The 57671-nt window shown below is 62.6% G+C and carries 55 protein-coding genes (2 of these 55 running past the window's edge); 31 read left to right on the plus strand and 24 right to left on the minus strand.

Annotated elements, in window-relative coordinates:
- Positions 1-181: the beginning of a phytanoyl-CoA dioxygenase family protein gene (locus LK12_RS22350; RefSeq protein ID WP_039290064.1), read on the minus strand. It extends 677 nt beyond the left edge of the window; only the first 181 of its 858 coding nucleotides appear in the window; the start codon lies at positions 179-181; the stop codon falls past the left edge of the window.
- 272 nt (positions 182-453) lie between these two features.
- On the opposite strand from LK12_RS22350, the gene LK12_RS22355 reads away from it, so the two are divergent.
- From LK12_RS22355 to LK12_RS22375, 5 genes are all read left to right on the plus strand, one after another.
- Positions 454-1461 (plus strand): LLM class flavin-dependent oxidoreductase, encoded by a 1008-nt coding sequence (locus LK12_RS22355; RefSeq protein WP_052223714.1) that lies wholly within the window; start codon positions 454-456, stop codon positions 1459-1461.
- Between the two features lie 144 nt (positions 1462-1605).
- A complete protein-coding gene (locus LK12_RS22360; protein ID WP_231568452.1) occupies positions 1606-2880 on the plus strand; it encodes a cytochrome P450 in 1275 nt (424 codons plus the stop codon).
- Positions 2877-3746, plus strand: a complete 870-nt coding sequence (locus LK12_RS22365) for an SDR family NAD(P)-dependent oxidoreductase (protein WP_039290072.1) — start codon at positions 2877-2879, stop codon at positions 3744-3746. Before LK12_RS22360 ends, LK12_RS22365 begins: the two co-directional genes overlap by 4 nt.
- Positions 3747-3810: 64 nt before the next feature.
- Positions 3811-4713 carry an SDR family NAD(P)-dependent oxidoreductase gene (locus LK12_RS22370; RefSeq protein WP_039290073.1) on the plus strand — a complete coding sequence of 301 codons (903 nt, stop codon included), beginning with the start codon at positions 3811-3813 and terminating at the stop codon, positions 4711-4713.
- 26 nt (positions 4714-4739) lie between these two features.
- Complete coding sequence (locus LK12_RS22375) at positions 4740-5411, plus strand: nuclear transport factor 2 family protein (protein ID WP_039290223.1); 672 nt, start codon at positions 4740-4742, stop codon at positions 5409-5411.
- Positions 5412-5458: 47 nt separating this feature from the next.
- Here the strand turns inward: LK12_RS22375 and LK12_RS22380 are convergent, their stop codons facing one another.
- The 4 genes from LK12_RS22380 to LK12_RS22395 form a co-directional block, all read right to left on the minus strand.
- Entirely contained in the window at positions 5459-6445 is a 987-nt protein-coding gene (locus LK12_RS22380) for an alpha/beta hydrolase (RefSeq protein WP_039290074.1), read from the minus strand.
- 53 nt (positions 6446-6498) lie between these two features.
- Positions 6499-7920, minus strand: a complete 1422-nt coding sequence (locus tag LK12_RS22385) for an aromatic ring-hydroxylating oxygenase subunit alpha (protein ID WP_197063628.1) — start codon at positions 7918-7920, stop codon at positions 6499-6501.
- Positions 7921-7997: 77 nt separating this feature from the next.
- Complete coding sequence (locus tag LK12_RS22390; protein ID WP_269430673.1) at positions 7998-10319, minus strand: arylsulfatase; 2322 nt, start codon at positions 10317-10319, stop codon at positions 7998-8000.
- A gap of 415 nt (positions 10320-10734) precedes the next feature.
- A complete protein-coding gene (locus LK12_RS22395; RefSeq protein WP_197063630.1) occupies positions 10735-12312 on the minus strand; it encodes an AMP-binding protein in 1578 nt (525 codons plus the stop codon).
- Positions 12313-12601: 289 nt separating this feature from the next.
- On the opposite strand from LK12_RS22395, the gene LK12_RS22400 reads away from it, so the two are divergent.
- From LK12_RS22400 to LK12_RS22420, 5 genes are all read left to right on the plus strand, one after another.
- Positions 12602-13396 (plus strand): enoyl-CoA hydratase/isomerase family protein, encoded by a 795-nt coding sequence (locus LK12_RS22400; RefSeq protein ID WP_039290081.1) that lies wholly within the window; start codon positions 12602-12604, stop codon positions 13394-13396.
- A gap of 17 nt (positions 13397-13413) precedes the next feature.
- Complete coding sequence (locus LK12_RS22405; RefSeq protein ID WP_052223716.1) at positions 13414-14319, plus strand: acyl-CoA thioesterase; 906 nt, start codon at positions 13414-13416, stop codon at positions 14317-14319.
- A gap of 110 nt (positions 14320-14429) precedes the next feature.
- On the plus strand, positions 14430-14993 hold the full coding sequence (locus LK12_RS22410; protein WP_039290085.1) for a nuclear transport factor 2 family protein: 564 nt from the start codon (positions 14430-14432) through the stop codon (positions 14991-14993).
- Between the two features lie 12 nt (positions 14994-15005).
- On the plus strand, positions 15006-15338 hold the full coding sequence (locus LK12_RS22415) for a DUF4286 family protein (RefSeq protein ID WP_039290087.1): 333 nt from the start codon (positions 15006-15008) through the stop codon (positions 15336-15338).
- Positions 15335-15751, plus strand: coding sequence for a GlcG/HbpS family heme-binding protein (locus LK12_RS22420; protein ID WP_039290091.1), 417 nt, complete (start codon positions 15335-15337; stop codon positions 15749-15751). The genes LK12_RS22415 and LK12_RS22420 overlap by 4 nt, the downstream gene beginning before the upstream one ends.
- Positions 15752-15784: 33 nt before the next feature.
- Here LK12_RS22420 and LK12_RS22425 read toward each other — a convergent pair whose 3' ends face one another.
- The 3 genes from LK12_RS22425 to LK12_RS22435 all read right to left on the minus strand — a co-directional run bounded on the left by LK12_RS22425 (position 15785) and on the right by LK12_RS22435 (position 19163).
- A complete protein-coding gene (locus LK12_RS22425; RefSeq protein ID WP_039290092.1) occupies positions 15785-16795 on the minus strand; it encodes an alcohol dehydrogenase catalytic domain-containing protein in 1011 nt (336 codons plus the stop codon).
- Positions 16796-16933: 138 nt separating this feature from the next.
- Positions 16934-17413: a VOC family protein gene (locus LK12_RS22430; protein WP_039290094.1), complete on the minus strand. Its 480-nt coding sequence runs from the start codon at positions 17411-17413 to the stop codon at positions 16934-16936.
- Between the two features lie 13 nt (positions 17414-17426).
- A complete protein-coding gene (locus LK12_RS22435; protein WP_039290096.1) occupies positions 17427-19163 on the minus strand; it encodes an FAD-dependent oxidoreductase in 1737 nt (578 codons plus the stop codon).
- 233 nt (positions 19164-19396) lie between these two features.
- On the opposite strand from LK12_RS22435, the gene LK12_RS22440 reads away from it, so the two are divergent.
- The 8 genes from LK12_RS22440 to LK12_RS22475 all read left to right on the plus strand — a co-directional run bounded on the left by LK12_RS22440 (position 19397) and on the right by LK12_RS22475 (position 26108).
- Positions 19397-19786, plus strand: coding sequence for a Zn-ribbon domain-containing OB-fold protein (locus LK12_RS22440; RefSeq protein WP_039290097.1), 390 nt, complete (start codon positions 19397-19399; stop codon positions 19784-19786).
- Positions 19783-20928, plus strand: coding sequence for an acetyl-CoA acetyltransferase (locus LK12_RS22445; protein WP_039290100.1), 1146 nt, complete (start codon positions 19783-19785; stop codon positions 20926-20928). The genes LK12_RS22440 and LK12_RS22445 overlap by 4 nt, the downstream gene beginning before the upstream one ends.
- 56 nt (positions 20929-20984) lie before the next feature.
- Positions 20985-21650 (plus strand): TetR/AcrR family transcriptional regulator, encoded by a 666-nt coding sequence (locus LK12_RS22450; protein ID WP_052223717.1) that lies wholly within the window; start codon positions 20985-20987, stop codon positions 21648-21650.
- Positions 21651-21706: 56 nt separating this feature from the next.
- Positions 21707-22951: a cytochrome P450 gene (locus LK12_RS22455; RefSeq protein WP_039290106.1), complete on the plus strand. Its 1245-nt coding sequence runs from the start codon at positions 21707-21709 to the stop codon at positions 22949-22951.
- A gap of 141 nt (positions 22952-23092) precedes the next feature.
- Positions 23093-24010: an alpha/beta hydrolase gene (locus LK12_RS24040; RefSeq protein ID WP_052223718.1), complete on the plus strand. Its 918-nt coding sequence runs from the start codon at positions 23093-23095 to the stop codon at positions 24008-24010.
- 45 nt (positions 24011-24055) lie between these two features.
- Positions 24056-24478 carry a carboxymuconolactone decarboxylase family protein gene (locus LK12_RS22465; RefSeq protein WP_039290107.1) on the plus strand — a complete coding sequence of 141 codons (423 nt, stop codon included), beginning with the start codon at positions 24056-24058 and terminating at the stop codon, positions 24476-24478.
- Positions 24475-25665 carry a sulfotransferase family protein gene (locus LK12_RS22470; RefSeq protein ID WP_231568453.1) on the plus strand — a complete coding sequence of 397 codons (1191 nt, stop codon included), beginning with the start codon at positions 24475-24477 and terminating at the stop codon, positions 25663-25665. The genes LK12_RS22465 and LK12_RS22470 overlap by 4 nt, the downstream gene beginning before the upstream one ends.
- Complete coding sequence (locus LK12_RS22475; protein WP_039290110.1) at positions 25662-26108, plus strand: nuclear transport factor 2 family protein; 447 nt, start codon at positions 25662-25664, stop codon at positions 26106-26108. The genes LK12_RS22470 and LK12_RS22475 overlap by 4 nt, the downstream gene beginning before the upstream one ends.
- Positions 26109-26127: 19 nt before the next feature.
- Here LK12_RS22475 and LK12_RS22480 read toward each other — a convergent pair whose 3' ends face one another.
- Positions 26128-27342 (minus strand): cytochrome P450, encoded by a 1215-nt coding sequence (locus LK12_RS22480; protein WP_039290113.1) that lies wholly within the window; start codon positions 27340-27342, stop codon positions 26128-26130.
- Positions 27343-27566: 224 nt separating this feature from the next.
- Between LK12_RS22480 and LK12_RS22485 the strand changes: the two genes are divergently transcribed.
- From LK12_RS22485 to LK12_RS22495, 3 genes are all read left to right on the plus strand, one after another.
- Positions 27567-28409, plus strand: coding sequence for an SDR family NAD(P)-dependent oxidoreductase (locus LK12_RS22485; protein ID WP_052223719.1), 843 nt, complete (start codon positions 27567-27569; stop codon positions 28407-28409).
- Between the two features lie 97 nt (positions 28410-28506).
- Positions 28507-29037 (plus strand): alcohol dehydrogenase catalytic domain-containing protein, encoded by a 531-nt coding sequence (locus tag LK12_RS22490; RefSeq protein ID WP_156135588.1) that lies wholly within the window; start codon positions 28507-28509, stop codon positions 29035-29037.
- 33 nt (positions 29038-29070) lie between these two features.
- Entirely contained in the window at positions 29071-29370 is a 300-nt protein-coding gene (locus LK12_RS22495; RefSeq protein WP_082010707.1) for a zinc-binding dehydrogenase, read from the plus strand.
- A 164-nt stretch (positions 29371-29534) separates the two neighbouring features.
- Here LK12_RS22495 and LK12_RS22500 read toward each other — a convergent pair whose 3' ends face one another.
- The 4 genes from LK12_RS22500 to LK12_RS22515 all read right to left on the minus strand — a co-directional run bounded on the left by LK12_RS22500 (position 29535) and on the right by LK12_RS22515 (position 34497).
- Positions 29535-32015, minus strand: a complete 2481-nt coding sequence (locus tag LK12_RS22500) for a TonB-dependent receptor (protein ID WP_052223721.1) — start codon at positions 32013-32015, stop codon at positions 29535-29537.
- Between the two features lie 259 nt (positions 32016-32274).
- Positions 32275-32505 carry a biotin/lipoyl-containing protein gene (locus LK12_RS22505; protein ID WP_039290118.1) on the minus strand — a complete coding sequence of 77 codons (231 nt, stop codon included), beginning with the start codon at positions 32503-32505 and terminating at the stop codon, positions 32275-32277.
- Positions 32506-32518: 13 nt separating this feature from the next.
- Entirely contained in the window at positions 32519-33487 is a 969-nt protein-coding gene (locus tag LK12_RS22510) for an alpha-ketoacid dehydrogenase subunit beta (protein WP_039290250.1), read from the minus strand.
- A gap of 29 nt (positions 33488-33516) precedes the next feature.
- Positions 33517-34497, minus strand: coding sequence for a thiamine pyrophosphate-dependent dehydrogenase E1 component subunit alpha (locus LK12_RS22515; RefSeq protein WP_039290120.1), 981 nt, complete (start codon positions 34495-34497; stop codon positions 33517-33519).
- 246 nt (positions 34498-34743) lie between these two features.
- Between LK12_RS22515 and LK12_RS22520 the strand changes: the two genes are divergently transcribed.
- Both LK12_RS22520 and LK12_RS22525 read left to right on the plus strand, forming a co-directional pair.
- A complete protein-coding gene (locus tag LK12_RS22520) occupies positions 34744-35826 on the plus strand; it encodes a phosphotransferase (RefSeq protein ID WP_052223722.1) in 1083 nt (360 codons plus the stop codon).
- Entirely contained in the window at positions 35823-36938 is a 1116-nt protein-coding gene (locus LK12_RS22525) for a phosphotransferase (protein WP_039290123.1), read from the plus strand. The genes LK12_RS22520 and LK12_RS22525 overlap by 4 nt, the downstream gene beginning before the upstream one ends.
- On the opposite strand, the gene LK12_RS22530 is transcribed toward LK12_RS22525, so the two are convergent.
- Both LK12_RS22530 and LK12_RS22535 read right to left on the minus strand, forming a co-directional pair.
- Positions 36935-37675, minus strand: a complete 741-nt coding sequence (locus LK12_RS22530) for a tyrosine-protein phosphatase (protein ID WP_039290126.1) — start codon at positions 37673-37675, stop codon at positions 36935-36937. The two genes, LK12_RS22525 and LK12_RS22530, sit on opposite strands and share 4 nt — an antisense overlap.
- A 14-nt stretch (positions 37676-37689) precedes the next feature.
- A complete protein-coding gene (locus tag LK12_RS22535; protein WP_039290129.1) occupies positions 37690-38454 on the minus strand; it encodes an SDR family NAD(P)-dependent oxidoreductase in 765 nt (254 codons plus the stop codon).
- 188 nt (positions 38455-38642) lie between these two features.
- Between LK12_RS22535 and LK12_RS22540 the strand changes: the two genes are divergently transcribed.
- A complete protein-coding gene (locus LK12_RS22540; RefSeq protein WP_039290132.1) occupies positions 38643-40223 on the plus strand; it encodes a GMC family oxidoreductase in 1581 nt (526 codons plus the stop codon).
- On the opposite strand, the gene LK12_RS22545 is transcribed toward LK12_RS22540, so the two are convergent.
- Both LK12_RS22545 and LK12_RS22550 read right to left on the minus strand, forming a co-directional pair.
- A complete protein-coding gene (locus LK12_RS22545; protein ID WP_039290134.1) occupies positions 40220-41167 on the minus strand; it encodes an NmrA family NAD(P)-binding protein in 948 nt (315 codons plus the stop codon). The genes LK12_RS22540 and LK12_RS22545 overlap by 4 nt on opposite strands.
- The gene (locus LK12_RS22550; RefSeq protein ID WP_039290141.1) at positions 41164-42528 is read right to left on the minus strand and encodes an aromatic ring-hydroxylating oxygenase subunit alpha; all 1365 of its coding nucleotides are present in this window, start codon (positions 42526-42528) and stop codon (positions 41164-41166) included. The genes LK12_RS22545 and LK12_RS22550 overlap by 4 nt, the downstream gene beginning before the upstream one ends.
- Before the next feature lie 193 nt (positions 42529-42721).
- On the opposite strand from LK12_RS22550, the gene LK12_RS22555 reads away from it, so the two are divergent.
- The 3 genes from LK12_RS22555 (at position 42722) to LK12_RS22565 (ending at position 46038) form a co-directional block, all read left to right on the plus strand.
- Positions 42722-43483: an SDR family NAD(P)-dependent oxidoreductase gene (locus LK12_RS22555; RefSeq protein ID WP_052223723.1), complete on the plus strand. Its 762-nt coding sequence runs from the start codon at positions 42722-42724 to the stop codon at positions 43481-43483.
- 221 nt (positions 43484-43704) lie between these two features.
- Positions 43705-44907 (plus strand): acyl-CoA dehydrogenase family protein, encoded by a 1203-nt coding sequence (locus LK12_RS22560; RefSeq protein ID WP_039290143.1) that lies wholly within the window; start codon positions 43705-43707, stop codon positions 44905-44907.
- Between the two features lie 18 nt (positions 44908-44925).
- Positions 44926-46038, plus strand: a complete 1113-nt coding sequence (locus tag LK12_RS22565) for an acyl-CoA dehydrogenase family protein (protein WP_039290146.1) — start codon at positions 44926-44928, stop codon at positions 46036-46038.
- A gap of 48 nt (positions 46039-46086) precedes the next feature.
- Here the strand turns inward: LK12_RS22565 and LK12_RS22570 are convergent, their stop codons facing one another.
- A complete protein-coding gene (locus LK12_RS22570) occupies positions 46087-46920 on the minus strand; it encodes an SDR family NAD(P)-dependent oxidoreductase (RefSeq protein WP_039290152.1) in 834 nt (277 codons plus the stop codon).
- Positions 46921-47131: 211 nt separating this feature from the next.
- Between LK12_RS22570 and LK12_RS22575 the strand changes: the two genes are divergently transcribed.
- Entirely contained in the window at positions 47132-48355 is a 1224-nt protein-coding gene (locus LK12_RS22575; RefSeq protein ID WP_039290155.1) for a CaiB/BaiF CoA transferase family protein, read from the plus strand.
- 235 nt (positions 48356-48590) lie between these two features.
- Here the strand turns inward: LK12_RS22575 and LK12_RS22580 are convergent, their stop codons facing one another.
- From LK12_RS22580 to LK12_RS22605, 6 genes are read right to left on the minus strand one after another with little or no spacing between them, the layout of a single operon-like run.
- On the minus strand, positions 48591-49772 hold the full coding sequence (locus LK12_RS22580) for a DUF1214 domain-containing protein (protein WP_039290157.1): 1182 nt from the start codon (positions 49770-49772) through the stop codon (positions 48591-48593).
- 22 nt (positions 49773-49794) lie between these two features.
- Entirely contained in the window at positions 49795-51228 is a 1434-nt protein-coding gene (locus LK12_RS22585) for an NAD-dependent succinate-semialdehyde dehydrogenase (RefSeq protein WP_039290158.1), read from the minus strand.
- 5 nt (positions 51229-51233) lie between these two features.
- Positions 51234-52826 (minus strand): GMC family oxidoreductase, encoded by a 1593-nt coding sequence (locus tag LK12_RS22590; RefSeq protein WP_039290159.1) that lies wholly within the window; start codon positions 52824-52826, stop codon positions 51234-51236.
- Complete coding sequence (locus tag LK12_RS22595) at positions 52823-53926, minus strand: NAD(P)/FAD-dependent oxidoreductase (protein ID WP_039290160.1); 1104 nt, start codon at positions 53924-53926, stop codon at positions 52823-52825. Before LK12_RS22595 ends, LK12_RS22590 begins: the two co-directional genes overlap by 4 nt.
- A gap of 7 nt (positions 53927-53933) precedes the next feature.
- Positions 53934-54362 (minus strand): PaaI family thioesterase, encoded by a 429-nt coding sequence (locus LK12_RS24045; protein WP_052223724.1) that lies wholly within the window; start codon positions 54360-54362, stop codon positions 53934-53936.
- Between the two features lie 7 nt (positions 54363-54369).
- The gene (locus LK12_RS22605; protein ID WP_039290161.1) at positions 54370-55140 is read right to left on the minus strand and encodes an enoyl-CoA hydratase/isomerase family protein; all 771 of its coding nucleotides are present in this window, start codon (positions 55138-55140) and stop codon (positions 54370-54372) included.
- 190 nt (positions 55141-55330) lie between these two features.
- On the opposite strand from LK12_RS22605, the gene LK12_RS22610 reads away from it, so the two are divergent.
- The 3 genes in view from LK12_RS22610 to LK12_RS22620 are tightly spaced (at most 19 nt apart) and all read left to right on the plus strand, a layout consistent with a single transcriptional unit that may run on beyond the window.
- Positions 55331-56467 carry an acyl-CoA dehydrogenase family protein gene (locus LK12_RS22610; protein WP_039290162.1) on the plus strand — a complete coding sequence of 379 codons (1137 nt, stop codon included), beginning with the start codon at positions 55331-55333 and terminating at the stop codon, positions 56465-56467.
- Positions 56464-57432, plus strand: coding sequence for an acyl-CoA dehydrogenase family protein (locus LK12_RS22615; protein WP_052223725.1), 969 nt, complete (start codon positions 56464-56466; stop codon positions 57430-57432). The genes LK12_RS22610 and LK12_RS22615 overlap by 4 nt, the downstream gene beginning before the upstream one ends.
- A gap of 19 nt (positions 57433-57451) precedes the next feature.
- A protein-coding gene (locus LK12_RS22620) for an acetyl-CoA C-acyltransferase (protein ID WP_039290164.1) crosses the window boundary here: on the plus strand, positions 57452-57671 show its beginning. Its footprint extends 959 nt past the window's final position; only the first 220 of its 1179 coding nucleotides appear in the window; its start codon is at positions 57452-57454; its stop codon lies off the right edge, out of view.

Here is a 57671-nt window from a genome sequence, read left to right on the forward strand (position 1 = left end):
TCATGATGCGGATGGTGTTGCGGCCGGAGAAGTCCATGTCCATCGGCTTGATGTCATGGTCTTTCGCTATGCGTGCCATCGCCGCGGTCACGGCATCGCAGAATTCTTCGGAAAACGCATTTTCAATGATGACACAGCCATCCTTGCGCATGGCGGCGACTTGCTGATCGAGCGTACTCAAAGATCGTCCTCTCTTGCCCGCGGCCCGGGCTTGAACGCCGGACTCTTCGCAACAGAGTGTAATCCTGTGCGAGCACGTCCGCGCGGCCAATTTGGTATCATTTTGGATTACCAGTGAGGTCTGCCCGCCGCGTCCGGGACGGAGGCCAATTGGATATAAGGCCGCGGTTCCAGCCACCCTGTCCGCGTGGTCTACCTCGAACAGGCACCCCCATGCAGTTCTGCCGAAAGCAACACGCCTGCTGGAAGACAAGACGCCAAACGGAGACGGACATGCCGACGGCAATGGAATTGACCTTTGACCTGCGGGTCCCCCGCTGGGCCCCCTCGACGACAACGGAAATCTACCAGGCTGCCGTCGACATGTGCGAATGGGCCGACGCTGCCGGATTTCAGGCGATGACCATCGGTGAACATCATACGACCGAAGACCAGTACATCACCTCACCGCTGATGTTCGCCACCGCCGTGGGCGCGCGCACCAGCAAGCTGCAGTTGCGCATGATCATCCTCGCGCCGTTCTACAACCCGCTACGCCTGGCCGAGGACCTGGCCGTGCTGAACCTGCTCACGGACGGGCGCGCCGTCCCGGTGATCAGCGCCGGCATGCGCGATGCCGAATTCGACATGTACGGTCTGCGCCGGGAGGATCGGCCCGCAGTTGTCGAGGAAACCGTCGAGGTCCTGCGCAAGGCATGGTCCGGCAAGCCGTTCCGCTATCGCGGCCGCGACATCGAAATCGTATCGCCCGTGCCCGACAAGACGCCGCGCCTCCTGATGGGAGCCTCCTGGCCGAAAATGATCCGCAAGGCCGCCGCCATCGCTGACGGCCTCTCGCCCGCCGAAGCCGGCCTGTACGAGCTGTTTCGCGCGGAGCGCAGGAAACTCGGCAAGCCCGATCCCGGCGAATTCCCCAACCAGAGCGCCAGCTTCATCCATATCACCGAAGACCCCGAGGGCGACTGGGAGAAACTGTTTCCCTATTGGGCGCACGGCCCGCGCATCTACCAGAAATGGGCGGAAGAAATCGGCAAGCCCGTCAACGAGAAGTTCCCGGCGGTGGAAAGCGTGGAGCAGATGCGCAAGGTGCCCGTCTTCCGCGTCTTCACTCCGGACGAGTCCCTCGAATACGCACAGTCGCTGGGGCCGAACGGAGAGCTGCGCTTCCGTCCGCTGGCCGGCGGCATGCCGCCCGAGCTGGGCTGGGCCAGCCTCAAGCTTTTCGAGAAAAAGGTCCTGCCACACCTCGATGTGCGCTTCACGCCGAACATCCATTACTGATCTGTCCGGACCCGGTGCGCCCTCCCTGCGCCGGGTCCGGGCAGAGCCAAAGGGATATATGCGGGCTGTATCGGGGCCAACCACCCCCCTTCTATGGTTGCCCGCAGCGAAAAAATGATCCTGCCGGGAGCGGAGCAAAGAACCATGCAGCAATCCACCAGTGAATTAACGACAGGCAAGTTGGCGTTCGATCCCGCCATCGCCGCTAAGGCCGACACAATCCTGGCCCGGATCCTCGATCCCGAAACCGATGGGCAGCGCTACCCGCTCTATGCCGAGCTGCGCGAACTTGCGCCCGTTTATCGCTCAAGCCTGCCCTTGCTGGACGGATGCTACATCATCTCGGGCTTCGACAACTGCCAGACCGCCATGCTGGCGAAGGAGGCGGTGCAGAACTCGGTTTCGCTAGAATCGATGAACATCCGCTACGAAGGCGTGCACGACGACATGGTGCGTCGCTGGATGAACTTCCGCGACGAACTGGCCGATCACGACCGGCTGCGCAAGCTGTTCTTCCCCTATTTCACGCCCAAGGCCTTGGCCGAAGTGCGCAGCGAGGTCGGCTTGCTGATCAGCAGCCTGCTGGACAGCCTCGATACGGGTGAACCGGTCGACGTCTTTTCGAAGTTCTGCTTCCCGCTGCCGTCCATGGTGATCGCCCGGATGCTCGGCATCCCGATGGACGACATGGATCACTTCCACGCTGTGATGGACGAGATGGTCGGCGCGATGGCGCGCGTACAGGACCTTGACGCTGCCGCACTGGCTTCGCGCGACGAGAAGGCAAGCACGTTCCTGAACTTCTTCCGGGGCTATCTGGAACGCCGCCGCGCGGAACCAGCGAACGATCTCATCAGCAAGAGCGGGCTTGCCGCACCCGCCGCAGGTGTCAGCGATGAGGACCTGCTTGCACAGTATGTTTTCGTGCTGATCGCTGGTCACTCGACGACGGCGGATTCGATCGGCAACGCGCTGATAGCGCTCGATCGCAATCCGGAGCAGAAACAGTTGCTGCTCGAAGGAAAGGTGCCGATGAAGCAGGCCGTGGCCGAGCTGATGCGCTGGGATTCCTCGATCGGCACGGTCAACCGCTATTTCATCGAGGACAAGACGCTCTCCGGCGTGACCATCCCGGCCGGCTCGCGTTCGATGATGCTGTTCCAATCGGCCCACCGGGACCCGGCGAAGTTCGAGAACCCGGACGAGCTTGACCTTACGCGCAACAACGCAGGCGATTCCTTCCCGTTCGGGGGCGGACGCTACTTCTGTCTCGGCCAAGCGCTGGCGAAGATCGAGGTGGAGGATGCCCTAACCGCCTTTCTGGCCCGCTATCCGAACTACCGCGTGGCCGATCTGGAGTGGCAAGGCATGCTGGTCAGCCATGGCCCGAAGCGCCTCATGGTCGAGCTCGGCGCATGACCCAGGCACAACGTTTCGAAGGTCAGGCGGTTGCCATCATCGGCTGCGCCACGGGACTTGGCTATGGCATGGCCAAGCAATTCGCACAGGAAGGCGCGCGGCTGGCACTGGCCGATCTCAATGCAGAGCGCCTGGCGGAGGTAGTGGCAGAAGTGAAAGCGCTCGGCGCGCAGGCGGTCTCGATGCGTGTCGATATCGCCGATGAGGCCGAAGTGAAACGCTTCGCCGCCTTCGCCATGGAAAAGCTGGGCCCGATCGACATCCTGTGCAGCAATGCCGGCGTCGCCGACATGCCCGCACTGGCCTGGGAAAAGACACCGAACGACTGGAAGTGGGTCTTCGGGGTGAACCTGTTCGGGCTGGTCAACGCCGTGAACGCCTTCATTCCCGGCATGATCGAGCGGAAATCGGGTCATGTGGTGGCGACCGTTTCCAATTCCGCACTGATCGCGCCAATGAACATGGCCCCCTACACCGCCAGCAAGAAGGCGGCGCTGGGCTATTGCGAAACCCTGAGGCACGACCTCTCTATGATCGGCTCTCCGGTAAGGGTGTCGGCGATCTGTCCGGGCAAGATGATCTCGGCGATGCCAGACAACATGCGGCTCCGCCCCGGCGACTTGTCCGGCCGCGCACCAAGCGACGAGGAGGTGCGCCAGATGAAGGCGTTCCTTACCGATGGTGGGCTGACGCCAGAGGAAGCCGCGCGCGCCGTCCTAGACGGCATAGCCAAGCAACACTTCTTCATTCTCACGCACCCGGAAGACGCAGATGCGACCGTCGCCTGGGCGCAAACGATCGCCTCGGGCGGGCTGGCCAATCTCGATTCAGACAAGACACGCTTTCGCGGGATCGCAGGCGAGTGAGAACCAGGCCGCGCGTCAGGCACGGCCACGACACCAGAACAAAGAACTGACAGGAGCACACCAGATGGGTCCGAACTACGAAGACCAGGTCGTCATCGTGACCGGCGCGGGCAAGGGCCTCGGCCGCGCCTATTCCCTGTGGTTCGCCGAGCGCGGCGCGAAGGTCGTCGTCAACAACCGCAGTCATCCCGGCAAGCCCTCGTCGGCCGAGGCGGTCGTCGAGGAAATCCGCGCCAGAGGCGGGACCGCCGTTGCCGACCACAGCGCGGTGGACCGCGAGGATGCCGGTGAATGCCTGGTCGAGACTGCCCTGGCCGCCTTTGGGCGGGTCGATGCGCTGGTGAACAACGCGGGCATCGTCGATGACATTCCCTTCCTCGACATGCCACTCGCCAAGATGCGCGAAGTCATGGAGATCAATTTCTGGGGAAGCCTGTTTCCGACGCGAGGCGTGCTGCCGGTGATGCTCAAGCAGGGCTACGGCCGCATCGTGATGAGCACGTCGCAAGCGGGGCTCTACGGGCAAAAGGAAGCAACGCTGTACGGCGCTTCGAAAGCCGCCCTCATCGGCCTCGCGCGCGCGCTCGCCCGGGAAATTGAAGGGACCTGCGACCTGTGCGTCAACATCGTGGCCCCGGCGGCCTACACGCCGATGTCAGAGAAGGCCTTCGGTCCCGAATGGAAGGAATATGTCTCACCGTTCAAGGTCGCACCCGTGGTCGGCTGGCTCGCCGGCAAGGACTGCCGCAAGAGCGGAATGATCTTCAATGCCGGTGCCGGACGCGTGCGCCGCGCCCGCATCATCGAAGGACCGGCGGTCGAGATCGTCAACGACGACATGGGCGGATGCTTCCCCCAGGTCGATACCTTCACCGACCTCGTCGAAGCCGAGAGCTCCTTCCACACCGGGATGGTCCTGATGCCGGAATTGTTCGCAGCGATTCCCGACCTGACCGACATGGCCTGATTACCAGAGTTGATAGAGACAAAATGATGACAGAATATCCCGCGAACGGCGACACCCTGCGGGGTCTCGAGGCCCGCATTGCCCGCATGGAAGCGGTTGAGGAAATCCGCCAGCTTCCGGCGAAATACGCCGTCTGCCTCGACCAGCGGGACTACGACGCGCTAGTCAACCTGTTCGTCGATGACATCGGTGTACCGGGCAAAAGGCGGGGCCGTCAGGCCCTGAAGGCGTGGTACTGCGATACCGTGCGAGGCGGGGGGAGCAAGTCGACTGCCCACCTCGTCGGCAACCACATCATCGAGTTTGAGAACGACGATCTGGCGACCGGCCTTGTCTATTCACGCAACCAGCTGGAAACCGGCGAGCGCTGGATGGTCGAGATGATGGTTTACCTCGATCGTTATGCGAGGGTGGACGGCCGCTGGTTCTTCCAGCGGCGCACGCCGTTCTTCCTTTACCAGTGCCCGATGGACGCAATCCCGCTGGACGAATTCAAGATCACCTGGGGTGATGGCCCGCCGGCACAAGAAAATTTCCACGCGGCCTTTCCCAGCTGGCAGGAGTTCTGGTCGGACAGCCCGAACGACGATCTTCCGGTGCCCCCTCCCTCTCCTCTAGGCAGGTTCGTGGAGACGCTGCGGCGCGGCCAGACCATGCCCAGGGTGAAACCGGCCGGAACGATGCGCGCAGACACCTGAGCAACGGCGGCCCCTTCGGCAGCCTGCAGGAAACGCGTTGAGCGCTCCTACACGGCCGCCGCAAGCATCAGGGACCAATCCCCTATCCGCCGCCACAGGATCTGCCGTGTCGAGGCGAAATTGTGCATGTGGGCCATCGACGGAACGATGAAGGTCCCCACATCCGGCGACGCATTATAGGCGCCCGGCTCCGCGTGTGGATCGGGACAAGTGTCCCGTTCTCCGTTCGCGATCAGCACCGGCACCGTGATCCGGGCAGCGTCCTCGCTCATCGCGCCTTCACTGGTCATCGCGATCGCGCAGTCGGGCATCGTGGTGCTGCCGAAATCCGGTGCCGTCACGCGCAGCGGATAGCCACCTTCCAGATCGAGCGCGATGATATCTCGCGGAACATCCTCCCAGTGAAAGGCATAGACATAGTCGATGCCCTCGTGGGTGATCTTGTGCGGGCTCATGCCCATGCCCTCGCGCACGCCCTGGGAGCGTTGCCTGGAGAATTCGAACAACTCGGCGGAGGGCTGGGGCAGGCAGGTATGGATCGCGCTCTTGCCCGCCGGGATGATCGCATCGAACGTCCCCTTGCGGGACTGGGTCAGGATCGTGACGCCCGCGCCGAAGGACTGCCCCATCCCGACCTTGAACAGGCCGGGGACCGGCGGAAAGCCATTGGCCAGCGTCCCGTCTTCCAAAGCCCTGGCTAGCTGACGCACGCAGGCATCGTGCGTATCGGCGAGGGTCTGGAACGAGACCTTCGAAAGATCGGGTATCGTGCTGTCGCCGAATCCGACATGATCGATGGCGAGGTAGATGATCCCGCGCCCGACATGATAGTCCGCCTCGCTGTAGCCCTCATGGCCGGGAATGTTCAGGAAGTAGTAGCGCCGATTGTAGCCGCCGCCGGGCGCCGCGAAAATCGCCAGCGGGCGGGCCGGCATGGCGGCTGGCTCGGGCAGGAACACGCTGACCGCCATTTCGACCTGCTGGCCGAGGCCCGCCGCTCCGCTCACGTCAATGCGCAGCTCGAGATGTTTCATGTCTGTCTCCCGGGACATCGGTGATGTCTGATGGCTCTCCGGCTTCGCGGTCTTCAAAGGCCGAGGTTCCTCACTTCGACGTCGATTGCCCCCGACGTAACCCGCATGGCCTCTGCCAGATCCTCGACCGGAACCCCTGACAGAAAACCGTCGAGCGTGCGGTGGAAATTGCTGATCAAGCCTTCCATCTGGTCGGACAGGCGCATGTATTCGAAACCGGGCGAGTGCAGCCCGCGCTGCTGCCTGGGAAGATTCGAGAAGTCCTGCCGCGGCACGGCGGGCCAGCTGGGGTCATCGAATGCCTTGGGCTCGGGGATCGGCGGGCTCGGTGGCTCCTTGCCCTTGGGATAGCGCTTGAGCGACCACAGCTCGAAAATGCATTCTTCCGGACCTGTCGGCCGGATGCGATAGCTCGCGGCAGCCCCGTGGACCGGCAGCATGAAGAAGTGGGGGAACAGGAAATTGACGTTGGTCGCCAAGTTCCGGCGATCAAGGTCGTTGATATCCCCGCATTCCATGCCGTTGTCGGCATAGTACTTCATGATCGCGTTGTTGAGCGCGACACGATAGGCGACCGCCGCCTCACCCGGATCCCCGGGCAAGTCCATCCCCACCAGCGAACGGGCAACCTCCACTTCCTCGGGGCTCGACATACCTGCCATGCCGTCACTCAGGGCCTGCATGACATCGCAGTACATCTGGACGAACTCGACCGCATCGACCTCACCGGGCAGGTCGTTGCCGACGGTGACCCAGAACGTCTGCGTAACCACGTCGTCGGGCAGCCGGATATGCGACGATGCTCCCGGCTTGTTGGTGATCCCCGGCGGCATGAGCTGCGGATGCGTGGTGGCGACGTGGTAGCCTTCCATGAAGGCTTCCATCGCCAGTTTCCAGTTCACCGGCAATCGTGCGGCGAGCCACCATTCGGCGCGAAGGTGCTCCGCCTTGAAGCCCTCCATGCGCTCGCCGAATTCCCCCAGGGTTTCGCGCAGCGGCAGCGCGTTGTCGTCCATGTTGATGAAGGCGCAGTTTATCCATGTCTCGACCCGCACCGGCACCAGATCGAGTTCGGCGCTGCACATGTTGCCTTGTGAGAACGCCTCGGGCGCAAACACGAAAGTATTGTTGCCGGACATGTCCCACCGCCAGCCGTGGAACGGGCAGATGAAGCCGCCCTTGGCCTTCCCGCGCTGCTGGACAAGTTCGACGCCGCGGTGCCGGCAATGGTTCTGGTAGGCGCGTACCGTGCCATCGGCCATGCGGATGACGATCACCGAGACATCGAGATTGCGGTAGACGGCGTAGTCGCCCTCCTTGGGGATCTCTTCCAGCCGGCATGCCATCTGCCAGGCACGGGGCCACAAGTGCTTCTTTTCGAGCTCGTAGAAATCAGGATCGAAATAGCGCTGCACCGGGATCCGGTCCGGCGTGTGCACCGCGAATGGCACCTCGTTCTTCGGGTCGCTGCCCACCACTTTCAGTCCCTCTCGTGATTGTGTCTCCCCAAGGCATAAGCCAAAGCACGCGCGGCAAAACGGCGGCGTTTATATCAATTTCGCCCTGCCTTCCCGGCTTCGCTCCCGGTCGAGGCACTGCCCCCGTCATCCGCCTTGCGGAACTGGAACGTCACGGTGCCGATGTGCCCCGGAAACACCGTACCTTCCGGATAGTCCGGCGAGACGGCCGATCCGAAGTCGCTGCCGATGCTGAAGCCATCCGAAGCGCTGAAGCGCGCGGGCATCCCGTAGGTGACGTGCCGATCCACCAGCGGCTTGCCATTCACCTCCAGCGTGATCCAGATGTCCTGAGGCGTGAGCGGCCTCGCCTGCGCGCGATCAAAATCCAGCGTGATCATGCTTTTTCCCGCCGACAGGGCCCGACTAGCTGCCACGTTGGTCGCCCTGCCATCCAGCCCCTGCAGATCGAACGTGGGAACCCCATTGTTCAGGTAGAGCGCCATGCCGCCAAGGTGCCCGCCGATGGTGAAGATCGGCCCGGTTTCCCTCCCCGTGGGCAGGCTGACTTCGACCGTCATGCGGAAGGGATACGATTGAACCGGCGGGGCGATCCCTTCCGAAATGCCCGCGACAGGCCCGGGGAAGCTCCAGCGACCGTTCCGGCGGACAAACTCCGCCTGCTTTTTCGCGGCAAGGTAGCCCCATGAGTCGCTCATGTTCGGGATGGGGTAGACGTTGAACCGGCTGGCCTGCTCGTCGAACATTTTCGCCATGGCCGCGACCCGTGTCGGATGGCGCTCGGCAAGGTTCCGCGTCTGCCCCCGATCGCGGTTCAGATCGTAAAGCTCCCAGGCTTCGTCGGCCGGGCCGTCCTTGGTCAGGTTCCATGACTGGAGACGGTGGCGGGTCACGATGGACCAGCCGTCGAACCATAGCCCCTTATTTCCGTAGAGCTCGAAATACTGCGCCCGGGTACGATCCACTGCTTGCGCATCGCCGAGCGTGTAAGCGAAACTGCTCCCTTCCATGGGAGATTGCTTCACATTGTTGAGAACCGGCGCCGTGCTCACCCCGGCAAGCTCCATCAACGTAGGCGCAACATCGGCAACATAGGTGAACTGACCGCGCAGGCTTCCGTCCACGTCGCTGCCCAGCCCCTTGGGCCAGGAGACGAGGAGCGGAACATGCGTGCCGCCTTCGAAGGTCGTCTGCTTGTAATACCGGAATGGCGTGTTACCGGCGACGGCCCAGCCGAAAGCGTAGTGCGGCAGCGTCTTCGGGCCGCCCCACGCATCGAGGAAACGCATGTTCTCCGCGACCGTTGGCAGATGGCCGTTCGCGAAGTACATCTCGTTCGACGTGCCGTTGTAAGCGCCTTCGGCGCTGGCCCCGTTGTCCGATGTGACAAGGACGATGGTATTGTCCAGTTCCCCCGTCCGGCGCAGTTCAGCGACGATCGTGCCGAACTGCTCATCGGCGGCGCTCAAAGCGGCGGCGAACACTTCCATCTGCCGGGCATAGAGTTTCTTCGCGTCTGCACTCAGACTGTCCCAGGCAGGCATGCCGTCCGGGCGCGGCGCAAGCACCGTGTCATGCGGCACGATCCCCAGCGCGATCTGGCGTTGCAGGACGATTTTGCGCAGCTTGTCCCAGCCCATGTCGAAATGCCCGCGATAGTGGTCGATCCACCGTTGCGGCGCGTGATGCGGGGCATGCGCCGTGCCCGTCGCCAGATAGAGGAAGAACGGGGCCACATCTTCCTTGCCGCTGCGTTCATGCAGCATGCCTATCGCCCGGCGCGCGAGATCGTCGTTCAGCATATAGCCGGGGTCCTGTGGAACCGCGACCGGCGTCTTGTCGCGCACCAGGTCCGGTGCGAAGTTATCGGTGTCGGCGCCCATGAAGCCGTAGAAGTGATCAAATCCCTGGCTTGTCGCCCAGTGATTGAAAGGGCCCCCCGGACCCATCTCGTCGCTGGGCAGGTGATCCCATTTGCCAAGCGCGAAGGTTGCGTAGCCCGCCGCTCTCAGGTTGGCGGCGATCGTCCCGTCCTCGGCCGGAATTGCGCTGTCATAGCCCTTGTTCGGAAGCTCGATGCCGGAAAAGCCGCCCATGTGCACGCTGTGCGGGTTACGCCCCGTCAGCATCGCGGCCCGGCTCGCCGAGCAGATCGGCGCCGTATGGTAATTGGTGTAACGCAGACCAGCTGCCGCGACCTTGTCGATGTTGGGCGTTTCGATCAGACCGCCAAAGGCACCGATTTGCCCGAAGCCAACGTCGTCCAGCATCCAAACCAGAATGTTGGGTCTGGGCGTCTGGCGACCTTCATCTGTACCATTCCGATCAGCCGATGGGACCTGCGGCCCACCGCCGGAATGCGCCTGGAGCGGAACGGCGGACACCAAGGCACACATGGCAACGGCCAGCACCGACTGGCAGGATCGCACGTTTCCTTCTCCCACGGCACCTGTCGATCCGCCGGCAATCCACGGACATCAGGCTTGATCGTTTCGGCCTATCCGACCTCGCCTTCACCTGCCCGGTAAAGCCAAGCACCGGCAAGCGCAGGGTTATGTCAATTTGGATGATCACCTACTATTGCGGCGGACTGACGCTCCGCGCTGGAAATCCAATTGTGCAGTTTCGGGGAAACGAGGGTGGGATTCGAACAAGAATTCCTGAGCATTGATTATATTGAATTTTATTTTTTCAATTAAGATTGAATACCGTGTTGCACACCTCGCCCTCGAATGGTTCGGGCGGCCGGCAACGCTGAAGACGCCTTGATACGCCCCCTCAGGATGCCCAACCGCTGGACCGACATGGCCCTCAACTTGCCATGGCCCGCAGCTCGTTCTTGGCGATCTTGCCGGTATTGTTGACCGGCAGCGCATCGAGGAAGCGCACGGAGCGCGGAACCTTGTAGTTCGCCATTTCCTTGCGGCACCAGGCGATGACGTCTTCCTCTGTGATCGTGCTGCCGGGCGAGCGGACCACGAAGGCGCGACCAACCTGCCCCAGCCGCTCGTCATCGACACCGATCACGGCAACTTGCGAGATACCATCCATCGACAGCATCAGGTTCTCGATCTCGGCCGGATAGCAGTTGAAGCCGCCGACCAGATACATGTCCTTGATCCGGTCGGCTATGTGGAGGTTGCCGTCCTCGTCAAGCCAGCCGGCATCACCGGTGAGCAGGAATCCGTCCTGCGTGAACGCCGCCTTGGTCGCTTCGGGATTGTTGTAGTAGCCCTTCATGACCTGCGGTCCCTTGACCGCGATCTCACCCCGTTCGCCCGTCGGCACTTCGTTGTGTTCGGGATCGAGGATCTTGAGCTGAAGGTTGGACAACGGACGCCCCACCGTCTTGACGACTGTCTCCGAAGCATCGTCGGGGAAAGTCGTGCTGACCGAACCTGCGGACTCGGTCAAACCATAGCCTGTCGCAACGGTCGTGCCGGAACCAACGAGGTTGCGTAGATCATCCACCTGACTGACGGGAATTGTGGCCGCGCCCGTCGCGATAATGCGCAGGCTGGACAAGTCGAACTTGTCGCGGTCCGGATGTTCGATCATGGCCTGTGCAATCGTCGGCACGACAGGAAGGTAGTTGACCTTCTCCTTCTCGATCAGCCGCATGAATTCGGTGGCATCGAACATGCTCACCGGAATGGCGCAAACCCCTTCCAGAAGAGCGATTTGCCAGCCGGCCCGATACCCGGCGTTGTGTGCAAAGGGATAGGACACCGCGAAAACCTCACCCGGTGAAAAATGCGAGACTTCGGCCTGCTGCATGCGGCACGCCTCTAGGCTCTGTGCCTGCGTCATCGGCACGCCCTTCGGCTTGCCTGTGGTCCCGGAGGTAAAGATGATGTCGGCCAGATCGTCGCCCGACCCGCCGGCAATGCGTTCCTCGACCTGTTCACGCGAAACGCTGCGCCCAAGCTCGCGCAGGGTGGCCAGGTTGATCACGCGATCGTCCGGACCGGGCGTTCCTTCCTCGTCGAGCACGACGATCCGCTCGACACTCGCCGGCGCCCGTTCGAGCAGGGCTTCGACGAAGCTGAACGAGCCGAAGGCCCGATCCGTGAAAACGAAGCGCGCGCCCGAATCCTCGAGGATGCCTGCAGCTTCGCGCCCGCGCAGGCGCGTGCCGATGGGGACCAGGGCCCCGCCCGCGGCCTGCAGAGCGAGCCCGGCAAGCGCCCAAGGGATGGAGTTCACGCCCCAGATTGCCACACGATCACCCCGCACGATTCCCAAGGCCATCAGGCCGGCCGCCAACTCCGTCGCGGCTGCCTCCAGTTGCGCGAATGTGAACTGGGTTTCGCCCGAGCGCATGGCGGGAAGTTCCGGATGGCGACGCACGGACGCCTGGAATGCCTGGAACAGCGAAGGATTGTTCATCTGACTAAAGCCCCAAAATTCGGCCACCACGAATAGCCAATCTGTGAGCGGCATCGCCCAGGGGTGCAACTTTCGAGAGCGTTGATCGTATTTGCGATCCGCTGCGACATCTGGCCGGCTGCTTCGAGAAGGCGTTGCATCGGAGATGCGATAGTACCCCTCAAGGCGCGCAGGATCAGTTGGGTTACCGCCCAGAGCGGCCTATTGTGCAAGCACACGTCACCAGCATGGCTAGCCCGGGACCTTCTGCCGTGGGCTGACAAAAGCCAATTGAGGAAGAAGACCGCACATGTACGAATACGTCACCGCCCTTGATCTTGATCACCGCGAAAACGGTGTGCTGGTCGTCACGTTCAACAACCCGCCGACCAACGCCTTCGAAGGCAAGATGCATACCGACCTGCGCCGCCTCCTGACCGACGTAAATGACGACCCCGACACAAAGGTGATCGTGTTGACCGGTGCAGGAGAAAAGGCCTTCTCGGCAGGTGGCGACATCCGCGAGATGCAGCGTCTGCTTGCGGACAAGAAGACCGAGATCGCCGGTTTCGTCGAGGCACGCCGCCTCCTCGAAACACTCCTGCGCCTGCAAAAGCCGCTGATCACGCGCCTCAACGGCCATGCCATCGGCCTTGGCGCGACGGTCGCACTCTTCGCCGACCTTTGCTACGCGGCGGAGGGCATCAAGATCGGCGATCCGCACGTCGCCGTTGGCTACGCCGCGGGCGACGGCGGCGCGCTGATCTGGCCGCAGCTGATCGGCTACATGCGCGCCCGTGAGTTCCTGCTGACCGGCGATCCGGTGCTGTCGCAGGATGCGGCGCAGATGGGCCTCATCAACCGTGCCGTCCCGCGCGACCAGTTGGACGAAGTGGCCTATGGCATGGCCGATCGCCTCGCCGGCGGCGCCTCGGTCGCCATCAACCTGACCAAGCAGGCGATCAACCTGCCGCTTCGCCGGCATTTCGAGGGCCTGATTGACGCCAGCGTGTGGTACGAAGCCGTGTCCAGCTTCAGTGACGACCATGCCGAAGCCGTCAATGCCTTCGTCGACAAGCGTCCCCCGCAGTTCACCGGCAAGTAAGAGTACCAGACAATACCGTGACGAAGACATCCAACGGCAATACGACTGCACCCGACGCCTGCCTGCCCTGGCCGGGCGCCGACGTGACCCAGCTTTCCGAGATCGAGCGCTGCGGCGACCATGAATTCGCCAGCCGCTATGCCATCATTCCTGAAACCCGCAGGATTTTCGGCGGGCAGGTCCTGGGGCAGGCGCTCGCGGCGGCGGAAGCCTGCGTGCCCGAGAAATACGCCGCGCACGCCATCCACGCGCTGTTTCTGAGCGCGGGCGATGCTTCCCGGCAAGTGCGCTACTTCGTGGAGGAAATGCGGCAGGGGCGCAGTTTCGCATCGCGCCGGGTGCGCGCGATGCAGGACGACCTGATCCTGCTCGAGATGATGGTGTCCTGTCACATCGATGAGACCGGCGGCATCAATCACCAGTCGTCCATGCCCGAGGGCATTCCCGATCCGGACACCCTCGAAACGTTCGAGGAATACGCGGATCGCACGGAAAACGTCGTCGCGCGGACCTTCGTGAACAGGTTCCCCGCTTTTGTTGCTCTCGACATTCGGCCCTGCGGCCCGCTCGGCGTCGTGCCAGGCGAGGAATCCCGCCGCCGTTTCTGGATCCGGCTTCGGCCGCAACTCGCGCTGGACGATGCATGCGTAAAGCGCTCGCTCCTGGCCTACCTGAGCGACGTGTGGCTCGCCGGGGCATCGCTGGCAAAGCACCACCAGGCCCTCGGCAGCGTCTACCCGCAGATGGTCAGCCTCGACCACAGCTTCTGGATCCACCACACCGCCGATCCCTGCGACTGGCTGCTGTTCGATACCGACAGCCCCTTTGCCGGCAACCAGACCGGGCTCTCTCGCGGCACGCTGTTCGACCGCTCAGGCCGTCTCGTCGCCAACATCGCGCAGCAGGCCCTGATCAGGACCTGACCGAAAGCCATCGGCAACATGATCGTTGGTGGCCTCATGTTGCATGGCGCGCGCCTGCGCGCAGGATGCGCTCGGTCCCGGTCCGGGGCCCAGAAAAAGCGGAGAGGCCCGTGTCCGAAAATGAACTGACGCCCGAACTGATCGCCTTCATCAAGGAGCAGAAGGACCGCCACGATATCTGGCAGGCCCTGCTGCGCTATACCCGCGGGGTCGACCGGTTCGACAAGGACCTGATGGCCAGCGCCTATCACCCCGATGCCATCGACGAGCACGGTGTGGCTGAAGGCAACGCGGACGAATTCACCGACTGGGCCATCGGCTGGCACGGCGAGAACCAATACCAGCACCAGCACATCATCACCAACCACACGGTGGAGATCGACGGCGATACCGCCCACGGCGAAACCTATTACCTGTTCTGGGGCGAAAACCGCGAAGGCCCGCCGACGCTCGCCTTCGGCCGCTACGTCGACCGCTTCGAGAAGCGCGACGGCAAGTGGGCCATCGCGCACCGTGTCTGCGTCAACCAGTACGCCGGCGCCTTCAATCCGGTGGACATCCCGCAAGAGTATCTCGCCATGCAGCGCTCGACCGGCCCCAACACGCGCGATCGCAACGACATTTCCTGGGACCGCCCGCTCAAGGGCAGCCGCGGCTATGCCGGACAGGGCTGAGGAGAAACCCGCATGGCCCAGGCCTACCAACTCGTGATCTCCTCATGCGCCAAGCCGGGCCGCGAGGCCGAGTACGACAGCTGGTACGAGAACACCCATATGGGCGATGTCCTCACCGTACCGGGTTTCCTCGCCTGCACCCGTTATGTCCGCGCGGGACCCGGCAGCGGTGACAGGACCGAGTTCGTCGCGGTCTATGAAGTCGAGACCGATGATCCCAAGGCGCTGCTGCGCACCCTGTTCGAGGCATCAGCCGATCTCGACAGCTCGGACAGCATCGATCTGGAAAGCGTGCGTTTCGAATTCCTGAAACCCACAGGGGGCGGAAGGAGGCTTGCGACATGAATGCGTCCACCCGCGGGTCCCCCGCCCTTCCCCTGACGCTCACCGTCGCTTCGGGAATGGCCGACCGCGCCATGAGGGGGGCAGCCAGTAACGATCTTTCCGTGTGCGTAGCGATCGTCGACGCGGGCGGTCATCTGCTCGTCGTCGAGCGGTCCGAGCGGGCGGCGGCGGCCTCGGCCGACGTCGCAATTGCCAAGGCCCGCTGCGCGCAAATGTACCGGCTGCCAACAAGCGCGCTGGCCAAGGCAGGCGAACACAACCCGGCCATGGCCGCGCTTCCGCACATGCTTCCCTTCGCCGGGGGCGTGCCCATCGTGATCGACGGTGTTCATGAGGGTGCGGTCGGCGTTTCCGGAGCAAGCGCAGAGCAGGATGAAGCCATCGCCCGCGCGGCCCTCTCCGCACTGGACTGAGGCCGGTCGGGGGAGCCACCGCTCCCCGACCGCTCAAAGCGACGGGGCGGCCTGGATCTTGATGTCGCTGACTCCGCCCCGCTGCATCTGCTCGATCATGGCCGGCACTTCTTCCAGACTGATGGTGCGCGTCACCATCGTCCCCGGATCGACCAGCCCCTTGTCCATGGCATGGGCGCAGTATTCGAACTCGCGCATGGTGTAGGCCATCGAGAACAGCAGGTTGACCTGCTTGAAGGTACTCACCGCCGGAATCACCGGATCGGCGTTGGTGCAGAAGCCAAGCGAGACGATCTTGCCGTCGACCGCGACGTGGTTGACGCATTTCTGCAAGGCGCCTTCCACCCCGATGCCCTCGAACACGATCTCGGGCGCGCCGCCCAGCGCTTGCTGCACTTCGGCGACTTCGTTCTCCCCGCCTTGCACGAAGACGTCCGCGCCCATCTTGAGCGCCATTTCCTCACGTCGGCGCGAGCGCGAAAGCGCCACGATCTTTCCGGCCCCGAGCCGCCGCGCCCAGAAGATCGCGCCCAGACTGATCGCCCCCGCGCCAAGGACCAGAACCGGTTGCCCCGGCTTGATCTGCGCCATGGCCACGCCGTGCAGGCTGACGGCCAGCGGCTCGGTAAGCGCGCCGTCTGCCAGCGACAGCGTCTGCGGCAAGTGCGTGGCGGTGTTCACCCCGATGCGCATGTAGTCGGCGAAACCGCCCGTGTAGCTCGCCGTTCCGTTTTCGCAGAACAAGGGAACACCGTGTACGCAAGCGCGGCACTTGCCGCATCCCGCCGCGGGCATTGCGGTGATCCGGTCACCTATCGCGTAACCTTCCACATCCTTGCCGACCGCGACGACTTCACCGGAGAATTCGTGTCCAAGGATCGACTGCTCCGGATAATAGCCGTGCACCTGCGTCAGATGCGCATCGGACCCGCAGATTCCGCAGCGCGCGACTTCGATCACCACTTCGCCCGGGCCGGGCTCGGGATCGTCCACGGTGATGACCTTGAGCGGTTCACCGACCTTGTCGAAGTAGACTGCGCGCATGCTGTTTTCTCCCGGTCTGCCGGCGCTTGCCCGGCAATATTCCATGTTTGTAGAGAGACCGCAGGCGCCGAAGCCGATCATCGCGTTGAGCCGGAACTCGGCACCTGTCAGTCCTGCTATGCCATTCCCTGCCGGGTCCTAGCGCATCGGGCTCCCCGGTACGGCCGCGAACATCTGCCTGCCCCCCTCTTCGAGATAGATATACTCGAGGTAGTGCCCCAGTGTGCCGGTGACATCGGCGTAGAGGGCATCGAGATTGCCGGGCATCGACGCTTCCAGGGGAATGCCATGTCCCCTGGCCACATGGGCGGCGCGTATGGCCGCCATGTCCTCTCGCGAGTCCACGAGCATACCGTAATGATGCAGGCGCAGGACAAAATCCTGCGCACCGGAGATCCAGTCGGAATAGAAGTCCCCGGATGGATTGTGCGGCTGTACCAGTTCGAAGTTCGTGTCTCCGCAGTACGAGAGCGCGATCTGGGTGAGCGAATCCGGCAGGTCGCGCATGAATAGCATTTCACCGCAACCGAACTGTTCCTGAAGGATCACTGCGGCGCGATCGATATCGTTCGTCGCGTAGCATATCTGGAACACATTGCGCAGTTGCGGCACCGCCATTGGGACGAATTCCTCAGGAAATGAAACTTTCGAGCTGATCGGATCCCAGCGCGTGGTAGGCTGCGACCATGCCGAAGGTGAACGAGGCCCCGATACTGGCCCCGGCCCCGGGGTAGCACCGGCCAAAGACCGATGCGGTAGAATTGCCCACGGCGTAGAGCCCTTCGATCGGCGTTCCATCGTCGCGCACCACGCGTGCATACTCGTCGGCCACGACACCACCCGCGGTCCCCACGTCGCCCGGATACATGGCAACGGCATAGAACGGGGCCTTCTCGACCGTTCCCAGACTGCCGTTGGGCTTCACCGAAGGGTCGCCGTGGCAAAGATCGAAGGCGCGCGATCCGCGGCCGTAATCCTCATCGACTCCCGTGCGGCAGAAACCATTGAAGCGCTCCACCTCGGCCTTCAGGCCCTCGGCGTCGATGCCGCACATGGCCGCCAGCTCTTCGAGCGTATCGGCCTTCTTCATATAGCCGCTCTCGATCCACGATTTCGGCGTCACGCCGGGCGGAAACGGGCCCCAGGGATAATCCTTACGGTTCTGCTGATCGAGAATGGTGAATGCCGGGATCGCCTTGCCACTGGTTTCACGGTTGCGCTGGAACATACGCTCGCCGATTTCCATGTAGGCGCCCGCCTCATCGGCAAAGCGCTTGCCGTTGCGGTCCACCATCATGAGGTGCGGCAGGGACAAGTCGGTATGGTGCATGAAGGGCCGCAAAGTGCCTGTCGCATCCGTCGTGCCCTCTGGCCAACTGCCGTCGAGATTACGGGACGTCAGCACCCACCAGGCGGTATCGAGACAGTCCGTCGCTGCGCCTAGCCCCATCATGGCTTCGATGACTTCGCCGGTGTCGCCCGGGTTGGCACTGGTCCAGTTCGCGTCGACCGGACCGTCGGTAACCTTCTTGCGGAAGGCCTCGTTGCGAGAGAAGCCACCCACGTTCACGATCACGCCCTCGCGAGCCCGGACCGTCACTTGCGATCCATCCTGATCCACAACGACACCCGCCACGCGGCCGTCCTCTAAAACGAAATCCTTCACCGGCATGTTGCGGTGGATCGGAACGCCCGCGCGCAGGGCAATCTGCAGCATGCGCCCCTGGATCGCACCGCCATTGGTTGCCCATGACCGGCCCAGCAGCTTGTTGACCATCATCTTGCGGGCGAATTTCAGCGCCCGCATTTTTCCGGCCCAGGTGCGCTTGACCGTGAACAACGTGGTGAACTCGTCCGCCCCGATCGGCAGGCCGTGCATGGGCGGATAGATGGCAAGGTGGTTCTTCCACTCGCCCAAGGTGTTGATGTCGAATGCCTGGGGCATGACCGAACGGCCCTCGGGCAAACCGCCGGGGCGGTCATCGTAGTAGTCAGGCCAGTCATCCGTCGGCCGACGCACCTTCATGCCCTTGCCGATCAGGTAGTCCATCATGCGCGGCGCCGCCTTCAGGAAGGCATCGCGCCGTTCAGGCGTGACGCCGGGCCCTTCGTAAGTGACCACACTGTTGAAGTATTCGCGAGATTTCTCAAAGCTGTCGTGGATTCCCGCCTGCTTGAGCAGGCTGTTGTTGGGCACCCACCACACACCGCCCGAAAAGCTGGTGGAGCCCCCGACCTGGTCGAGCTTTTCAAGGATCACGACGCTTTTGCCCAAGTCCTTAGCCACCAGGGCAGCAGCCATCGAACCGCCGCCCGATCCGACGATCACCAGGTCATATTCGGCTTCAAGTGGAGGATTCTCCAACATATTCGGTCACCATCTCCCGCCGCAAAACGAGCTTCGTCCTGCCGGCGGCAAGATTGCCCCTGCTTGCCGGTCCGTGCAATCGAACCTTCATCCAATCGCGATTGCGATCAAACCGTTGGCTCGGCCTCGCCGCCTTGCGACGCAAGCATCGTCAATCCGATAGCGGCAGCCCTCTCTCGACAACAGCCGGCCATTCCCGGCAAGAAACCTGCCACGACAAAGGAGCAAGCGGCATGAACGAGGTTTCGGCGGGGACCGGCCCCGACCTGCAATTCCAGGCCTTTCTCGCGCAGGGACGCTTCATGATCCAGCGCGGCACGAAGACCGGGCAATATGTCTTCTTTCCGCGCGCGGTAGCCCCGGGCACGGGCGAGGATCTCGAATGGGTCGAGGCCAGCGGCCACGGCACAGTCTATTCGGCCACTTCGATCCGAAAACGCCCGCCCGAACCCGCTGTGGGAATCGTTCTGGTCGATCTCAAAGAGGGGCCGAGGATGATGAGCCGCGTCGAAGGCATGGATCCGACCGAAGTCCCCATCGGCCTTGAGGTGGAAGCACGCATCATCGCGCAGGACGATGAGCACCTCGTCGTCTTCGTCCCGGCCGGGGAGACAGGCCAGTGAGCGCTTTTCCCACCCGCAAGACTGCCATCGTCGGCGCCGCCACCTTCGGTGAAGGGCGCTGCCCTGGTTATGAGCCCTATGACATGGCAGCCATCGCCGCGCGCGCAGCCCTAGCCGAGGCCGGACTCACCTTTGCCGATGTCGACGGGGTCTTCGTGACGACGTCCAACGACACCTTCGGCGGCGGCATGACTTTCTCGCAATATTGCGGAATCGAACCCAAGGTGGCCGACAATTCGCGCACCGGCGGCAATGTCTTCGAAAGCTATGTCGAACGCGCCGCCTGGATGCTCGATGCCGGCCTCATCGACTGCGCACTGATCGCCTATGGCAGCAACCAGGCCTCGGCCACCGGCAAGCTCTCCTCGACCTCCAAGCCCTTCCCTTACGAAGCCATCTACAAGCCGCTCAATCCGCTGTGCAGTTATGCATTGGCAGCAGCTCGCCACATGCATGAGTTCGGCACGACCCGGGAGCAGCTTGGCGAAGTGGCGCTTGCCGCGCGCAAATGGGCGCAGCTCAATCCGGTGGCGACCATGCGCGATCCGCTGACCATGGAGGACTACCTCTCCTCGCGGATCATCTCTGATCCTCTATCCAAACTCGATTGCTGCCTCGTCACCGACGGCGCCGCCGCGCTGGTCATGACGCGCGCCGACCGTGCCGGCGACCTTGCCGCGACGCCTGTATGGCTGATGGGGGCCGCGAGCCGGACCACGCACCGGGACATTTCCTCGATGCCCGATCTCACGACCACGGCGCTGGCGGAATGCGGTCCGCGTGCCCTGGCGCAGGCCGGCCTTGCGCCCTCGGACATCGATGTCGTCGAGCTCTATGACGCCTTCACGATCAATGTCATCCTGTTTCTCGAAGACCTAGGCTTCTGCCCGAAGGGCGAAGGCGGGCGCTTCGTGGAAGGCGGCGCGATCGCGCCGGGCGGCAAGCTCCCGGTCAATACCAACGGCGGCGGCCTGTCCTATCTTCACCCGGGAATGTACGGCATGTTCACCATTGTAGAAGCCGTGCGCCAGTTGCGCGGGGAATGCGGCGAACGCCAGATCGCCAATGCTCGCACCGCGATCGCACAGGGCAATGGCGGCGTGCTGTCGAGCCAGGCTGTGAACATCCTTGCCGTAGATTGACCGAACAGCGCCCCGGTGGTTGCATTTCCGTGCGATAGCGACAAACCATGCCCCGCATGGGGCGAGCAAACAGCAAAGCAACGAAACCCGCATCCGGCGAAGGACAGCCTCGCCGGCGGCGACGGACGCGCGAAGATGTCGAGGCCAACCTGCGCAAGGCCGCGCTGGAGCTATTCGCCGAACGCGGATTCAGTGCCACGACGACGCGGGAAATCGCGGCCTGCGCGAAAGTCAGCGAAACGCTGCTGTTTCGCTATTTCGGCGACAAGGCCCAATTGTTCGACGCAGTCGTCTATGCCCCCTTCACCAAGGTCATGGCCGATTTTGCACGCGAGCAGGAAGCTGCCGACGACACCCAGGGGGCCGATCCCTATCTGCAGATCTTTGACCTGCTGACGGACAATCGCGATCTCCTGAGAGCCCTCGTCTTCGGAGGCCCGCCTCCGCAGAACGGCTCGGAAACCACCGATCTCGGCTTCGAACCGTTCCTCAAGAGCGCCATTGCCAGCATCAAGCAGGAGCACGCCGAGGCCGGCATCACCGACCCCGGATTCGATGTCGATGCCGGTGTGCGGCTGGCGTTCGGGATGATGGCAAGCGCGGTCCTGATGCGGGAATGGCTGTTTCCCGGCGGTGGCGGCGATCGCGATCACCTAGTGGACGTGATCGAGACGCTGGTCGGCCGGGCGCTGATTTCAGGAGCACCGAAACCTGCGCGTTGACGCTGCACCCGCCATTCCGTATACAGTGTTTACTACACAAGAATCGGGATGTGGAAATGGCAACAGCAGCAATCCGGATCGAGGAGTTCGATCCGCCGAGTTACGATCCCTTCACGTCTGACGAGGCGAATTTCGGCGACATCGCTGATCCCTATCCGGCGATTCACGCGATGCGCGCGGAAGGCCCCGTCCTTGAAGGTGACTACTGTTCCCGTTTCGCAGTCGGCTCCACGCCGCATCCGGAGGCAAAACGCTTCATTATCGTGGGCACCAAGGAGATCACCGAGGTTCTGACGGACCAGACCCGCTTCTCGAACGCGGCATACCGGGCGAACCTGGGCACGACTTTCGGGATGGGCTCCATCAGCACCATGGACAATCCCGAACACGGCCGCTTCCGCAAGATCTTCCAGAAGATCTTCCTGCCCCAGCACGTGCGCACATGGGGCGATTCGATCGTCGACCCGGTTGTCCATGATCTGATGGACGCGTTCGTGAACAAGGGCGAGGCCGACCTCGTCCAGCAGTTCACGCAGCTCTATCCCTTCGAGGTCATCTATCGCCAGCTCGATCTGCCGAAGGACGATGTCCGCACGTTCCAGCGCCTTGCGATCGGCCAGACGGACTTCATGACCGCAGGCCGCGCACAGGAAGCCGCCCGCAAGCTGGGCACCTATTTCGAGGCGCTGGTCGATGAACGCAGGCGTAATCCGGGCGATGATCTTGTCTCCCTTCTGGCAAACACCGAAGTCGACGGGGAATACCTGCCTGATCTGGTGCTGTTCTCGTTCCTGCGCCAGCTGATGAATGCAGCTGGCGACACCACCTACCGCGGCACCAGCATCCTGCTTACCGCCCTGCTCCAGAACCCGGACCAGCTCGATGCAATCCGCAAGGACCGGGCCCTGATCGCACCCGCCATCGAGGAAGCGCTGCGCTGGGACGGCCCGGTGCTGATGCAGACCCGCATGGCCGCCGTCGATACAACGCTCGGCGGGGTGGATATCCCGGCCGGTTCCGTGCTCGACGTCGTTGCTGGCGCGGCCAACCGCGATCCGGACGTCTGGGACGATCCCGACAAGTTCGACATCTTCCGCAGGCGCGATGCCCACTGGTCGTTCTCGCGCGGGCCGCACATCTGCGTGGGGCAACATCTGGCCCGCGTCGAAATGACCCGCGCGATGCACGCCGTGCTGGACAACCTGCCGAACCTCCGGCTCGATCCCGACAAGCCCGCACCGCAGGTACGCGGCATCATGATGCGCGTTCCCGAGCACATCTTCGTCCGCTTCGGAGACTGACTGCGCGGGCGAATCCCCCCGTCACAACCGGTGCCGGGGACCCTTCCGATCATATAGACGATGAACCACCCGCAGCCATGGCCGCGGGTGGTCATTCGATTACATAATCCGCAAGCAAGAACGCGGATGGAGAGGCAGACAGTGACTACAAAGAAGACTGTTCAGTTCACCAGCGAAGGCGTGACTTGCGAAGGTGATCTCTACCTTCCCGCCGGCTACAGCGAGACCGGCTCCTCTCCCGCGCTCGTGATCGGGCACGGCTTTACCGTCGCCCGCACCAGCCTTGTCGAGGAAGGCCGCCTGTTCGCCGAAGCCGGCTTCGTCTGCCTTGCGATCGACTATCGCCATTTCGGCACTTCGGGCGGTGAACCGCGAGGACGCCTCCGGCCGTTGCAGGAAACCGAGGACTTCAAGAGCGCCATCGACTGGCTGGAAGTCCAGCCCGGCGTCGATGCCTCGCGGATCGGTATCTGGGGCACCAGCTTCGGCGGCGGGATCGTCACACACGTTGCCGCGCATGACATTCGCGTGCGGGCCTGCGTGGCGCAGGCTCCGATCATGGATGGCGATGCCTGGGTTCGCTCACTGAACCGCGAGGCCGACTACCTTGCGGTGCGCAAATACCTGCTTGAAGCGCGCCGCAAGCGCACCCGCGAAGGCGGTGACCCGCATCACCCGATGGCGGCGCCTGCAGCCGACGGCTTCACCCCGATGCCCGCCGACCCGGCGATGATCGAGGACGTGACGACCTGGTATGAAAAGACCGGCGACATGCTCATGCACAGCGCGCAGGAAATCACGCTGGAAAGCTTCGAGCGCGTTATGGAATTCGACGCGACCTACACCGCGCGCAAGATCGCGCCGCGCGCCTACTGCATCGTGCAGATGACCGGGCACGACGTCTATCACCCCAACCAGCCTATCCAGGAAGCCTATCGCGCGGCCGGAGAGCCCAAGCGCATGGTCTCTCTCGCGATCGATCAGCTCGATGCCTACAAGCCGGGAATGCGCGAACAGGCCATCGGGGCGGCTGCCGATTTCTTCCATCAATATCTTTGAGGGACGCAGCCTGCGTCCTGCCCCAGTCAATTGGAGACCTGATCAATGTCGGATGAGCTAACCCAACGCGGTGTGGAGGTTTTTGGCGAACTGATGGGCCCGCAGGCCAAGGCCGCCATGCAACAGGGGCTGCTGACCGAAGATTTTGCCAGCGCCACCGGAAAACTGGCATGCCAGTTCGCCTTCGCCAGCGTCTGGGGCCGCGACGGCCTCGAGCGCAAGCAGCGCAGCCTGGTCACGATCGGTGTCCTCATCGCGCAGAAGGCGCTCAGCGAGCTCAAGAACCACGTCCGTATCGGCATGAACAACGGCCTTACCGTGCGCGAGATCGAGGAAGCGCTGATCCAGACGCTGCCCTATGTCGGATTTCCCGCCGTCGCTTCGGCCACCACGGCGATCATCGAAGTCCTGCGCGAACAGGGCATCGACACCAACACGCGCACCTCCGAAGAGAAAGGGCTGCTGTGAACGCGCCTGCCGGACAAATCGCGCCGCCTTTTTCCGGGTCTCTGCCCGCGCTTCTTGCAGAGGCGCAGCGGCGCGCCGGGCTGGACGATTTCGGAACCGGTGAATGGCGCGAGGGCCTCGAACGGGCGCTTGCCGAATTCGATGAAGCCGGCTTCTCGCCCGCAGGCGCGATTGCGGCACGCGAGTTCCTGCTGGCGAACCTTGTTGCCCGGCTGAGGACCGTCGAGGGCTTCAAGGCCAACCCGCAGGCCATGGCCCGCCCGATCGTGCGGCCCATGATCGTCACCGGCATCGTACGTTCGGGGACGACCGCGCTGCACAAGCTGCTGGCCGTCGATCCGCAGTTCCAGGGTGCCGAACACTGGCTCTGCGCCGCTCCTCAACCACGCCCTCCGCGCGCGGAATGGGCGGACAATCCGGATTTCATCACCGCCAAGGCCGCGCTGGACGCAATGATCGCGGTAGCTCCCGAAGTGCTCGACGACCACGGAATGGCCGTCGACACGGTCGAGGAATCGCTCAACATCCTCAGCCATTGCTTCCATTCGAACATGCTGCCCTCGCAGTTCGATATTCCGCGCTACGATGCCTGGTTCAAGTCGACCGACGACACGTTCTCCTATCGCTATCTGGCGGACGTCATGCGGTTGATCGGCGCCAACGATCCCGACCGGACCTGGCTGCTCAAGAACCCGACCGACACGTTCTCGCTCGCCGAGATTCTCGAGGTCTTCCCTGATGCCATGATCGTCCAGACGCACCGCGACCCGCTTCAGGCAGTGCCATCGATCGTCAACCTGCTGCGCGGGGCACACCGGATGTTCCGGGGCGAGGAGAATATCGACTATCCCAAGATCTTCGCCCGCGAGCAGGAAATGTGGGCGCTGGCGATGGAACGCGCCGATGCGGTGAAGGATGCCAATCCGGGCCGCGTGTTCGATGTCGATTTCCGGCACTTCGTGAAGAACCAGATGGAGGTCGTGCGGAAGATCTACGACCATTTCGGGCTGGAATTGCGGCCCGAGGTTGAAAACGCCATGCAGGACTGGCTCGATGCCCATCCGCGCAAGTCGAGCACCATGCAGCGCTTTACGCCCGAGGATTTCGGCGCCTCCACCGAGGAGCTCAAACAGCGCTACGCCGCCTACCGCGAACGCTACGGCTACGCGCAGGCCGATGGCGCATGAACGCGGCCGAACGTCTCATTCGCGCGATGATGGGGCTGAGCGCGGGGATGGATCTGGACGGAGATCGGGTCGATGCCTTCTCCGATGCCGGAGCACCCTCGCCGGACGCCTTCGCGTTCTATCACCCTGAGGTGGTCCATTCGCTGTTCGGCCCGACAGGACGCAAGGAAACGCTGGTCGGACGGCAGGCCATGGCCGATTTCGTCACCGCGTGCCGTTCAGCACTGGCGGATTACCGCGACGAGATCCTGCTGGTGCGCTCGATCGACGAACAGTGCGTCTTCGTGCATGCCCGCGCCTATCGCAAGAGCGCGGCCAGCGGCGAAGAGATCTCCTATGAATGGGCCATGCTCTACCGCGTGGAACATGGCCTGGTCACATATGCCGCCGACATGCTCGATGCCGACGCGCAGGCCTTCTGGGGCCGCGTTCACAGCGCTTGAACGCAGCCCCTTATCCAGTTCAGGGCCAGACAAGTTCCAGCTTGATGATGCCGTTGACCTGACCGGTCTCCAGCACCGGCTTGGTGCCAGGCTTGACGCGGAACTCCGGGATACGGCGCAGCCATTCTTCCAGGAATACGGCAATCTCCCGGCGGGCGAGGCCCGCGCCGGGACATGCGTGCGCGCCGTTTCCGAAGCTCGCGTGTACCGGCTTCTTGCGGTTGAAGTCGACGGTCAGCGGATCATCGATAACGCGGTCATCGACCCCGGCCAGCAGATTCGGCGGCAGAATGTGGTCGCCCTTCTTGAAGTGCACGCCCTTATAGTCGTAATCCTGCGTCAGCACGCGGGCGGTGTTGGCGATGCCGTGGCGCCGGATCAGTTCCTCGATCGCGTTCTTCAGGAACTTCGCATCATCGAGATTTTCGACCAGTTCCTTGCACTTGTCCGGATGCTCGGCGAGGAACTTGCCGATGAGCCCGATCATGCCGGCCACGGTGTCGAGACCGCCGAACAGCACGAGCGTCGCATAGCTGAGAGCCTCGTCTTCCGAAATCATTTCGCCATCGACATCAATCGTCACGATCTGACTGAGCAGATCGTCGCCAGGTTCCGCGCGCCGCTTGCGCACCCAGCCCAGAAGATAGCCGCTCATTTCGCGGTGGGCCTCGATCCGGTCTTCGATACTGCGCGCCCGCACGGATTTCTCGGCGATGGGCAGCAGCATGGAGGCGTCTTCACGCGGGAGATCCACGGCATCAAGGAAGACATGGATCGGCAGGACCTTGGCGAAATCCTCGATGAATTCGCAGCCACCCTGCGGCAACAGCGCCTCGATCTGATCGATCGCGACCTTGCGCACGCCATCCTCGAGATGCTTGACCGCCCCCGGCGTCAGGAATTGCATCAGAGGACGCCGGTACTGCGCGTGGCGCGGCGGGTCGATTTCCAGAGGAATCGAAGGCGGCGTGCCTTCCGGGAACGGTGGAAGGGTGACCATGCGATTGGAAAAAACGTCAGTGTTGCGCTGCATGAAAACGATGTCCTCCGCGCGCGTCGCAACCCAGTGCCCGCCGTTCTGCGGAGTCCAGAAGATGTCGGGGCAGCCGCGCTGATAGGCCTGATATCCCGCCTGGATATCATCCTCTGCACCCGGCAGTTCGATGAAGTCAAAATCGACAACCAGCGCTTCGGGCACATGGTCTGGCTTGGGGACAGGTGGCACGGACTTCATTTTTTCCAACTCCCACTGGGCTGCATTGCGGATTGCCGAACCCGACCCGGGTTCATTTATATAGCATTTACTACATACTCGCCGGCCGTAGCAAATGCAGCTTGGTAGGGAGACCCGATATTGCTTATGCGATTGCTTCGAACTTCATCTCACTAAACGGCTGCAGACCTGCCCGTATGCACTAGACTGCCAACATCCGAGAACAAGGCTACTGGAGGAGAGCAATGGCAGCGCAAAGCAAGAACTGGTTGATCACCGGCGCATCGAGTGGGTTGGGACAGGCGCTCGCCGACGCAGTTCTGGATAAGGGAGGAACTGTCGTCGCCACTTTCCGCAAGCAGGATCAGTGCGAAGCTTTCGAAGGAAAGGCGCCAGGACGCTCCTTCGCCGTGCAAATGGACGTGACAGACGCTGCTTCGGTCGATGCGGCTGTGAAATCGGCGCTCGAAAAGGCGGGCCGCATCGATGTACTCGTCAATAACGCCGGTTACGCCTTGCGCGGCCTCGTCGAGCAGGTTTCGGACGAGGAAGCGCTCAAACAGCTTGATACGAATGTCATGGGCATAATCCGCGTCACTCGGGCCGTTCTTCCCGCGATGCGCGCGCAGGGCAGAGGGCGCATCATAAACATCTCTTCAACCTCGGGCACCGTCGGCTATCCGCTGCTGGGCATCTATAGCGCCTCCAAGCACGCCGTGATGGGCCTGAGCGAAGCCCTGGCCGGCGAAGTGGCTTCGCTGGGCATCGAGGTAATCTGCGTAGAACCAGGCGGTTTCAAGTCGAAGTTCGCGTCAAGCAGCATGATCATGGCTCAAGCGGCGCCGGCCGAAGACTACGCCCCCTTGTTGGAGCAGATGAACAAGGCCTCGCAGGATGTTTCCGCCTGGCAGCGCGGTGATCCCGAGATTGCCGCGGAACGTCTGATCGAGCTGGCCGAAATGGACAACCCTCCGGCAAGGCTGGCATTGGGCGACGATGCCCTGCCCTCGATTGCCGGTGCGCTTCAGAAGCGCATGGAGACCTACGAAGCCCACGCCGGTCTCGGACAGGGGACGTCTTTCAGCTAGGCGTTGCCCACCGGGCGACGTGACCCGGGGCAAAGGGAAATCGGCAAATGCAAGCGATCTGCGTCCGCCGGTACGACGGATCCGAGGTGCTTGAACTGTGCGAGATCGCACGGCCCGAGGCGGATCAAGCAAGATCCTGCTTCGGGTGGAAGCGGCGGGCGTAAACCCGGCCGACGGACAATGGCGCGCAGGCATGTTCGCCGCGATCCAACCCAACGGCTGGCCGATGATCCCTGGCTATGATGTTGCCGGCACGGTCGAGCAAAGCCCTGACGGCAATCTGGCCGTCGGCGCGCGCGTTGCCGCGATGCTCGATCCTGTTTCCAAAGGTGGGTACGCCCAGTTCGCATTGGTCGACGTCTCGGCTGTTGAGATCATTCCTCCGGGCATGAACTATGATCAGGCGGCCGAGGCACCGACCGTGGGCCTAACCGGCCATCGGATGGTCGAGCGTGCGGAACTCGTACGTCCAGGCGATACCGTCCTATTCACCGGCGCACTCGGCATGGTGGGCGGAGTTGCCATGCATTGCGCGTTGACCGCCGGAGCGCGCGTGATTGCGGCCGTGCGGGCCGAGGCAGTTGGAAAGGCGCGGAAGAACGGTGCCCACGACGCGATCGCACTCTAAAACAAATGCACCAGCGAGGTCGCTGTCGATCACATTCTCGACACGGTGCGCGGTCCTGATCGAGCGTCCCTGTGCGCCAACCCGCGCATCGGCGGTAAAATCATCACTGTCGCCACCGCGCCGATCCCTGCGGAAGGGTTGCCCGCAGAGCCGCAATTCCACGCCGTTGTTCCGGACGCCAAGGACCTTGGGCGCGTTCTTGCCGCCATTGCCGCAAAGCGACTGAACATTCCGGTCGATCGCCGCCTTCCTCTTGAGCAGGCAGGCGAAGCACAAGCGCTGGCCGATGTCGGCCAGCGCCGCGGAAAGACAATCCTCCTCACGGCCCCTTGACGGTCCCGAAGGCGTTCGAGTCGAGGAGCGCAGCATTGCGCGCCGGGTAACACGGCGCCTGACGTTCAGACAGGCAGCATAGTGTCTACCCATAGCGAAAAGGGCCGCTTTCGCGGCCCTTCCCTTTGCCCCAAACCGGGACAGACATCCCAGATTTCGCTCTGTCAGAACTTGAACGAAGCCTCGATACCATAAGTCCGCGGATCCCCGTAGACGGCCGCTGCATAACCGACTCCGCCGCCCGGATTGACTCCGTTGAGGACGGGCCCTGCGCTCTGGAGGCCAATGTTGCCGACCTGGTAGTACTTGTCGGTGATATTGCGCACGAAAGCGGCAACGCCAAAGCCGGATCCACCTATATTGTCCACCGCGAGACGAGCGTTGAACAGGGCATAGCCCGGCTGGTAGCTCGCGGGATCGAAAACCGCGAGATACAATCCGCTCCGGTAGTTTCCGTTCACGTTCATCGACAGCTTCCCGAAGTCGTAGTCATGCACGTACGACACACCGCCACCGACCTGATGTTTGGAAATCCCCTGGTAGAGGTAGCCGCCATTTCCGCCGCTTTTGATGTTCAGGCCCGTGTAGGCATAGAACAGATCAAACGCGAGACCATTGCTGAACATCAGGTTCGCTTCGAACTCGCCACCGTAGTTTTCCTGCGCGGTGGTGTTGGTAATGATCGTCTGGACCTGACCGTTCAGGAACTGCTGCACTTGTTTCTGGACGTCCGAATAATCCTGATAGAACAGTGCGACATTGGTATCCAGGCGAGCAGAACCGAAGAAGAACTTGTTCTTAAGGCCAAGCTCATATTCCCTGACCTTCTCGGGCTGGAACGGTGTCAGCTGCGCGTCTGTCGTCGCACGCAGGCTGAAGCCACCGGCACGATATCCCTGGCGCACTGCCACATAGGTCGTGAAGTCAGGGTTGGGTTCGTACTGGAGAGTGGCATCCCAGGTGACTGCCTCATTCTTCAATTCCCGCGACTGCGCGCAGTCTGCCATGCTCAAGGTGCCCACGCCGTTGAAAACACAGGTCGGGGCAAAGAACGTTGTCAGGAAGGGCGTCACGGTGACCTTCCGGACATCACGGTTGTAACGGATGCCGCCCGCGACGCTGAACTGGTCCGATATCCTGTATGTGCCGGCCGCGTAGACAGCCCAGCTGTAGGCGTTGGTATCGGCAACCTGTGACTGCTCGAAGAACTGCGCCGGGCTTGTCAGGAAAAATGTCGCAAAGGGATTGTTGGAGGGAGGCGCGGACGTGTTCTCGTCAGCGGCGGCATAACCCATCGACGTCAACTGCGGGAAGTTGGCATTGATCGAGCCGTCCTTGCCCCACTCATGGAAATAATAGGCGCCCAGCGTCAGGTTGAGGGCGTCGCCGAACGGCGTTCCCTGCATCTGGAATTCTTCGCTGAACTGCCTCGGCTTGGAGAACTGATCTGGCTGGATCAGCGTCGCAGCAAAGCCGTCATAGTCATTGACGATCTCGAACTCCTGTTCGCGATAGCCGACGATGTTGCGGAACGTGACGCTGCCAACGTCGAGTTCCGTTTTGTTCGTGATGCCCCAGTTCTTGGCATGCTGGAATGGATCGCGGGAAACGCGGTCGGCATAGAGCGTTCCCGTGCCGAAGTTTCCGTAATCAACTTCCCGCTTGCCGAGCGTCAGCGCCGAGGCGGCAAGCCCGAACACGTCCTCCAGCGGGGCGCCGGCCGCGACGGGGTTCGCCGCCATGCTCGGGAAGAAATAGGGATAGTAGGCAGCAAGGCCGGCCTGCTGGGCGATGACCGTTGGCGAACCATTTTGCGGGTCGGTCGCAGAAAAGGCGACCAGCTTGATGCCCGCTCCGTTGGTACTGTGCTTGATGTAGTCAAACACCGTATTGTTGCGGAAATTGCCGAGATCGAGCGCTGCCGAGACGCGGAACGAATAGTAATGCTCGTCATCGTACTTGCGCCCGCTCGACACGTCTGTCGTGAAACCGTCGCGATCACGGTACTTGCCTGCGGCGCGCAGAGCGAAGACCCCCTCGACAACCGGAACGTTGACCATTCCCTGAACGTCAACGAGGTTATAGTTTCCGTACTGGGCGCGAACTTCGGCACCCACGTCATAGAGGTCGGGATGCGCGGACTCGATTAGAACCGCACCGCCGGTCATGTTGCGGCCAAACAAAGTGCCCTGCACACCTTTGAGGACCTGGACACTCTGAAGATCGTAGAACTGTCCGCCGAAACCGTACGACCGCGGCATCACAACTTCATTGAAATAAATACCGACCGGCGGGTCGGTCAGCAGCTGCGATTCATTGGTGCGCTGTCCGCGGATGGCGTAGCCAAGCGTGACGCGGTTTGGCGCCTGCGTCGAGACAGAAAGGGACGGAACCGCGTTCTGCAGGTCGAGCGAGTCGGTTACGCCCTTCGCAGTGAGCGCATCGCCGCTCAGTGCGGAAATCGAAATCGGCACGTCCTGTAGAGCTTCTTCACGGCGGCGGGCCGTAACCACAATCGTGGACACGGCGGCATCTTCCACAGCCTGCGGACGGCTATCCTGCGAGGGATCCGCCGATTGCGCGAACGCGGTGCCGGTCAAGGCGAGCTGACTCGTCGCCACGAGCAAAACCATTTTGGCCTTCATTTCATACCCTCCCTAAGGTCTGTTTTGCCATGCAAGCGCCGCACTATTGGCGACTGCAAGCAACTCACTACGTACAAATTCCATTTGGAACGGGATCGTATGCTGACCTCCGGAAAGGGACGTCGTAGGCGACCGCGTAACCTACCTGCCCCATTCCGGAGGTCAGCAAAGCAACTTGTTATGACGTTATAATTGATAGAATGCAGATTGGGAGCCGACAACGCCTCCAATCGCATTTGCGATAGAGGCTCGGTGCGCGCTATTCGATGACACCGAGAACTGTACCGACTGCATAAGTCTCGCCGGTGGGCTTGAGTATCCTGAGCTTTCCCGAAGCCGGGCTTTCGACTTCATTCGTCGACTTGTCGCTTTCGAGCGCGAACAGCGGATCTCCCTCGTTGACCTGCCCGCCATCGGCAACCAGCCAGTCGGACAGGACTCCCTCGTTCATCGAGAACCCGAGTTTCGGCAAAATAACCTCGGCAGACATGGAGCCTCCCTTTTTACTTGCACAAGGAAATAGCGGCCTCGGCGATGCCGGCAGCCTTGGGCGCATAAGCATCTTCAAGCGGCTTGCTGAACGGAACCGGAGCGTAAGGGGCGCCCAATCGACTGACAGGCGCCTTCAGCTCACGGAACAGTTCGCTGCTTACCGTTGCCGCGATCTCGGCGCCGACACCGTGCTTGGTGACTGCCTCGTGTGCGATCAGCAGGCGACCCGTCTTGCGAACGGACGCCAGGACGGTTTCTTCGTCCCACGGCGAAATGGTGCGCAGATCGACGATTTCGGCCGATACCCCCGCAGCGTCCATTGCTTCGACAGCTGCCAGCGCCTGCAGCAGCGTGCCCGAGTAGGACACGATAGTGACATCGCTGCCCTGCTTCGCCACATGCGCCTTGCCCAGCGGCACGCGGTGACCGGGCTCGGGAGCCTCACCCTTCTGCCAGTATATGGGCAAATTCTCGATAAACAGGACAGGGTCGGGATCGTCGATTGCCGATCGCATCAAGCCGTAGGCATCGGCAGGGTTGGACGGCGCAACAACCTTCATGCCAGCGGTGTGGGCAAACCAGCTCTCGAGGAAGTCGCAATGCTGCCCGCCGGACGACATGCCGGTACCCGTCATCGTGCGGATCACGATGGGCACATGAGTCTGTCCACCAGACATGAAGCGCAGCTTAGCGGCATGGTTCACGATCATGTCCATGGCGACCGTCGTGAAGTTCATCAGCATGATCTCGGCGATTGGCTTGAAACCGACGAGGCTCGCTCCGATGGCCGCGCCGATGATCGCCTGCTCCGAAATCGGAGTCGACCGCACACGCTTTTCTCCGAAGCGGCTCGAAAGTCCCTTCGTCACGCCGACAACGCCGCCTTCCTCGGGATCGGCGACATCTTCGCCCAGCACGACGACAGCATCGTCATCGGTCATCGCATCGGCCATCGCCGCATTGATGGCCTGCATGATCATGACCGGCTTCGCCTTGGTGTCTGTATCGCTCACGCCATGGCTCCATAAACGTCAGTTGTGAGTTCGCTGATCTCCGGAAATGCGGAGGCCAGCGCGAAATCGACAGCCTCGTCGATCTGACGGGCGACGTCCGCCTCGATGGCAGCAAGCTCGTCTTCGCTCGCGATTCCGTCTTCGATGAGTTTCTGGCGGAAACGTGGCACAGGATCGTTGGCAATGGCCTCCGCCTTCTGCGCCTTGTCCATATAGCCGTCTGCATCACCGAATACGTGCCCGTGAAAGCGGAAGGTCATAGCCTCGATGAGCGTGGGGCCCTCACCAGCCCTTGCCCGTTCCACGGCTTCGCGTGCAGCATGATACATCGCGGTCGGATCATTGCCGTCCACTCTCACGCCCGGCATCTGATAGCCGTGTCCGCGGTCGGATATCTGTCTGGCCGCGGTCGCCTTCTCGTAAGTAGTATGCTCGGCGTAGTGATTGTTCTGGCACACGAAGATGACCGGCAGCTTCCAGACCGCTGCGAGGTTGAGCGATTCGTGGAATGCACCGATGTTGGATGCACCGTCTCCGAAAGTCGCCACGGCCACTCGACTATTTTCGGCCATCTGAGCCCCCCAGGCCAAGCCGTTGGCGATCGGCATCGATGAGCCGACGATACCCGTGGTGACCATTATTCCCCTGGCAGGGTACGTCAGGTGCATGGGCCCCCCCTTGCCCTTGCAGGTACCGTCGACGCGCCCGGCAATTTCCGCCCACAGCTTCTTCAGTGGCATGCCCTTGGCGAGCATGTCGTGAATGCCGCGATAAATCGTGACAAGATAGTCGTCATCAGTCAGGTTTGCGCAAAGGGCGGACGGGATGATCTCCTGCCCCCGATAGCTGTAGTAGGGCATAACCAACCGTCCGGTTGTGATCACCTTTCGGCTGCGCTCGTCATTTGCCTTCAGCAGAGCGGCGCGCCGGTAGATGTCCAACTGGATTTCAGCGCCGAGCACGTCATTGCCCGTCATTGGCGGATCTCCATTTGTTATATCATCAGCCATGTTTTTGGCGGCGGCGCATGGGCTTGTCTAACGTCCACCCACTCTATCGCATCAATGATAGGTGATCCCGGAAACGGCCGCCGTGTTCTGCATGTGCGAGCATCGGATAGGCGATCGTTTCGGCTGCAACTTTGCTTCTCACTGCCCCCCACGCAGTCTGTCGGGAGCCTGCACAAGCGGTGCACGAACAAGGCGCACGGGAGAGTACCAGCAATGGCTGAATCGCAAGCAAGCATGGAGACAATGCCGCTGCCGGCGAGCGTATATGACATCGACCTCGACTGGCTCGAGGGCGCGATCCGCGCCGGCGGTCGTGACGTCGAAGTGCTTTCCGCAAAGCGCCTCGACGTCATTCACACGACATGCACGAAAGCCAGATTCGAATTGAGCTACGATCGCGAGGCGGGCCTGCCGGCAAGAATGATCCTGAAGGGCGCTTTCGAGGATCATTCGGAACGGCTGAAGGACATGTACCAGTCCGAGGCCCGCTTCTATGGCCAGATTGCGCCTGAGGTGCCGCTCAACTGCCCCCGGTCCTTCTGGGCCGGGATCGATCCGGGCGGGTGGCGCGCAGCCGTGCTCATGGAGGACTTGAACGAGCGCAATGTCACGTTCTGCCGCGCGCAGGAACCGTTCGGTTTTGATCATGTTCGCCAGCGCCTGGAACAGCTCGCGGCTCTCCATGCGAGCACGTGGAATTCACCCAAGTTCGCCGACACGGGGCCCTGGAGCTGGATCGAACCGCGCTTCGGCGCCTTTACCGGCGGCTATAACGACTATTATCTCGAGCCTGCGCGATGGAATTCCTACATGGAACTGCCGCGCGGCCTCGCCGTGTCCCGCCAACTCCATGACCGCGACTGGATGGCATCGGCTCTTGCCCGTATCGGCGAACTCGAGGCGCAGGATCCTTTCTGTCTGATCCACGGGGACACCCACCCCGGCAACCTCTATATCGATGCCGACGGGACGCCGGCGTTTCTGGACACTGCGCTGTCGCGTTCGGCATGGTGGGTGGAAATCCATTATCACATCATTGCGTCACTCGACATCGCCGATCGGAGGCGATGGGAACGCGCCCTACTTGGCCACTACCTGGACCGGCTGGAAGCGGAAGGAGGACCGCGCATACATTTCGACGATGCCTGGCAACGATACCGGCAGGGCATTGCCTATGGTCTGTTCATTTTCCTGATCAACGAGACGACGTTTCAGACCGAAGCCACCAACACGACCTACACCGCGCGCTTTGGCACCGCCGCGCTCGATCACGACACGATCGGCGCACTCGCGTGACCGCTGGTTCCTCCCTTCGTCTGCCCGCGCGCCCCGAAGAAATTACCGCCGAATGGCTCACCAGTGCACTCAGTCAAACAGTGCCCGGCGCGGCCGTGCTCGACTTCGAGCAGGACGAGGCGTGGTATGGTACAGCTACCAAGCTTAAATTGCGCGTGGAGCTCAACGATACCGCGCGCAACGCCGGAATCCCTGCGTCCATCGTGGTCAAAGGCCGTTTCGCGCCCGAGCTGCAGATCACTGAAAGCCTCTATGAAGCGGAGGTGAAATTCTATCGTGATCTCGCTCCCAAGCTAGGTTTGAACGTCCCGCTCTGCCTGTTTGCAGGCAGCGATCCTCTGCGCGGCCAACACATCGTGATCCTGGAAGATCTGGCCTGCCGCGGGGCGACCTTTTGCCGCGTACACAACCCGCTGACGTTCGCGCAGGCCAGTTCCTTTCTCGACAACATGGCACGCCTCCACGCCGCCTACTGGAACAGCCCGGAATTCGAACCGGGAGGAAGTCTTCAGGACATCCCTTTCTGGGATGCGGTTTCGCCCGGTGCGGGCGGAGACCATGCCCGCAGACAGTTGCAGCCCGACGCCTGGGAGCAGCACATGAACCTGCCGCGCGGCATCGGGCTCCCCCAACGATTTCGCGATCGCGACTGGATGATCCGCGCTCTGGACGCTCTCAATGCTTTCGGCCGGCGGGGCGATTTTACGCTGCTGCATGCCGACCACCATCTGGGCAATCTCTATTTGGACGGACAGGGACGCGCCGGGGTGCTGGATTGGCAGAGCCCCGCGAAAGGCGCCTGGTCGCACGATCTCACCTATTTCCTCGTTTCGGCCCTCGACATCGAGGACCGGCGCAACTGGGACCGCGCCCTTGTCGGCCACTACATCAACCGGCTGCGCGACTGTGGTGTGGTTCGGCCGCCCTCGCTGGACGAGGCCATGGAAGCCTTCCGCATCCAGATCGTCGATGGGTTGTTCTACTGGGCGGTAAATCCGGTGGAATGGCAGGAAGAGTTGAACAACTGTGCTGTCGCTCCGCGTTTCGCGATCGCCGCCCTCGATCACGACACGGCGGGAGCCGTGGAAGCCGAACTCAAGACCGCCGGCTAGCCTTCCAGCAGGTTCATGCGCATGGCCTGCGCCCGTTCGCGATCGATCCCGGCAGTCTGCAGATAGGCTTGGAAAGACCCATAGCGCCGTTCCGCAGAGCGAATGGCGGCGCAAAGAAAATCGCTGTGCACGCCGCTGATGCCAGCAAGGGCCGCTTCGTCTATGGGAGTATCGAGCATTTCCGACATGATTTCGCGCGAGTGGGCAAAGGTCCTTTCATGCACACGTCCGAGACTTGCAAGGTAGTCAGCCTCGACGAGTTCATGCTCGATCCCGATCGCCCTCAATAACGCTGCGACCACGAAGCCTGTGCGATCCTTTCCTGCCGCACAATGGATCATGATTGGCAGGTCGCCCTGCGCGATCAGGCCACTTAACGCATCTACCACCGCCAGCGCGCCGGCGGGAAACTGCTCGTAGACCTCCAGCATCAACGCATGAGCGCCCGCAGCTCCGTCACCCGACCGAAGCGCTCGCGCCAATACTTCCGGATCGCCTCTGGAAGCGACATCCATGTGGACCAACGGAGTCCCGGTGCGCTCGAAGAACCGGTTAGGGTTGTCCTGCCGTTCGCTCGGGCTACGCAGGTCCACGACCCAGCGTAGCCCGCAGGCAATCACAAGCTTTGCATCATCCTCGTGTGGATCGAGGACGAAGTCCGAGCGAAACAGCCGCCCGCGCCTCAGACCGGGTACGACGTCCGCGACGTCCCGGAAATTGGGGATCGTTCGGAGCACGCTCTTCCGCCTGCTCAGCTGACTCCGAAACCGCCGTCAACCGCCAGCATCTGGCCGGTAATGTAGCTCGACGCATCGGAAGCAAGGAAAAGTGCTGCGTTGGCGATGGCCGACGGCGGCCCGCTGGTGCCCGTCAGCGGAATGCGACCCGGCTGGTTGATCGGCCCGCCAAGGTCGGCCTTTTCCGAGCCGGCACGCATCGCATGTTCGGTCGCAATGCCGCCGGGCAGGACGGCGTTGCAACGAATATTGTGTTCCGCCTGTTCGAGCGCGATGCTGACCGTAATGCCGTTCACACCGGCTTTACTCGCGCAATAGTGCATGTTGTGGCGAATGATCGCCTTGAGCGATGCTGCAGACGACACGTTGACGATTGCGCCGCCGCCGCGCTTCTGCATCGCGTGACAGGCTGCACGGTTGATCAGGAAACAGCCACGGGTATTGACCGCTTGAACGCGGTCCCAGGTTTCCACATCGAGCTTGTCGAATTCACAGAACGGGTAAATGCCTGCCGAATTGAACAGGATGTCCACGCCGCCCAGTTCCTTTTCGACGGCGGCGAAGAAGGCGTCCACGCTCTCAGGATCGGAGACATCGAGTTGCTGGCGGAACGCCAGCGCACTGTTGCTCTCGAGCCCATCCATGGCCAGGTCACCGCCGGCGACCTTGGCTCCGGCAGCGGCGAAAAGTTCCGCCGTTTCGCGCCCGATTCCTGCCGCGGCGCCGGTGACGATCGCGACTTTGCCTTCAAGGCTCAACAATTTGCCTACGTCTGTCATCTGCTCTCCTCCGGATCCATGCATTGCGATTTACAAGCGCTGCCTGCCACAATCGAACCGGAAAGAGACCTATTAGCCGCATACCATCGCATTACCGATAGGCGCACCAGCCGACCGTATTCGGCCTGCAATGATGCGCCTTTGTCTCTAGGAGGCCATGTTGCGCGACACATTGGGCAGAGGCGGGAATGAAGCGATACGACTACATCATCGTCGGAGGCGGCTCGGCCGGTTCGGTTCTCGCCAGCGAATTGTCTGCCGACCCTTCCAAGCAGGTGCTGCTCGTCGAGGAAGGCGGAGCTGGCGATTCGATGGTCGTGACCATGCCGAAGGGGTTCGGAAAGCTTCTGGCCGATCCTGCCACGGCGCACTTTTACCCCACAGTCAATAGGCGCGAGGGACAGGCCGGGCAGGAGATGTGGGTCCGCGGGCGAATGCTCGGTGGGTCCAGTGGTGTGAACGGCATGGTCTGGAACCAGGGCACTGCCGAAGACTACGACCGGCTCGCCGCCCTCGTCGGCGACGATTGGTCATGGACCGCGATGGAGCCCGTGTTCAAAAAGATCGCGGCCCCTGGCGGACCTGTCTCGATCAGCAACCACCCCGGGCCCAGCAGCCTGATGCAAGCCTGGTTTTCGGCTGGTGAACAAATGGGGCTTCCCGTCAAGACCGATCACCGCACTGGTGCGCAGGAAGGGATCGGGCCCCTGCAATGGAACATCGATGCACGCGGCAAGCGCGTTTCCGCGGCACGGGCGTTCCTGGCCCCTGCCCGCAGCCGCCCGAACCTGGATGTCGTCACGGGGGTGCGCACCGATCGCGTCCTGGTCGAGGGAAAACGGGCGATCGGCATCACGGGAATAAAAGGCACGCGAACCGTTGAGTTTCACGCCCGGAAAGTGATCCTTTCAGCCGGCGGGATCGGCTCCCCGCGCATTCTCCAGCTCTCGGGCATCGGCCCGGCCGAGGTTCTTGAAGCCGCCGGCGTACCGGTCGTGCTCGATCAGCCGGCCGTGGGGCGGCACATGCGGGAACATTTCCTGCTCATGCAGCACTTCCGCTTGCGCCACCCTTCCGACAGCGACAACCGGGAATATTCAGGCATTCGCCTGGTTCGCAACGTGCTGCGCCACCTGGCTTTTGGCACCGGGCCCATGAGCCGCGGATCGTCCGAGGCGGCGGCATTCGTAAAGATCATGCCCGGAGCGGAACGTCCCGATTCTCAGCTCATGTTCGCACCCTACTCGCTGGACATGGACAGAAACATGACGATGGAAAAGCTGCCCGGCCTCCAGATCTACGCCTATGCGCTGCGCCCGCGCAGCGAAGGTTCGATCGAGATCGCCTCAGCCGATCCGACGGTGCCGCTGCGGATCAATCCCAACTACCTATCGGACGAGTATGACCGGGCTGTCGCGATCGGGCAGGTGCGCTACATCCGCAAACTGATGAGTCAGCCGGCAATGGCACCCTTTATCCTGGGCGAAACCCAACTGACGGCACAGGCGACAACCGACGAGGAAATCCTCGCCCTTTTCCATGGTTGGGGCCAGTCGGGCTATCACGCCACCGCTACGGTACACATGGGCAAAGAGAAAAGCGCGCCACTCGACGAGCGTCTGCGCCTGCGAGGCATGCAAGGTCTTCGCGTCGTCGACTGCTCGGTCTTTCCGGAAATGATCGCAGGCAATACGAATGCCCCGACGATGGCGCTGGCGATGCGCGCGGCCGAACTGATCCGCGAAGACGAGGACCGGGCCGCGGCCTAGCCGGCTTCCGGCGGACCAATCACAAAGCGATTGGCATGCTTTTGCGCCCAACGCGCAAAACCGGTCAGCGCTATACCCCAGGACGCGGCCTGGACATGATCGACGCGGTAACCTTCGACGTTGCACCACTGCTGGCTCTCGGTGAGGCCGGCATGATGGCCCAGGACCGCCGCGTCTTGCGGGGAGACATGGCAAGCCACGACGCGCCTGCCCGTCGCATCCGTGATTGATCGGGCGATCTCACCCGTCGTCAGGGCCTGCGACGCCAGCGGAATTTCAGCGGCGTTGAAGCGGTCGGGCTCGAGCAAGGCGGCTGCGCCGAACTCGCCGATGTCCGCCGCCGCAATCACATCAAGGCAGGTAGCCGGATCCAGAGCCGATTCCAGCGCGCCGCGCAGCTTCAGACCCGGGACCATCCAGTCCGCCCTTGGTGGCAGGAGATTGTCCATCATCCAGGCCGGTTTCAGGATCATATGACGGCGGAACCCGGCATCCCGAACCGCATTGTTCACGGCCGCCTTGCTCTCCCAGTATAGCGGCCACCATCTCTTCGCAGACCAGCCGGCAAAGTTCTCGTGCTCGTCTGCGCGCGCGACCGAGGTATGGACGAAATTGCTTACGCCTGCCTGCAGGGCGGCAGCCACCATCGCCCGGCCATAACGCATTTCAAGGTCCGGATCGGCCGGAGCGGCGGGCGGCGGCTGCATCGAAAAGACGCCCTCGATACCCTCCATTGCCCGCAACAGCGCATCACGGTCATCCATGGCGCCCCGGACAAGTGAAACGCCGCGCCCGGCCAAAGCGCGCGCGGCCCTCGAATGCACATCGCGCACATAGGCCTTTGGGCTCAGGCCGCGCGACAGTAGCGCATCGATGACCGCCCCGCCCTGGGCCCCTGTTCCCCCGAAAACGAGAAAGGGAACCGCCTCGGGCGCAGGGTTCACTTTTCCACGTTCTGCGGACGACGCTGCCCCAGAACATACGCTTCGAGGTGCTTGTGGAAGTTGGAAATCTCCACTTCCTGCACCGGATTGGGCAGAGCGTGGCGGAAACCACGGCACTTCATGCCCTTCTGAACCAGCTTCATGTTGCCCACGTCCTGATCGACGATCAGGCCGAAGCTCTTGCCCTTGATGTCCTCGTGCTTTTCCATTTTCGCACCGGGCTCTTTTCCTCCCGCATAGCGCTTCAGAGAATAGATGTTGAAGATGCACTTGTTGGGATCATCACCATCGGGACGGGCCCGATACCAGACCGCGCCATCGAAATAGGGCAGCGTCACGCAGTTGGGGAAGATGTGCCAGTCCGTACCGGCCTTGAACATGACTTCGGGCGTGAGATCTGGGGGATATCCGCAGCCTTCCTTTTCCGCAGCCTTGCGGCCCAGTTCGATGGCCAATCCCAGTGCAGTCATCGGATCGGCATCTGGCGGACATTCGTCCATCAGGCCCTTCACCGCCTCATAATCCCGATCCGTGAAGATCGCGCCGAAGGTTTCTTCCATCTGGCGATAGAATTCGATGAGACCGGGGCGTGGGTCTTTCGGGGCTGCGGTCTTGAGACGGGGCGCGGGCTGGCCGATCGGCACCGTCGCATCCCAATACCCGAAATGTGAATGCTTCCCGTGCGCGAAGCTAGTGGTATAGTCGTCCCCATTCTGCGGCAGAAGCTGCGAATGTGTGGCCGCGACGTGATAGCCTTCCATGAAGGCTTCCAGCGCCGTCTTCCAGTTGCTGTCGATATGCAGTTCAAGCGCCCAGCGGATGCGCATTTTCTCGAACTCGAAGGGATCGAGGTATTCGGGAACCGGTGCCAGGTATTCTTCAAGCGGTTCGCACTCCGCGTCCATGTTGATGAACACGAATCCGCCCCAGGTCCCGGTCTTCACCGGGACGAGGTCAATGCATTCCTTGTCGAGGAAGTCCCCCCAGTCCTGCCGATCCTGAACCGCGATGTTCTTCCCTTCCAGGTCGAACGTCCAGTTGTGATAGCCGCACCGGAAATTCACCGTGTGGCCCTGGCCTTCCATGATCTGGCGGCCACGATGGGGACAGACGTTGAAGAAGGCCTTGAACACGTTGCCGGGGCGGCGAACCACCACGATCGTATCGTCGGCCACATCGTAGACGATGTAGTCACCAACATTCGGGATCTCCTCCTCCCGACATGCCACCTGCCAGACCTTCGGCCAGAGATGCTCCTTTTCCTGCGCCGCGAACTCGCGCGAGACATAGTTGTCCCGGGCAACGCGGGTGAATTCACGCTGCGGCTTGTCCGCAGCGGCTGTTTCAGAAACGGTGGCCATCTAGAAATCCTCGAAAAAACTTCGCTATCCCTGAAATAGTGTCTGCTCGCATAGGCTGGCGCAAGGCCGCGGCACGCGCTGCGCGAATATCGCAAATACGAAACGTGAGAGCAGCCCTACCGCTCGCCCGCCGAATGGCTCCACTCTGGTTTGCGCACAGCAACCGGCGCTAGACAGAAAGGGAGGAGCTTCAGTGAACGACAGCTTTGCCATGAAGGGAAAGGTCGCTTTCGTTTCGGGCGGCGCGACGGGTATCGGAAGAGCCACCGCGCGGCTCTTCGCAGAGCACGGCGCAGCAGTAGCCTTGGCAGACCTTGATGCGGATCGCGGTGAGAGTGTCGCGCAGGCTCTCAGGGCACGCGGAGCAGACGCCCGGTTCTATCACGCAGACATGACGAGCAAGACTGCCGTCGATGGGCTGTTCGAGGCTCTGGTCAAGGACTTTGGCGGCCTTGACTACGCCCACAACAACGTCGGTTTTTCATGGGGCGCGAACTTTCTCGACACCAGTTCTGACGATTTCGACAGGACAGTCAGCCTGTGCATGAGATCCCCGTTTATCAGCATGCAGCAGGAAATTCGCTTGATGAGGCGGCGGGGCGGCGGCTCAATCGTCAACACCGCGTCGATGGCTGGCGTACGCTACACGGACGCCGCGAACGCCGTCTACTCGGCTGCCAAGGCCGCTGTGATCCACCTGAGCGGCTGGGTCGCAGCCCACCATGCCGCCGACAACATTCGCGTCAATGCGATTTCCCCGGGCCTGGTGGCAACAGAAGCCGTAGAGAAATTTATGTCGCCGGAAGAGCAGGCTGCCCATGCAAAGAGCACCCAGCCCATCGCCCGCGCCGTAAGCGTCGAAGAGATCGCAGCGTCCGTGATCTTTCTGTGCTCAGCCGGAGCAGCGATGATCACCGGTGAAAACATCTGCATCTCGGGCGGATCGCAAGTCTGAATAGCGGGCGCAGCGTGTCATCCGCCTGCCCTTGCCCCCGTCAATCGCAATTGCGATGCGATCCGCCTTGCACTGGCGATTTGCAGCGTCCTTGATATTCAGTCCCTCCAGTCCTGGCGCCCAGCAGGAAGGCCAGGATGAAACAGTCGGGGTATGGCCAGCCCTTGGCCGCAGCAGGCAACTGGTGGATGCTTCCACCGCAACCCAACGGAATGTGAGAAATGGACTTTCACCAGGATCCGGCGATCGAAGAATTCAGGAACATGGTACGCTGTGTAATCGCCGAAGAGCTCCCCGCCGAAATGGCTGAACGCCAGAAGGCGCATGGCGGCACGAACTCCGTGGTGGCAGACACTCTGGCCTGGACTGGGAAGATGAACGCGCGCGGCTGGTCCGTACCACACTGGCCCGTCGAGCATGGCGGCACCGGATGGTCGGCGATGCAGAACTATGTGTTCATGGCTGAGTGCAGTTCTGCATTTGCACCGGAAGTGTGCTGGGGGGCGACGCACATGTGCGGCCCGGTCATCTACACGTTTGGATCGGAAGAGTTGAAGGAGCGCTTCCTGCCCGATTTTCGTGAGGGCAAATATTACATTTGTCAGGGTTTTTCCGAACCCAGCAACGGATCCGACTTGGCCCGTCTACGCACGCGGGCAGAGCGCAAGGGCGACAAGTACGTCGTCAATGGCCAGAAGATCTGGACCAGCTGCGCACACGAGTCCGAATGGGGCTTCTTTCTTGTACGCACCAATCCGGACGTAAAGCCTCAGGCCGGCATTTCCTTCCTCATGATCAAGATGGACACGCCAGGGGTTACCGTCCGGCAGATCCCCATGATCAACGGGGACGCCGAGCTTTGCGAAGTCTTTCTCGACAACGTCGAAGTGCCTGCGGAAAACCTCATCGGCGAGGAAGGCATGGGCTGGACCTACGCCAAATTCCTGCTCGATCATGAACGCACGACCAGTTCGTTCATCTTTCAGAACAAGCGCGAATTCGCGCGCGCCCAGCGTCTCGCCTTGCGCGAGACGATCGACGGCACGCCGATCGCGCATACTGCCCAGTTCCAGCAGCGCATGGCACGCATCGAGGCGGAGCTCACGGCGCTCGAATGGTCCGTACTGCGCGAGCTTGCAAATGAGGATTTCAAGTATGACCGTACTGCAGCGGCATCCACTCTGAAGGTGGCAGGCTCCCAGCTGCAACAGACGATTTCCGAACTTCAAATGGATATCCTGGGTTCCAAGGCCACCCGGTTTTATCCCTACCCGCAAAAAGATCGCGAAGATGCCGGGCCGCTGTGGCCCGACGATCTGGGTGGGCGGACGGCGCAGGCGCTTATTGCCCGCGCCTCCACGATCTACGGCGGCACTCTGCAGGTGCAAAAAGGCATCATCGCGAAATTGGCCTTCGGCCTCTGATTTTCCGGGAACAGCACGATGGATTTCAACCGTTCCGACCTGCAGCGCATGCTGCACGACAGCGCAGAACGTTTCGTCAACGAGCACTATTCGCTCGAGCATCGCCGCAGCCTTCGCGCTGTCCAGGATGGCCTGGATACCGCCGGTTGGGAAACTTTTGCCGAACTCGGCTGGCTGGCCATTCTCGTTCCCGAGGAATTGGGCGGGCTGAGCGGCTGCATGGCCGACGTATCGACGCTTGCCGAAGTGCTTGGCAGTCGCTGCGTCACCGACCCCTTCATCAGTTCGGGCGTGATCGCGCCGACCATTCTGTCCGGTGCCTCAACCTCGCAGGAAGATCTCCTGGGTGAGATCGTCGGCGGGACCGCACGCGTTGCGCTGGCCCATGACGAGCCGAACGAGCGTTACGCCTACAGCCAGCCCCGCGCCACGATGCTCGCGGCATCGGGCGACGGCTACACGCTTTCGGGCCAGAAGATGATGGTGCTCGATGCGCCGTCCGCCACCCACGTGATCGTCACCGCGACCGGACCGAGCGGCGCCGCGCTGGTACTAATACCGATGGACGCCGCGGGCATCACTACCGATGCCTATGCCCTCTACGACGGCTCGCGCGCCGCCGACATTCATTTCGATGGCACCAGCGTCGCCGCCGAAGCCGTCCTTGCGGATGGCGATGCCGCAAGCGCACTGCTCTCGCTGGCACTCGATCGCGCCCGCGTAACCGCGCTGGCGCAGGCCGTCGGCTCAATGGAAGCCGAGCTCGATATCTGCTCGGCCTATCTCAAGGAGCGCGAACAGTTCGGCCAGCCGATCGGCAAGTTCCAGTCGCTACAGCACATCATGGCGGAAATGTTCGTCGAGACGCACCAGGCGCGTTCGATCCTCTACTATGCCCTCTCGCGCCTAGATGGCGGATACAGTCCAGACGAATGCGCAAAGGCCGTTTCGCTTGCCGCGCTGCGCGTCAGCCAAGCCGCCCAGCTCGTTTCCCGCCAGGCCATCCAGCTCCACGGCGGATACGGCGTGACTGACGAATACGAGGTCAGCCACCATTACCGCCGGCAGTTCATCCTCGAAAAGACTCTCGGCGACATGGACTACTTCACCCGCCGCCTGAGCAGCCTCTGACTGCCCTGTCCCGCCGGCAGCAAGGCCGGCGGTCGACGATCGGCGGGATCAACTCTCGTCGGCAAGCAGGCTGGCCGCAGCAAGCGAGCCGACGGTCGTGACGCCGCCGTCTACAGGAAGACAGGTGCCGGTAATGAAGCGTGCCTCGTCACTGGCGAGAAACAGTGCGGCATGGGCGATATCCCAGGCATCGCCCTCGATGCCGATCGGACCTGCCTTGCGCCGAGCAGCCCGCAATTCATCAGGGATGAGCCCGTCGAGCATCGGCGTATAGATATGACCCGGCGCGATGGCGTTGGCCCGGATGCCGTCACGCCCATGCGCAAGCGCGATTTCGCGCGTAAGATGGATCATTGCCGCTTTCGATGGACCATAAGCCATGCCCCCGTATGCGAGCATGCCCGCGATCGACACGACATTGACGATCGCCCCGCCGCCCTGCGCGCGCATCATCGGAACCGCCTGGGCCCCCATCAGCACGGCGCTTTTCAGATTGACGTCGAAGATCCGCTGCCATTGGGCGAGATCCAAATCGTCGAGCTTGTCGGCCGCGCTGGCGATTCCGACGTTGTTCACCAGAATGTCCACTCCGCCGAAGCGATCGCGCGTTTCACCGGCGAACCGCTTGCAGTCGGCCTCGCTGGTCACGTCACCTTCCACGACGAAGGCCCTGCCGCCAAGATCCTCGATGATGCGCAACGTTCCCATCACGGCATCGTGATCGCGATCCACAAGGCAGACATTGGCCCCTTCGCCGGCAAAAAGAGCGGCAATCGCGCGGCCGGTTCCGAACCCCTCCCCCCGCGTGCCCGCGCCGGTTACGATTGCCGTTTTCCCGGTCAGGCGGCCTCGAAAAGTATTTGGAATGCGGCTTGTGCTCATGGTCTGTGGTCCTCTTCCGGCTCGCCTCCGTGGTGGCGAGAGCGCCCCGCGAAAGCAAGCGTGCGGGCGCCGTCCAGCCCAGCCCGACCTGCGACATATCAAATTAGCGATAAGCGGCGCCCGACCTTTGTCAGACCGTGTGCGCAGGCAGTAAGTTCCATTGGAGCTTAGTAATTATACCGTGATGATTTGGGGGAAACGGACCTTGTCGATGGGAGCCTTGAAAGGACTGCGAGTCCTAGACCTTACCCGGATCCTGGCCGGTCCGCTGGTGACGCAGATGATGGGCGATCTGGGCGCTGACGTGATCAAGGTGGAAAGGCCCGGCAAAGGTGATGACGCCCGTGAGATGGGCCCTCCGTTCCTCAAGGACAGCGATGGCAACGAGACCGAGACGGCCGGGTTCTTCCTGGCCTGCAACCGCAACAAGAAATCCATCGCCATCGACATCGGCAGCAAGGAAGGTCAGGACATCGTCCGCAAGCTCGCGGCCGAGAGCGATGTCCTGGTCGAGAACTTCAAGGTCGGAACGCTTGGACGATACGGCCTCGACTACGAGAGCCTCAAGGCGGTAAATCCCGATCTCATCTACTGCTCCATCACCGGCTTCGGACAGACCGGGCCGATGGCGAAAAAGCCAGGCTACGACGGCATTTTCCAGGCCGTCAGCGGGTTCATGAGCGTTTCGGGTTATCCCGACGACGTGCCAGGCGGGGGCCCGATGAAGGTCGGCATCTCGATCGTCGACATCCTCACCGCGTACAATGCCTGCATCGCAATCCTCGCGGCCGTACGGCACCGCGATGGCGGCGGCGGCGGGCAGGCAATCGACATGTCGCTGCTCGATTGCGGGCTCGCGGCTATCTCACACTTCGCGCAGAACTACCTGATCACAGGGGAAATTCCCGAGCGACGCGGCAATGGCGGCTATGGGGGGATCCCGAGCCAGTCCTTTGCATGTTCGGACCGCTCAATCTTCGTCGTCGTTGGCAACAATGCACAGTACAAGCGCTTTTGCGACGCTATCGGCCATCCTGAACTTTTCGACGACGAACGCTTCTGCGACGGCCCCCTGCGCATCCAGAACCGCAAGATCATCGTGCCGATCCTCGAAGCGATTTTCCGTGACAAACCGGCCAAGCACTGGGTCGATGCAATCGACGCGGCCGGCGTACCGGTGGGCTACGTCAACAACATGGCCGAAGCCTTTGAAGAGCCGCAGATCAAGGCACGCGAGATGCGGCTGGAAATTCCGCATCCCCAGGCTGGCACACTTCCGATCATCGCCAATCCGCTGCGCTTCTCAGCCACACCTGTCAGCGGCTACACCGCGCCACCCCGGTTGGGCGAGAACAGCGATGAAGTTCTCGAAGCCTTGCTCGGCATGAGCGCGGAGGAAATCGCCGAACTGCGCACCAGCGGGGCCATCGCCTGAGGCGGGACGAGTTATAATCCCGCCGAAGGCTGGGCACGCGGCGAACCCAACACAAGACTGGGAACGAACCCGGCCTTCACCTGGATGACGGATGTTAATGAATGTCCGCATCGTCCGCGTGCGAGGAGGTGCGGCTCTTGCGCTAGAGGCGCGCCATGACGGCCATGTCAGAAAGCGCCAGAGTTCATCCCGGCAACCTGGGGAATGACGCCAGTCTTCTTGTCCGCCCTGCCGCCTACCACTTGCGACGCAACTGCGATGCCACCAGACGTTCGCGAAGCTGCACCGCGCGTTCGTCTGGCGTGATGCGTGGAGTACTATCGCCCAGATAGGCGGCGACGTCGGTCTGCTTCAGCTTCGTGACTTTGGGCGTCGGATGCGAAGAGCAGCGATACCAGCGCCCAATCAGCATGCCGAAGCGGTGATCTCCCGTGTCGAGCCAGTTGGCGTAGCCAGGATCACGTGGGGATAGCACCGCCCGAAACATGCCGTCTTCGGCGAGCCGCGCGGTATGTCCGTTCAGACTCGATTGGCGATAGGCAACATCAACCTGGTTCCACAGCCCGTCAACGACCTGGACGTTCCAATAGTGGCGCTCCTCGGGAAGTTCGCTCTCGAGGACCAGAACCTCGTCATCGGCCAGATCGAATACGGTTTCGAAATAGGCCTGGGGCCAGTCTTCACCGTTCCCCAGATCCTTGAAATCGTGCAGGTGCATCGCATTGATGAACCCCTGATCGTGAGGCCGGCGGACGGCGCCCATACCTACCTGCGACAAGCGTTTCGCATACGCGAAGAGATCGCGCATCCGGCGATCGACTTCCTCCGGCGCCATGCGCGGACGCATCGACGGGCTACCCGCAGGACGGTCCAGCCGTTCGATGGCGATGCGCACCTCCTGCTCTTGCCCCCAATCGTAATTAAATTGGCGCAGCAGAATGAAGTCCGCATCGGGGTGCAACTCGCGCCAGTCGCCTTCGTAACCTTCCGGCCGTTGCGCACTGAACAGGACATTGAAATTGCCCTGGGCATCGATCGTCAGGCTGTCGACATCGAAATTTCCGAACCCTTGTCCGGGTATATCGGAAGTGCCGATGATGCGCGCCCCGGTCGACAGGCCCACAACGGGCGCAGTGCCGCGCTGGCCGCGCACCCGGTAGGTGCCCGCACCGTCGACACGCGTGTAGTAGTAGACCGCGTCCGGGTTCGGCTGCAGCAGAAAGGTGCTGTTTTCGAAAGGCACGAACTCGGGATAGTCGGGATCGGCCTGGAACAGCAGAAAATACCCTTGCGACAGGTTCATGGCGAACTGTCGCAGCAGGTCGGCCCGCAGCTGTTCGTCCTGCGGGGCAACCGTCTGTGCAAGAATGGACTCGTGCCCCTTCAGCAGATCGACGTATTGATCCCAGCCAAGCATTTGTCTTCCTCTCCCATTTTCTTCAGCTCGCGAGTGAGACAAGCTTCGTGTCGAGATAGGCCTGCAGCCCTTCGGTGCCGCCTTCCGAACCGTGTCCGCTCTCGCCGACACCGCCGAACGGAGCCTCGGGCGTGGAAACGGCCATGGTGTTGATCCCCAGCATGCCGGTCTCTATCCGGTTCATGAGCTGGCGCGCCGTACCGAGGTCACGCGTAAAGGCATAACCGGCGAGCCCGGCGTCCACGTTGTTGGCCAGTTCAATGGCTTCGTCCAGAGTCGAGAATGGCATGACCGGCAAGATCGGGCCGAAGCATTCATCGCGGAAAAGCATCGCATCGGTCGGCAGCCCGGAAACGACGGTCGGGCGGAAGAAGTGGCCGGCATTGCCTTCGCGCTTGCCGCCGGTCAGCACCGTGCCGCCCTTGGCATGGGCATCGGCAATGAACTCTTCCATCGCATCCACGCGCCGCGCGTTGGCCAGCGGGCCCATGCCGGTATCGGCCTCGAGCCCCGAACCCAGCCTCAGCCCCGCGGCATAGTCCGCCATGTCGCGGGCGAACCGCTCGGCCAGGCTTTCGTGGACGAAGAAACGCGCCGGGCTGACACAGACCTGCCCGGCATTGCGGAACTTGGCGCCGCTGAGCGTGGCGATGGCGGCGTCGTAATCGCAATCACCGAACACCAGAACGGGTGCATTGCCGCCCAGTTCCATCGTCGTGCGCTTGGCCCCTTTGGCGGCGAGACCCATCAGGTGCTTGCCGATAGGGGTAGAGCCGGTGAAGCTGATCTTGGCGATCTCGGGTGCCAGGATCAGCTGCTCTGAAAGTTGCGAGGCCGGTCCAAAGAGCAGCTGGGCACAACCTGCCGGCAATCCGGCCTCATGCAGGGCGCGCATGATTTCGACGGCGCAACCCGGCGTTTCGCTCGACGCGCGCACGATGACCGTGCAACCGGCGGCGAGCGCGGCGGAAATCTTGCGGGCGGGGCACAGCGCCGGGAAGTTCCACGGCGTGAACACAGCGCACGGCCCCACCGGCACCTGCATCACGATATGCTCGGTCGAGGGGAAGCGCGAACGGATGGTGCGGCCATAGACGCGGCGCCCCTCTTCGGCGCACCACTCGAAAATCTCGATCGCATGGGTCCATTCACTGCGCGCCTCTACGAGCGGCTTGCCCTGCTCGAGCGTCATGACATTGCACAAATGGTCGAGACGATCGCGCATGATCTGTGCCGCCTTGCGCAGGATGCTGCTGCGCTCGAGCGGGCTGGCGATCGACCAGCTTGCGAAAGCCCGCTTCGAGGCAGCCAGCGCCTCGTCCACCTCAACCTCGCCCGCATGAGGCAATTCGGCGATCGTCTGCCCGGTCGCCGGATCCGTCACCGCCTCACCGGCGCGCGCCGCATCCTTTCCGACGAAACGGCCATCGATGTAGAGTTCAAGGTTCGCGTACATGGCTTTCATCCTTTTCGGTCGGTGCGGATCATGTCGGCGGACTTCTCGCCGATCGCGATCACCGCGGCATTGGTATTTCCTGAAACGACAGAAGGCATGATCGAGGCATCCGCCACGCGCAGCCCTTCCACACCCATGACCTTGAGCGAGCCATCGACGACCTTGCCCAGGGCGGCGGTACAGCTCGCGTGATAAATCGAGCCGGCCGTCTCGCGCGCATAGGCCAGCAACGCGGCATCATCGGTGATGGCGCGGCCCGGGATCAGTTCCTCGCGGTACTCGTCGGTTATCGCAGACTGGGCCATGATGTCCCGGATGATCTTCATGCCCGCGACGACGTCGTTGCAGTCCTTTTCGCTGGCAAGGAAGTTTGCCTGGATGGCCGGAGCCGCGCAGGGATCCCGGCTCGTAGCATGGACATACCCCCGGCTCGTCGGCCGCAATGGACAGGCGGATACCGTGAAACCGGAAAACGGGTGCAACTGATCACCCATCTTGGTCGTCGAGAAGGTGATGAACAGGCACTGGATATCGGGCCGCTCGTCTGCGGCGATGGCGGAGCGAAAAAAGCCGCCGGCATATCCAGCCGATACCGTGAGAGGCCCCTTGCGCGAGAGCGCGTACTTGAGACCCACCCCGGCCATACGTAGCGGGTTACGCATATCGTCGTTGAAGGTAATCGCGCGCGCTGCCTTGTAGACGAAGCGGACCTGCAGGTGGTCCTGGAAATTCTCGCCCACCTCCGGATTGTCGTGGACCAGGCCGACGCCCAGCTTCGCCAGACGTTCTGCCCCGCCCACGCCCGAGAGTTCGAGCAGCTGCGGCGTGCCGATCGCACCGGCGGCAAGGATGACTTCTCCATCACTGCGTGCGGACTGGCGTGCGCCCTTGGCATCGTATTCGACCCCCACGGCGCGGCGCCCTTCGAACAGGACGCGGCGGACCATGGCCCCGGTCACGATCGAAAGGTTGGCGCGGCGGCGGACTTCCGGCGTGAGGTAGGCCACCGCGGCACTGCACCGCCGGCCCTTGCGCATCGTCGATTGGTAATAGCCGACGCCTTCCTGGCGCTCCCCGTTGAAATCGCTGTTGAGGGGATAGCCGGCCTGCTGACCGGCTGCGATCCAGGCATCGCACAGCGGATGCGGCTCGCTGGGATCGGACACGGCCAGTGGGCCGCCCTCGCCATGCCAGGTGTCGGCGCCGTGCTGCTGGTCCTCGGCCTTGCGGAACCAGCCCAGCATGTCCTCGTAGTCCCAGCCCCGGTTCCCCGCCGCGCGCGCCCAGCCCTCGAAGTCGGCCGCTTGCCCGCGAACGTAGAGCAGGCCGTTGATCGAGGACGATCCGCCCAGGACCTTGCCGCGCGGCTGGTTGATGACGCGCCCGTCCAGATGCGGTTCGGGCTGCGACTTGAACAGCCAGTTCAGCCGCTTGTGGTTGAATAGCTTGCCATAGCCGAGCGGAATGTGAATCCAGGGATTGGTATCCTTGGGTCCCGCCTCCAGAAGCAGGACCTTCACATTCGCATCCTCGCTCAGCCGCGCGGCAAGCACGCAGCCCGCGCTCCCGGCACCGACGATGATGTAGTCCCAGCTCATGCCAGCTTCCCTACGACGCGTTCGGCAATGGCCAGCGAAGCCGTCAGACCAGGGCTTTCGATCCCGAACAGGTTGACCAGACCTTCACAGCCATGGTCGGCCGGACCGGAAATGATGAAGTCGGCGGCAGGTTCACCCGGGCCGGACACCTTGGGCCGCACCCCGGCATAGCCGGGCTGCAGGCGGTCGGGGTCGAGCTGCGGCCAGATCCGTTTGGCAGCAACGGCAAACTTGGCATGGCGGCCGGGATCCACGGTGTAATCGACCGTGTCGATCCATTCGACATCCGGACCGAACCGGGCCTGCCCCGCCAGATCGAGCGTCAGATGGGTTCCGAGCCCACCCGCCTCGGGCACCGGATAGATGAGGCGCGAGAACGGAACCTTGCCCGAATAAGTGAAATAGACACCTCGTGCATAATAGATCGGAGGCACATGCGCGGGATCCAGGCCTTCAGTCGCCTGCGCCAGCGCCTGCGCTGCAAGCCCAGCCGAATTGACGAGAACCGGCGCGCTGACGACCGGTTCATCCATTCCGTCCATCCAGACCTGCCACAGGCCATCGGCCCGCGTGATCCGCGAAACCGGGCTCCCGACCGCCAGCATGGCATCATGGGCTTCGGCCTCGCCCAGCAGGGCAAGCATCAGCGCGTGGCTGTCGACGATCCCGGTCGATGGCGAAATCAGGGCGCCCGCGCAATCCAGCTCTGGCTCGAGCGCGCGTACCGCCGTCCGGTCGAGAAACTGCAGGTCGGTCACGCCGGCCCCACTCGCGCGCTCGACAATTCTGTCGAGTTCGCCGAACTGGCTCTCGTCATGAGCGAAGACGAGCTTGCCTAGCCGCTTGTATGGCACTCCGCGCGCCTCGCAGAAGGCATAGAGCATCTCCTTGCCCTCGACGCACAACGCGGCCTTGAGAGAACCTTCCGGGTAGTAGATGCCCGCGTGGATCACTTCCGAATTGCGGCTGCTGGTCCAAGATCCGAAGAGGGACTCTCCTTCGAGTATCAGCGCAGGCTTGCCGGCCAACGCCAAAGCGCGCGCCACCGCGAGGCCGACAACGCCCGCCCCAACGACTATGGCTTCGACGCGTTCGGTCATTTCAGGTTTAATCCCGCGGCGGCGTATGCCGCATGGTCATTTCGAGCTGGGCGCATAAGTGGCGTTCGCCGTCCCGTTCGACGTAGACGTCCGCCCCGGTAAAGCTGATCGCACGCCCCGATCGTGTAACCCGTCCTACCGCGACGAGCCGCTCACCCTGCGCCGCTCCAACGTAGCGAACCGAATGGTCGAGCACGAGGTTCGTCCACCCTTCCGCCGCTGCGGTAGCCCCACTGTAGGACGCGGCGATCTGACCGATTGCACTGGTAATGGCACCTTCGAACCAGCCCGGCGCATGTTCGAATTCCGGCCGGTGGGCAAGGGAGAGGATCACAGCGCCCGGGCGCGCCTCGACGACCTCGAAGCCGAAGAAGCGCGCGTAGTTCTTGTCGAGCTTTCGCGCGACCTCCTGCGTTATGTTCTCACCAATCGCCATCGGCTGATCAGGCCCCGCGGTATGCGGGCTTGCGCTTTTCCTTGAACGCGGTGGAGCCTTCCTTGAAGTCCTCGGTCCACGTCATCAGCGCCTGCACCGTGATCTCGTAGTCGAGCGCCTCATCGAAGGTCTGGCCGGGGGCCGCATCGAACTGGCGCTTGATCTCGGAGAGAGCAAGCGTCGGCGCCTTGACGTATCCGGCCGCCATTTCCTGCGCCTTGGCCAGCGCTTCGCCGGCTGGGACCGCTTCGAGCGCAAAGCCGAGCTGCGCGGCCTCGGAACCGCTCACAAAGCGCCCGCTATAGGCAATTTCCTTGGCGCGCATGACACCGACATGGCGCTCGAGCAGCCAACCGGCTCCGGCGTCCATGGCCAGACCGATGTGACGGAACGCGAACTGGAAACGCGCGTTTTCGGCGCACACGATGAAATCGCACGATAGCGCCATCGCAAAGGCCATGCCGATGCAGACACCCTCGACCGCGGCGATCACCGGCTTTTGTGTATGCGCGACCGCGCGCACCATCCTGGTTCGGGTCCGCGCATTGCCCAGATTGCCACGAACACCCCCCTGCCCCATCTCGCCGACATCGGCACCGGCTGCAAAGTCGCTGCCCGCTCCGGTAAGGATGATGGCCCGAATTTCATCATCATCCTGAAGCTTCTGGAAAACCTCCTGAAACTGCTCACGCATGGCGAACGTGATCGCGTTCTTGCGCTCGGGACGATTGATGGTGACGGTGGCCACACCACCTTCGACGTTCACATCGACGGACATTGATTGAACTCCCTTGATCTTGGGCCTGTTTGACAGCGGCCTAGCACTAGTCGGTTTGGAGGTGACCCCTTTGAGCGTGTTCGGCGGCGCTATATCGCTTCTGTGATAAACGTATAACATCTGTTGGCGCTCGCGAGTGGATCTTTAAACACGGATTTCGCAATGCATTCATTCCTGATCGAGAAGACTCTTGCAGACTTTTGTCACTGAACCACTCGACTGGCCCGCCACCGCGCCCGAGCTGCGAAACCAGGTGCGCACGCTGGTTGCAGAGCATGGCAATGCAGATCCTGTCGCGCGCGCGAACAGCTGGGCCAAGCCCGACCCGGAATTCAGCCGCAAGCTCGGCGCGGCCGGGCTGATCGGCATGATCTGGCCGAAAGAATTCGGCGGCCACGAACGCTCGCCGCTTGAACGCTACGTTGTCCTTGAGGAGCTGCTTGCCGCCGGCGCGCCGGTCGGCGCCCACTGGATCGCCGATCGGCAAACCGGCTCACTTCTGCTGCGGTACGGCAGCGAGGAAGAGAAGCGGCGCTGGGTCCCCGGCATGGCGCGCGGCGAAGTCTATGCCTGCATCGGCCTGTCCGAACCGAACTCGGGCTCTGACCTGGCCTCGGTGCGCACCAGTGCCCGGCGCGATGGCGATGACTGGATCGTCTCGGGCCAGAAGGTCTGGACCACGAACGCGCACAATGCCCATGTCATGATCGCGCTGGTCCGGTCCGAAGCCGGATCGGAGCGCAACCAGGGCCTCTCGCAGTTCGTGATCCCGATGGACGCGCCTGGCCTGACGGTAAACCCGATCATCGACCTTGCCGGCGGCCACGATTTCAACGAAGTCTTCCTCGAGGACGTGCGGCTGCCCTCCACCGCCCTGCTCGGCACCGAAGGCAACGGGTGGAAGCAGGTCACCGCCGAACTCTCGCTCGAACGCTCGGGCCCTGAACGCTACCTTTCGTCGATGGCTCTGCTCGTCGAGCTCATCCGCTTTGCTGGCGACAAGGATTCCGAGAGCCTGCGTGCGCTGGTCGCACGCCTCGCGGCGGAAACCTGGACGCTGCGCCTAATGAGCGCCTCGGTCGCCAGCAAGATCGCCCGCGGCGAGGATCCCGCGCTCGAAGCGACCATCGTGAAGGACCTGGGCAACAGTTTCGAACAGGCCATGCCCGAACTCGTTCAGGCGGCAGTCGATATCGATCCCGCCGGCCCCGAGGCGCTCGGCCTCGTGCTGGGCCACCTCCTGCAGACCTCGCCGTCCTTCTCGCTGCGCGGGGGCACGCGGGAAATCCTCAAGGGCATCATCGCACGGGGGCTCGGGTTGAGATGAACGACGAACAGCGCATGCTGGCCGATATGGCCGGCGATCTCTTCACCAATCTTGGTCCAGATGCCGCGATGAAGGACCACTGGAGCGCGATCGAGGAAGTCGCCCTTACCGGCCTTCTTCTTCCCGAGGATAAAGGTGGCTTCGGGGGGAGTTGGGGAGACGCCCTGATAGCCTTCCGGCTGGCCGGATATCACGCGCTCGGCCTCCCGGTGGTCGAAGCCGTCGTTGCCGCAGCTCTCACGCAGCGCCCTGAAGGACGGGGCACGATTGCCAGCCGCACCGAAGGCACCGTTTCCGGCGTCACGTTTACAGGACGGATCTCGGGCGCCTGCCTCGCATCGGGGGCCGATTACATCGTCGCTCCCTGCCCGGAAGGCGGGTCGATGGTGCTGTCCGTCGCCGATGCCAAGGTTGAAGCACACGAAAACCTCGCCGGTGAAGCGCGCGACGGCCTCGTATGCACAGGCACCTCCGTGGAGCGGATCGAGGCCGATGTCTTCGCCTTCGGCGCCCTGGCCCGCGTCGCGCAGATCGCCGGCGCGCTCGATGCCGCGCTGGAAAAGGCAGTGAACTACGCCAACGAGCGCCAGCAGTTCGGCCGCCCGCTGGCAAAGTTCCAGGCGGTCCAGCAGAACCTTGCCACTTTCGCCTGCGAAGCGGCAGCCGCCAATTGCGCCGCGATGGGCGCGGCACAAGCGATGTCTCGGGGCGAGGCGCCCTTCGAAATCGCCGCCGCCAAGCTGCGCGCCAACCGCGCAGTCGGCATCGGAACCGCGCTGGCCCACCAGGTCCATGGCGCGATCGGCTTCACCGAGGAATATCCGCTCCATCCGCTGACGCGCCGCCTGTGGGCATGGCGCTCGGAATTCGGCAACGATTCCGTCTGGGCCGAGAAGCTGGGCCAAACGATCGTGGCGCGAGGGGCCGAGAATTTCTGGGCCGACCTGACGGCCCTCACCGGTTAACCAGAAGGAACACATCCTCATGACAGACGCCGTCATCGCCGCAACCGCGCGCACGCCCATCGGCAAGGCCGGCCGCGGTGCCTACAACCGTCTCGATGGGCCCGAACTCGGGCGCATCGTCATCGAAGAAGCCGTCAGGCGCGCCGGGCTGGAAGGCACCGAAGTCGAGGACGTCATCCTCGGCGCCGCGCGGCTCGAAGGCCCGCAGGGCGGCAACGTCGCCCGCATGTCCGCCTTGC

The sequence above is a fragment of the Novosphingobium malaysiense genome, assembly GCF_000802225.1.
Lineage (GTDB): Bacteria > Pseudomonadota > Alphaproteobacteria > Sphingomonadales > Sphingomonadaceae > Novosphingobium > Novosphingobium malaysiense.

Coding starts and splice junctions, on each gene's coding strand:
- LK12_RS22355 (WP_052223714.1), top strand. CDS start 454: ATGCCGACGGCAATGGAATTGACCTTTGACCTGCGGGTCCCCCGCTGG.
- LK12_RS22360 (WP_231568452.1), top strand. CDS start 1,606: ATGCAGCAATCCACCAGTGAATTAACGACAGGCAAGTTGGCGTTCGAT.
- LK12_RS22365 (WP_039290072.1), top strand. CDS start 2,877: ATGACCCAGGCACAACGTTTCGAAGGTCAGGCGGTTGCCATCATCGGC.
- LK12_RS22370 (WP_039290073.1), top strand. CDS start 3,811: ATGGGTCCGAACTACGAAGACCAGGTCGTCATCGTGACCGGCGCGGGC.
- LK12_RS22375 (WP_039290223.1), top strand. CDS start 4,740: ATGACAGAATATCCCGCGAACGGCGACACCCTGCGGGGTCTCGAGGCC.
- LK12_RS22380 (WP_039290074.1), bottom strand. CDS start 6,445: ATGAAACATCTCGAGCTGCGCATTGACGTGAGCGGAGCGGCGGGCCTC.
- LK12_RS22390 (WP_269430673.1), bottom strand. CDS start 10,319: ATGTGTGCCTTGGTGTCCGCCGTTCCGCTCCAGGCGCATTCCGGCGGT.
- LK12_RS22395 (WP_197063630.1), bottom strand. CDS start 12,312: ATGAACAATCCTTCGCTGTTCCAGGCATTCCAGGCGTCCGTGCGTCGC.
- LK12_RS22400 (WP_039290081.1), top strand. CDS start 12,602: ATGTACGAATACGTCACCGCCCTTGATCTTGATCACCGCGAAAACGGT.
- LK12_RS22415 (WP_039290087.1), top strand. CDS start 15,006: ATGGCCCAGGCCTACCAACTCGTGATCTCCTCATGCGCCAAGCCGGGC.
- LK12_RS22420 (WP_039290091.1), top strand. CDS start 15,335: ATGAATGCGTCCACCCGCGGGTCCCCCGCCCTTCCCCTGACGCTCACC.
- LK12_RS22425 (WP_039290092.1), bottom strand. CDS start 16,795: ATGCGCGCAGTCTACTTCGACAAGGTCGGTGAACCGCTCAAGGTCATC.
- LK12_RS22430 (WP_039290094.1), bottom strand. CDS start 17,413: ATGGCGGTGCCGCAACTGCGCAATGTGTTCCAGATATGCTACGCGACG.
- LK12_RS22435 (WP_039290096.1), bottom strand. CDS start 19,163: ATGTTGGAGAATCCTCCACTTGAAGCCGAATATGACCTGGTGATCGTC.
- LK12_RS22440 (WP_039290097.1), top strand. CDS start 19,397: ATGAACGAGGTTTCGGCGGGGACCGGCCCCGACCTGCAATTCCAGGCC.
- LK12_RS22450 (WP_052223717.1), top strand. CDS start 20,985: ATGGGGCGAGCAAACAGCAAAGCAACGAAACCCGCATCCGGCGAAGGA.
- LK12_RS22455 (WP_039290106.1), top strand. CDS start 21,707: ATGGCAACAGCAGCAATCCGGATCGAGGAGTTCGATCCGCCGAGTTAC.
- LK12_RS22465 (WP_039290107.1), top strand. CDS start 24,056: ATGTCGGATGAGCTAACCCAACGCGGTGTGGAGGTTTTTGGCGAACTG.
- LK12_RS22475 (WP_039290110.1), top strand. CDS start 25,662: ATGAACGCGGCCGAACGTCTCATTCGCGCGATGATGGGGCTGAGCGCG.
- LK12_RS22480 (WP_039290113.1), bottom strand. CDS start 27,342: ATGAAGTCCGTGCCACCTGTCCCCAAGCCAGACCATGTGCCCGAAGCG.
- LK12_RS22485 (WP_052223719.1), top strand. CDS start 27,567: ATGGCAGCGCAAAGCAAGAACTGGTTGATCACCGGCGCATCGAGTGGG.
- LK12_RS22500 (WP_052223721.1), bottom strand. CDS start 32,015: ATGAAGGCCAAAATGGTTTTGCTCGTGGCGACGAGTCAGCTCGCCTTG.
- LK12_RS22505 (WP_039290118.1), bottom strand. CDS start 32,505: ATGTCTGCCGAGGTTATTTTGCCGAAACTCGGGTTCTCGATGAACGAG.
- LK12_RS22510 (WP_039290250.1), bottom strand. CDS start 33,487: ATGATCATGCAGGCCATCAATGCGGCGATGGCCGATGCGATGACCGAT.
- LK12_RS22515 (WP_039290120.1), bottom strand. CDS start 34,497: ATGACGGGCAATGACGTGCTCGGCGCTGAAATCCAGTTGGACATCTAC.
- LK12_RS22520 (WP_052223722.1), top strand. CDS start 34,744: ATGGCTGAATCGCAAGCAAGCATGGAGACAATGCCGCTGCCGGCGAGC.
- LK12_RS22535 (WP_039290129.1), bottom strand. CDS start 38,454: ATGACAGACGTAGGCAAATTGTTGAGCCTTGAAGGCAAAGTCGCGATC.
- LK12_RS22540 (WP_039290132.1), top strand. CDS start 38,643: ATGAAGCGATACGACTACATCATCGTCGGAGGCGGCTCGGCCGGTTCG.
- LK12_RS22550 (WP_039290141.1), bottom strand. CDS start 42,528: ATGGCCACCGTTTCTGAAACAGCCGCTGCGGACAAGCCGCAGCGTGAA.
- LK12_RS22560 (WP_039290143.1), top strand. CDS start 43,705: ATGGACTTTCACCAGGATCCGGCGATCGAAGAATTCAGGAACATGGTA.
- LK12_RS22565 (WP_039290146.1), top strand. CDS start 44,926: ATGGATTTCAACCGTTCCGACCTGCAGCGCATGCTGCACGACAGCGCA.
- LK12_RS22570 (WP_039290152.1), bottom strand. CDS start 46,920: ATGAGCACAAGCCGCATTCCAAATACTTTTCGAGGCCGCCTGACCGGG.
- LK12_RS22575 (WP_039290155.1), top strand. CDS start 47,132: ATGGGAGCCTTGAAAGGACTGCGAGTCCTAGACCTTACCCGGATCCTG.
- LK12_RS22580 (WP_039290157.1), bottom strand. CDS start 49,772: ATGCTTGGCTGGGATCAATACGTCGATCTGCTGAAGGGGCACGAGTCC.
- LK12_RS22585 (WP_039290158.1), bottom strand. CDS start 51,228: ATGTACGCGAACCTTGAACTCTACATCGATGGCCGTTTCGTCGGAAAG.
- LK12_RS22590 (WP_039290159.1), bottom strand. CDS start 52,826: ATGAGCTGGGACTACATCATCGTCGGTGCCGGGAGCGCGGGCTGCGTG.
- LK12_RS22595 (WP_039290160.1), bottom strand. CDS start 53,926: ATGACCGAACGCGTCGAAGCCATAGTCGTTGGGGCGGGCGTTGTCGGC.
- LK12_RS24045 (WP_052223724.1), bottom strand. CDS start 54,362: ATGGCGATTGGTGAGAACATAACGCAGGAGGTCGCGCGAAAGCTCGAC.
- LK12_RS22605 (WP_039290161.1), bottom strand. CDS start 55,140: ATGTCCGTCGATGTGAACGTCGAAGGTGGTGTGGCCACCGTCACCATC.
- LK12_RS22615 (WP_052223725.1), top strand. CDS start 56,464: ATGAACGACGAACAGCGCATGCTGGCCGATATGGCCGGCGATCTCTTC.